This is a genomic window from Burkholderia metallica (assembly GCF_001718555.1).
Classification (GTDB): Bacteria; Pseudomonadota; Gammaproteobacteria; order Burkholderiales; family Burkholderiaceae; genus Burkholderia; species Burkholderia metallica.
This window is the reverse complement of record NZ_CP013403.1, coordinates 2,515,645-2,573,315: the sequence shown is the minus strand read 5'-3', so window position 1 is coordinate 2,573,315 and position 57,671 is coordinate 2,515,645. Positions and strand designations below refer to the sequence as shown.

The following is a 57,671-nucleotide window of genomic DNA, read 5'->3' as shown; positions in this document are numbered from 1 at the left end:
GCTGGGCCAGGAAGTATTACGTGGCGGGAAGCCCGGAAGAGAAGGCGCGGATCGCGCTGGCGTCGAGCGCGCCGACGGACTGACGCACGGGCGGGGACGGGCGCGGCAGACGCGCGCCCGGTGCGCGCTAGTGCGCGCTAGTGCGCGGCCGGCCGGTGCCGCTTACGCGGCGACGTAGCGCAGCACGGCGTCGGCGATCGTGTCGCGATGCCGTGCGCGCAGGCGCGGCGCCGACGGATCGCGGCCGAACGCGGCGCCGAACGTGTAGCGGTTCGACACGCGGTGGAAGCAGAAGGAGCTGATCAGCAGGTGCAGGTCGAATGCGTCGATGTCCTTGCGGAACGCGCCGCTCGCCGCGCCGCGCTCGACCAGTTCCTCGAGCGTCTTGATGATGCTGACGTTGCGGTTCTTGAACGACTTGAGCTGTTCGAGATACTTCGCGCCGTGGATGTTCTCGATCGACACGAGACGCACGAAGTCGCGATGCTTGTCGTGATAGTCGAACGTGAATTCGACGAGGCGGCGCATGCCTTCGCGCGGCTCCATGTCGCCGACGTGCAGTTCCTGCTCGAGCGCGCGGATGTCGCCGTACACCTTCTCGAGCACGGCCTCGTACAGCCCTTCCTTGCTTTCGAAGTAGTAGTAGAGCATCCGCTTCGTCGTGTTGGTGCGCTCGGCGATCGCGTCGACGCGCGCGCCGGCGAGCCCCATCGCGGAAAATTCCTGCGTGGCGACATCGAGGATGTTGCGCTTGGTTTGCTCGGGATCGTATTTGCGCCGCGCATCGGACGCAAGCGCGCGGATGTCGGACGTGGCGGCCTTGCTTCCTGCTTTCATGTGACTTTATTGTGGCTTCGGCGGCGTGGAAAAGGCATTCTAGCATGTGGGAAATCCCCGCCCGGCCGACCTCGCGCTCTAATCGTCGGGGCCGTTTCGGCCGCCGTGGCCGCCGCTCAGCGGCGGCAGGACGCGAGCGCGTCGCGGGCCTGGTATGCCGTGTACGTGAGCTGCGCGGCGGCGAGGCCCGCCAGCCCGAACGTGCGCGTGAGCCCGAACGCGTTGAAGCCTTCCGGCACCGGCCGGCCTTCGGCCAGCGCGGCCGCGAGCGCTTCGCCGGCCACCGTGGTCGGCGCCATGCCGTGGCCGCCGAACGCGATCGCGTGCCACACGCCGTCCGCGTCGCGGCCGATCTGCGGCATCTTGTGCCGCGCGTAGCTCATCAGCCCGCCCCACGCGTAGTCGACCTTTACGTCGTCGAGTTGCGGATACACGCGCAGCAGGTCGCGGCGCAGCAGCCGGGCGATCGCGTCGGGGCCGCGGTCGAGCACCGAGATCCGGCCGCCCCACAGGATCCGCGTGTCCTTCAGCGGGCGGTAATAGTCGAACGCGAAACGCGTGTCGTAGATCGCGTACGGCGCGTCGATCGCGTCGGGCAGGCGCGCGCCGAGCGGCTCGGTCGCGATCACGTAGGTCGCGATCGGCAGCACCGCGCGCTCGATGCGCGGCGACACGCCGCGTGCATAGCCGCCGCCGGCGAACACGACGTCCTTCGCGCGGACCGTGCCCTGCGCGGTGCGCACGACGTACCCGGTGCCTTCGCGCGCGATGCCGAGCGCGGCCGAGCGTTCGTACACGCGCGCACCGCCGCGCGACGCGGCCGCCGCGACGCCGAGCACGTACTTGAGCGGATGGAAGTGGAACGCGTTCGGCTCGAACAGGCCGCCGTAATAGCGCTGCGTCTTCAGCCGCTGGCGCAGCGCGTCCGTCGAAACGGGTTCCCAGTCGACGCCGAGTTCGTCCTTCATCAGCGTGCGCACGCCGTCGAGCCGGGAAGGATCGTCGAACCAGTTCGCGAGCATCACGCCCTGGTCGACGATGTCGCAGTCGATGCCGTAGCGCGCGATCCGCGTGCGGATCAGGTCGACCGCATCGACGGTGAGCCGGTACAGCCGGCGCCCTTCGTCGCGGCCGAGCGTGCGCAGCAGGTCGGCATTGTCGAGGCTGTAGCCGCCGAACACGAAGCCGCCGTTGCGGCCCGATGCGCCGAAGCCGACCCGTTCGCCGTCGAGCACGACGACGTCCTGCACGCCGCGCTCGACGAGGCCGAGCGCCGTGCACAGGCCGGCGAGGCCGCCGCCGACGATGCAGACCTGCGTGTCGATCGTGCCGGTCAGTTGCGGGTAGGGCTGGCGGGTAACGGTGGCTTCGTAGAAGTTCTGCATGCGATTTCGTTGACTCGTGACGGCGGAAAACAGGCGGCGCGCGTCGATCTTGCCTGAACGCGCGCGCCGCGTCGAATGGGTGGCTGGCGCAGGCCGCCGCGCCAGGGGCGGCGGCGGCGGGTGCGATGCGGACCGAGCCGGGCGGTCAGGCGCCCTGAGTCGGGTTGGCCGGGCGGGCGACGTAGCCCGCGTAGCCGGCATCGGTTTTCGGTGCGGTGTCGGGGGCGACGTTGCGTTCGATCCACGGCGCGATTTCCATGTCTTCGTAGCGCACCAGGCGGCATTTGCGCACGAGCGCGTAGCCGAGCCAGATCGCGACGAAGAACGGCAGGCCGATGTAGGTCGCGGCGACGGCGGCCCAGTCGACCTTGTCGGAGAGGAACGCCTGGTAATCCTGGCCGAGCGCGACGACCGCGCACAGCGCGAACGCGAACAGCGGGCCGAACGGGAACCACTTCGACCGGTACGGCAACTGGTCGAGCGAGTAGCCTTGCTTCAGGAACCCCTTGCGGAACCGGTAGTGGCTCACCGCGATGCCGAGCCAGGTGATGAAGCCGGCCATGCCCGACGTGTTCAGCAGCCACAGGTAAACCGTCTTGTCGCCGTACAGCGACGTGAGGAAGCACAACGCGCCGACGGCCGTCGTCGCATACAGCGCGTTGCGCGGCACGCCGCCGCGCGACAGCTTCGCGAAGATCCTCGGCGCGCGGCCTTCGACCGCGAGGTTGTAGAGCATCCGCGTGGACGCATACATGCCCGAGTTGCCGGCCGACAGCACGGCCGTCAGGATCACCGCGTTCATCACGCCGGCCGCGAATGCCAGACCCGCGTGGCGGAACACGAGCGTAAACGGACTCACGCCGATGTCGGTCACGTCGCTCTTCAGCAGGCTCGGGTCGGTATAGGGAATCAGCACGCCGATCACGAAGATCGCCAGCACGTAGAACAGCAGGATGCGCCAGAAGATCTGGCTCACCGCGCGCGGAATCGTCGTGCGCGGGTTTTCCGATTCGCCGGCCGCGACGCCGATCATTTCGGTGCCCTGGAACGAGAAGCCCGCGATCATCGCGACGCCGAGCATCGTTGCCCAGCCGCCCGCGAACGGCGCGTCGCCGATCGTGAAGTTGCTCCAGCCGGCGCTCGGGCCGCCCTGCATGATTCCGAAGATCATCAGCAGGCCCACGCCGACGAACGCGAGCACCGTCAGCACCTTGATCAGCGCGAACCAGTATTCGGCCTCGCCGAAGCCGCGCACCGACAGCGCGTTGAGCGCGAAGATCAACGTGAGGAACAGCGCGCTCCACCAGACCCCCGGCACGTGCGGGAACCAGTAGTGCATCACGAGCTGCGCGGCGACCAGTTCCACCGCGAGCGTGACGGCCCAGCTGTACCAGTAGTTCCAGCCGAGCGCGAAGCCGAAGCCTTCGTCGACGAACTTCGCGCCGTAGGTCGCGAACGAGCCCGACACCGGCATGAACGCGGCCATTTCGCCGAGGCTCGTCATCAGGAAATAGACCATCAGGCCGATCACCATGTACGCGAGCATCGCGCCGCCGGGGCCGGCCTGCGAGATCGACGCGCCGGACGCGACGAACAGGCCCGTGCCGATCGAGCCGCCGATCGCGATCATCCGCAGATGGCGCGCCTGCAGCGCGCGGTGAAGGGACGGCTTCGCGGGCGGCGAGCCGGACGGACGGGGTGAATCGGGGCGGGCATCTGAATGCATGGCGGGCGCTGGGCGCTGTCTCCGGGATTGTTTTTCGGTGACGACGCGCGACGCGTTGCCGGCCGCCGGCCGGGCAGCGGTGATGCGATGCCGGAACGGGCCGGATGAACCGGGCCGCGATGCGTGTCGCGTTCGTCTGTCGTCGGGCTGCCGTCATGGCGGCCGGCGGCGCGCCGGGTGCGCGGCACCTCGACGTCGCCCCGATTGTGGGTGCCGGATACACCGGCCAGCAAACGATATTTCCGCACAGGGTGATGCCACTTTGTCATCAACTTGCGTCGCGTCGCGACGCGTCCGATGGCCCGTCCGTGGGCTTGGGAGAGGTCCGATATCGACGCGGAACCCGGTCGGTCCGATCTGCGGAGTTGTTGCGTTTTCGGAATGAAGTGGTGAGTTAATATCAATAGCGGCCCGACTTGTGGCCACCGACAATGTGTTTCATGGATCGTGCCTTGCGAGGCGGGAGCGCGCCGTGCGGCCGGGCCTGCCGCGCGGTGCATCCGCTTGCACAGGGCGCGCGAACGCGCTCCAATCGAATCACGCGGGCGGCGTTGCCGCCGCACCGATCAATCTGTCCCTGAAGAGGAAGTGATGCAATTCAACGACATTCTTGCCGCGCTCGATATCGATCTCGCCCAGTGGAAAGGCAATGCGCTGACCGCGCGTTCGCCGCTCGACGGCGCGACGCTCGCGACGCTGGCCGTCGACACGCCCGCCGACGCCGAGCGCAAGATCGACGCCGCGCACGACGCATTCCTCAAGTGGCGCACGGTGCCGGCGCCGGTGCGCGGCGAGTTCGTGCGCGTGTTCGGTAACGTGCTGCGCGAGCACAAGGCCGAACTGGGCCGCCTCGTCACGCTCGAAGCCGGCAAGATCACGTCGGAAGGGCTCGGCGAAGTGCAGGAAATGATCGACATCTGCGATTTCGCGGTCGGTCTGTCGCGTCAGCTCTACGGCCTGACGATCGCGTCCGAGCGCCCGGGCCACCGGATGATGGAAACGTGGCACCCGATCGGCGTGTGCGGCGTGATTTCGGCGTTCAACTTCCCGGTCGCCGTGTGGGCGTGGAACGCGGCGCTCGCATTCGTGTGCGGCGATTCGGTCGTGTGGAAGCCGTCGGAGAAGACGCCGCTCACCGCGATCGCGTGCCACGTGCTGCTCGGGAAGGCGCTGCGCGAGTTCGAGAAGACGCATCCGGGCGTCGCGCCGGAAGGGCTGAGCCAGTTGGTGCTCGGCATGCGCGATGTCGGCGAGGTGCTGACCGCATCGAAGAAGGTGCCGGTCGTCAGCGCGACGGGCAGCGTGCGGATGGGCCAGGAAGTCGCGAAGGTGCTGAGCCAGCGTCTTGCGCGCGGCATCCTCGAACTCGGCGGCAACAACGGGATGATCGTCGCGCCGAGCGCGGATCTGGATCTCGTCGTGCGCGCGGTCACGTTCGCGGCGGTCGGCACGGCCGGCCAGCGCTGCACGACGCTGCGCCGCCTGATCGTGCATCGCAGCCTGGTCGAACAGCTGCTGCCGCGCATCGAGAAGGCCTATGCGTCGGTGAAGGTCGGTAATCCGCTGGAAGAAGGCACGCTGGTCGGCCCGCTGGTCGATCGCGCGTCGTTCGACGCGATGCAGAAGGCACTGGCCGATGCACGCGAGCAGGGCGGCGACGTGAAGGGCGGTGAGCGCGTCGACGTCGGTCATGCGGATGCGTACTACGTGCGTCCGGCGATCGTGCGGATGCCGAAGCAATCGGCGGTGGTCGAGCGCGAGACGTTCGCACCGATCCTGTACGTGATGGTCTACGACAACTTCGACGATGCGATCGAACTGCACAACGCGGTGCCGCAAGGGCTGTCGTCGGCGATCTTCACGAACGACATGCGCGAGGCCGAGCAGTTCATGTCGGCGGCCGGCAGCGATTGCGGGATCGTCAACGTGAACATCGGCACGAGCGGGGCGGAAATCGGCGGCGCGTTCGGCGGCGAGAAGGAAACGGGCGGCGGCCGCGAGTCGGGTTCGGATGCGTGGAAGGCGTATATGCGTCGCGCGACGAATACGATCAACTACAGCCGGCAACTGCCGCTGGCGCAGGGGGTGAAGTTCGATGTTTGATGCGGGGCGCCCGGACGGGCGCTGCGTATAGGCAGAAAGGGCCGGCTGCCGCGTTGCGGCGCCGGCCCTTCGTTCATCCGCGCGACGGCAAGCGCGCGAGCCGCGTCATGCGTCTCCCGCCGTCGGCATGTTCTGCACCACCAGCATCTGCGGGCTCGACAGCGTGATCTCCGCCGCGCGCAACTGCTTCAGGATCTCGAACAGCAGGTCGCTCTTCGTCGAACTCGCGATCCGCGGGCTCGATACGTAGCCCGTCACGCTGAGCGTGATGCCGTCCGGCGTGAGCTGGCTGAACGTCACCGACGGCGCCGGCTTCTCGAGAATCGCCGGGTGCTCGCGATACGCATCGAGCAGCAGGTCGCGCACCTGCTCGGGGTCGGTGTTCAGCGGAAACGTGAGCACCAGCGTCGCGACGCCTTGCGTGCTGTTGCCCATCGTCACGTTGCGCAGGTTCTGCGAGATCAGTTGCGAGTTCGGCACGATCACGGTCGAGCGGTCGCTGAGCTGGATTTCGGTCGCGCGCACGTTGATGCGGCGAATGTCGCCCTCGACGCCCGCGATGCTGATCATGTCGCCCACCTTCACCGGCCGCTCGGTCAGCAGGATCAGCCCCGACACGAAGTTCTTCACGATCTCCTGCAGGCCGAAGCCGATACCCACCGACAACGCACTGACGATCCACGCGAGGTTGTTCCACCGGACGCCGAGCAGCCCGAGCGTCATCAGCACGAGCAGCACGTAGCCGACGTTGGTGAACAGCGTGATCAGCGACACGCGCATGCCCGTATCCATGCCGAGCGCGGGCATGAACTCGCCGTCGAGCCAGCGGCGCAGCGAGCGCAGCAGGTAGAAGCCGATCGCGAACCCGATTCCCGCGTTCATGATCCGGTCGGGCATGATGTTCAGGCTCTGCAGTCGCTGGCTGCCGATCATCGCGATCGCGCTGTCGAGCAGGTCGCTCGGCGTCGTGCCGAAGCCGCCCGTCACCAGTGCGATGGCCGCGATCAGCATCAGCAGGCTCGTGCCGAAGCCGGACAGCACCGTGCGGGCCTGGTCGAGATGACGGTCTTCGAGCGCGAACAGGTGCTTGATCTGCTGGCCCGTCGACAGGCTCGGCGAGAACAGGCTTTCGCTCGCGTCGCGCGTCAACTGGATCAGGATGTAGGTGGCGCACAGCACGATCTCGAACCACACGAGCTCGTAGGTGATGAAGCGCGCGACCGTGATGTAGCCGATCACGAGTGCGATCAGCGACGCGACGATCGCCAGCGTGACGCCGGCATGGATCAGCCCGGCGAGCGTCGAACGCTGCTCGGGCGCCTCGCCGGCCGCCGCCAGCACGCTGCGCGCGCGGTTCGAGCGCAGCAGCGACGCGCCGACCGTCAGCGCGACGACGAGCGACACGATACCGCGGCCGAACAGCGTGACCGACAGGCTGGTGTCGACGATCCGGTTGATCGATTCGAGCGTGCCGGACATCATCAGCAGCGCGGCCAGGATGCTGGGGAACGGCTTCATCGCGCGCGCGACGGGATCGGCGATCGCGGGCAGGCGCCACGACGGATGCCGGGTGCAGAGCAGTGCGCGGCCGAGCCCGCCGATCAGTGCGCAGGTCGTCGCGAGCTTCGCGATCTGGTCCCACAGATCGCTCAGCGCCGGCGTGAGCTCGTAATGGCGCGCGACGGCGAGGTAAAAGATCTGGACGGCGAGGGCGGTTGCCAGCAATGTCGACAGCGCGGTCGACAGCGCCAGCGCGCTGCGGCGCAAGCGGGTGGCCGGCAGCCGGTTCATGCAGAACCACGCGAGCGCGTGCTCGATGGCCCGGCGGCCGCCGGTCCACGCCGCGAACGCGGCGATCAGCAGCAGCACGGTGATGGCTTTTTGTCCAGGCACCCACGACGAATGCAGCATGTCGAGCATTTCGTCGTCGAAGTCCCCGAGCCGCTGGGCGTCGTCTGGCGAAAGATGGAACAGCGGCAGCCAGAACTGTGCGCTGAAAATGCCGCCCGAACGGAACGCAAGCTGGTTCTTCAGCAGGCCGCGATGCAGCTTCGCGAACTGCTCGTTCAGATTCGTGAGGCTGGTCTTCTGGTCGGCGATCTGCTTCAGCGCCGCATCGATCTGTGTCTTGCGCGCGTTCAGCGTGGCCCGCTGCTTCGCGACGGCCGGCGCTTCCGGCGCGGCGCCATCGGCCGGGGCCGGGCCCAGCACGTCGAGTTGCCCCTGGATCTGCGCACGTTGCGGAACGAGTTCGCTCTGCAGCTTGTCGACGTCGGCGCTCAGCTCCTGCGTCGAGTCGCCGAGCGCGTCCAGCTCCTTGCTGTTGGACGCGGTCGAGGTCTGCTGCTTGATGCGGTCCAGTTCGGCCTGCATCTGCTTGAGCTGCGCGACGGCGTCGTTCAGCGAGATGGCCGGCACGGGCGCGCCGACACCGCTCGCGATCGGTGCCGAGGCGGCCGCCGGAAACGCCGACGCGGTCGCGATCGCCGCGAACTGCAGCAGCGCGACCAACGCGACCCGGCGGGCGTAAAAGGAGAGTCGTTGTATGGACATGGAATGCTTACGATTTGCCGACAGTCCCGGTCGCCGAAAGGCGCCCGGAAGCCGGTGGTTGGCCCGGTAGCATGTTACCGGGGCGCGGGGGACGTGGTTGTCCCGATTGCGTCCGCCGTTTGCGACGATTCCGGTGCGTTGCGGCCGCGCGAAATCGCGTGTCGCGCCCGGTCCGTCGGGGCGGCGGCACCGGCGCAACGGGGCGGACGGTGACGTATGGCCGTCATGATCCCCGTTCCCATGCCGACAGACGGTTACGCAAGTTACATATCGTCCGGTGCGAAAACGGGTGTTCGTCGTGTCGCGCGCCGGATATCGGGGTCGGCTCGCATCCGCGCAGGCCGGGCGGGCCGGTACAATGCAGCGATTCGCCCGACGGCGGCTCGACGGTCGCCGGACAACAACATACGACACGATCAGGAGACGCGCGCAAGATGGCCTCAACGGACAGCCTTCCACGGCAGGCACCTGCCTCATCCCCCTCCATCGACCCCGGCTCCATCTCGGCCCGCCTCGACCGCCTGCCGCCCACGCGCACCGTGTGGAAGCTCGTCGTCCTGCTGAGCCTCGGCTTCTTCTTCGAACTCTACGACCTGCTCTACAGCGGCTACGTCGCCCCCGGCCTCGTGAAAGGCGGGATCCTTTCCGCGACGACGCACGGCCTGTTCGGCACCACGGGCGTCGCGAGCTTCATCGCCGCGCTGTTCTCGGGGCTCTTCATCGGCACGATCGCATGCGGTTTCCTCGCCGACCGCTTCGGCCGCCGCGCGATCTTCACGTGGTCGCTGCTGTGGTACACGGCGGCCAACGTCGTGATGGCGTTCCAGGACACCGCCGCCGGTCTGAACTTCTGGCGCTTCGTCGTCGGTCTCGGCCTCGGCGTCGAGATGGTGACGATCGGCACGTACATCTCCGAACTCGTGCCGAAGCAGATTCGCGGCCGCGCATTCGCGTGCGAGCAGGCAGTCGGTTTCGTCGCGGTGCCGGTGGTCGCGTTCCTCGCGTACCTGCTGGTGCCGAACGCACCGTTCGGCCTCGACGGCTGGCGCTGGGTCGTGCTGATCGGTGCGCACGGCGCGCTGTTCGTGTGGTGGATTCGCCGCGAACTGCCGGAAAGCCCGCGCTGGCTCGCGCAGCAGGGGCGGGTGGACGAAGCCGACCGCATCATGCGCGCGCTCGAAGCGAAAGTCGAAGCCGAATACGGCCGGCCGCTGCCACCGCCCGCGCCCTCCGAGCCCGTGCCGCCGCGCGGCAGCTTCCGCGACATGTGGGTGCAGCCGTATCGCAACCGGACGATCATGATGACGATCTTCAACGTGTTCCAGACGGTCGGGTTCTACGGCTTCGCGAACTGGGTGCCGACGCTGCTGATCAAGCAGGGCATCACGATCACGTCGAGCCTGATGTATTCGAGCGTGATCGCGCTCGCCGCGCCGATCGGCCCGCTGATCGGCCTCGTGATCGCGGACCGCTTCGAGCGCAAGTCGGTGATCATCGCGATGGCGGCGGCGATCGTCGTCTGCGGCCTGCTGTTCAGCCAGACGACGGTCGGCGCATTCCTGATCGTGCTCGGCATCGGCCTCACGCTCGCGAGCAACATCATGTCGTACAGCTTCCACGCGTATCAGGCCGAGCTGTTCCCGACGTCGATCCGCGCACGGGCAGTCGGCTTCGTCTATTCGTGGAGCCGCTTCTCGGCGATCTTCTCGTCGTTCGTGATCGCGGCCGTGCTGAAGGGCTTCGGCACGCTGGGCGTGTTCGCGTTCATCGCGGGCGCGATGGTGATCGTGATGGCCGCGATTGGATTGATGGGGCCGCGCACGAAAGGCATCGCGCTCGAAACCATCTCGAAGTAAGCGGGGGTTGTGCACGCGTGGCGCACGGTTCGTGCGGCATGCGTGCGACGCGGTGGCGTTGTGAATCGCGGGCGTTGCGAGAGCGGTTTGCTTTAAATAATCCGGTATCCGAAGTTATTGGAAAAAGCCGTCTTTTGTCGGTCCGGAACGTCCAACGATCAAGCCTGCCACGTTCCGAAAACGCAGGAAGCAACGAGTTGAAACAAAGCGTGACGAAGCGCAATTCCGCCGCGAAACCGCGGTTTTGCCGCTGCGCAATCGTGCGACGGGGCGTAAAATGAAGGGCCTGACGACTCATTAGCCACCATCGGACCGTACGCGTTACAGCAGCGAACGGCTCCCCGCAAAGAGGCGTCGGCGCCGGGCGCACAGAGTGCGCCGGATGTGTCGATAGCTCGCGCGGAAGATGCGCCGCTCGCAACAGCAGCATGCGGCGGCCGGATCGGCCGATGGCTTCGAATTCATGATTCTTTTCAGCCTGACGCGGCCGTTTGCGAAGCCGCGCCGTCTTGCCCGCGCAGTTGCCGCGTCCGCGTGGCTCGCCGCCGCGCTGCCGATTTCCGTTCTTGCCGTGCAGCCGGCCTTTGCCGCGTCCGACGCTTCGCCGTCCATTGCTACGTCATCCTCATCAACTACGCCGCCCGCGTCGGCGGCTTCTCGTGCGCATTCGGCGTTGTCCGCACACGCATCGTCCGGTGCATCGGGTGCATCGGCCGCGCAGCCTGCACCTGCGTCGTCGCAAGCACATCGAGCCGAGCCTGCCAGCGCGGCATCGGGCGCATCGGCTGCATCCGGCACTTCCGGCGCATCCAGCGCATCCAGCGCATCAGGCGCATCAGGCGCATCAGGCGCATCAGGCGCATCAGGCGCATCAGGCGCATCCAGCGCCGCGCCCGCGTCGGCCGCATCCGCCACCGCCGCCAGCGAGGCCGAGCCTCCCGCACCCACCCCGCCGCGGCGCCATCCGCCGCTGTCGGCCGAAGAAGCGAAAAACGCGACCGCGCGCGCGATCGACATGCGCAAGCGTTTCTCGCAGGAAGTCACGCGGCGCCTGAACGTGCCGGTCGGCGACCAGCGCGCGTACGGCGAGCGGCTCCAGAAGGCGCTCGCCGCTGCGGATCTCGGCGACCTCGCCGGCGAATACGTCGCGATGGTCGACCGCGCGCCGAACGTGCAGGCGCTGTTCATCTACTTCCGCGCAACGCCGGCCAACGCGTGGATGATGATCGGCGCATCGCCGGTCGGCACCGGGCTGCCGGGACAGTACGACCATTTCCTGACGCCGCTCGGCGTGTTCCATCACTCGCCCGATAACATGGATTTCCGCGCGGAAGGCACGACGAACGAGAACGGCATCCGCGGCTACGGGCACCGCGACATGCGCATCTACGATTTCGGCTGGGTGGACGGCGAGCGCGGCTGGGGCAAGGGCGGCGTATCGCCAATGCGCTTCCAGATGCATGCGACCGACCCCGATCGACTCGAAGCGCTGCTCGGCATCCGGCACTCGAAAGGGTGCGTGCGGATTCCCGCATCGCTGAACATGTTCTTCGATCGGCACGGACTGCTCGACGACGACTATCAGGCGCGTGTCGAGGCCGGCAAGTCGCTGTGGGTGCTGCGCCGCGATCGCGACATCACGCCGATCGCGGGCCGCTACCTGGTCGTGGTCGACAGCGCGCGCAAGAGCCGCCCGGCGTGGTCGCCGTTGCCGGGGCGCAAGGCATGGTCGAAGCTGCCGAAGAGCGGCGACACGGCGGACTGACGGCCGGCCGGCGGCCGCGAGAGTGTGCGGAGTGCGCGGGTGAGGCGCGTGGGAGCGAGAGCGGGGGGAACGATACGGATGAGAATAAATCCGTTTTATTGAGACATAAGAAAAGCAAACTTTTATTTGCCGATCCGGGTTCGTATAGTCGAGGCCAGTTTCGCGGAACCCTGCCGCGCCTGGACCAACACCGCTCACACGACCCGAATGAAAACTCTCTACAAGCTCGCCCCGCTCGCGATGCTCGGCGCCTTCGCGACGCATGCCTGTGCGCAAAGCAGCATCACGCTGTACGGTCTCATCTCGGCCGGTGTCGGGTTCGCGACCAACCAGGGCGGCAAGAACGCCTGGCAGGCGCTGTCCGGCACGAACCAGAACCCGCGCTGGGGGCTGAAGGGCAAGGAGGATCTCGGGCAGGGGCTGTCCGCGGTCTTCCAGCTCGAGAACGGCTTCAACGTGATGACGGGCACGGCCGCGCAGAACGGCCGCGAATTCGGGCGGATGGCCTACGTGGGCCTGGCCGACCGCACCTACGGCTCGCTGACGTTCGGCCGCCAGTACGACGCGATCCACGACTACATCGGGCCCGTGATCATCGCGAGCAACGGCGTGAACATCGGCGACAACGACAACGGCTACAACGACATCCGCGTGCAGAACTCGGTGAAGTACGTGAGCCCCGTCTACCACGGCCTGAAGTTCACCGCGCTGTACGGCTTCAGCAACGCGACGGGCTTCGCGAACAACAGCGCCTACAGCTTCGGGCTCGGCTACGAACGAGGCCCGCTGCGCTGGAGCGCGGTCTACGCGCAATACAACCATCCGTACAGCGCGACGAACCAGGACGGCGCGATCGCGAACGACTATGCGTCGCCGCTGCTGATCTTCAGCAAGAGCGCGATGACGCCGGCGGCGTACGCGAGCCGGCAGCGGATCGCGGGCACGGGCGGCTTCTATACGATCGGCCGCGCGCAGTTCGCCGCGATGTTTACCGACGTGCGCTACGATTACCTCGACAATTCGCATCTGCACCTGCAGAACCTCGGTGTGAACGTGGTCTACACGATGACGCCGCAGCTCTTTCTCGGCGCCGCGTACGCGTTCACGAACGGCAAGTACGACGTGATCGACAATCGGCCGAAATGGCACCAGGTGAACCTGCAGGCCGATTACTTCCTGTCGAAACGCACCGACGTCGCGCTGACGGTGATCGCGCAGCAGGCGGCCGGCGACGCGGATCATGCGCAGATCTTCGCGTACGCACGCTCGACCGGCACGCGCCAGATGATGGCGACGCTCGGCGTCCGGCACGTTTTCTGAGCGACACGCCATGACCCATCCGATCGCATCCCGCCGCACGTTCCTGAAACTGTCCGCCGCGCTGGCCGGCACCGCGCTGCTGCCCGAAACGGGCGCGTTCGCGGCCGGCGGCGACGCCGCGCGCCGCACGGTGATCATCGACACCGACCCGGGGCAGGACGACGCCATCGCGATCCTGTTCGCGCTGGGCGCGCAGGACCGGCTCGACGTCCGCGCGCTGACGGCCGTTGCGGGCAACGTGCCGCTCGATCTCACCGAACGCAATGCGCGGATCATCCGCGACTGGGCCGGCCGCACGAAGTCGCTGCCGGTCTACGCGGGTTGCCCGCGGCCGCTCGTGCGCGACCTCGTGACAGCCGCGAACGTGCACGGCAAGACCGGGCTCGAAGGCGTCGAGCTGCATGCGCCGCTTGCCCCGCTCGCCGCCGGCCACGCGGTGTCGTATCTCGTCGATACGCTGAGCCGCGCGGCGCCGGGCAGCGTGACGCTGTGCGCGCTCGGCCCGCTGACGAACCTCGCGACCGCGCTGGTCGAAGCGCCGCAGATTCGCGCTGCGCTGCGCGACATCGTGCTGATGGGCGGCGCGTTCTTCGAGCGCGGCAACATCACGCCGGCCGCCGAGTTCAACATCTACGTCGATCCACAGGCGGCCGACGTCGTGTTCGGCAGCGGCGTGCCGATCGTCGTGCTGCCGCGCGACGTCGCGGTGAAGGCGCCGATCACGCCGGCGCGCGTCGCGCCGTTCCGCGCGCTCGGCAACCGTTGCGGCGCGATCGTCGCGGACATCATGGATGCCGAGCTGGCGTACAACAAGAAGCGGCGCGGTGTTGAAGACGCGCCGATGTACGACCCGACGGCGGTCGGCTATCTCGTCGATCCGACGTTGTTCGGCGGGCGCAAGGTCAACGTGATGGTCGAGACGACCGGGCAGTGGACGCTCGGCGAGACCGTCGTCGACTGGAACGGGCGCAGCGGCCGCGCGGCGAACGCGACGTGGATCAATGAGGTCGACGCGGACCGCTTCTATGCGACGCTCGCCGAACGCATCGCGAAGCTGCCCTGAGTGCGAGTCGTCAGCCTGCAGACGGCGAACGTCGTCAGATGTGCTTCGCAATCCACTCGCGGCACGCGCGCACGTGCGGGCCGCGATCGTCCGCGGCGAGCGAGATCAGCGAGATCGCGCGTGTGACGCGCGGTTTGTCGACGCGCAGCGCGACGAGTTCGGGATCGTGCAGATGCATCGTGTAGAGGCTCGGCAGCACGGCGGTCGCGAGGCCGTTGCGCGCGAGCGCGTAGAGCGGCTCCGTATATTCCATCCGGTACGTGACGTTCAGGCGCAGCTTCTCGGCGCCGCCGGTGCGATGCAGCGATTCGCTGACGCTGCCGCGCACGAACACCGCGAGTTCGCGATCGACGAGCTTCGACCACGTGACGCTCTTCGCGCGGGCGAGCGGATCGTCGCGCCGCACGACGATCACGATCTCGTCCTCGAACAGTTGCCGGTAGCGCAGCGTGCCGTCGTCGCTGTCGGGTTCGCGCACGCCGATGCCGAGATCCGCGACGCCGTCGCGCACGGCTTCGACGAGTGCGCTGTTCGGCAGGTCGGTGAGCGTGAAGCGCAGCGTCGGGTGCGCGTCGCGCAGTGCGTTGAGCGCGGGCAGCAGGCGGCCCGCAACCGACGGGATGAACGCGATGCGCACGGTCTGAATGCGTTCGCCGATGAGCCGCGTCATGTCGTCGAAGGTGCCGCGCGCGTGGTTGAGCAGGCGTTCGGCGAGCGGCAGGACGGCTTCGCCCGCGGTGGTGAGCGTGAGGCGATGGGCCGAGCGCGCGAACAGCCGGCCGCCGAGCAGGAATTCGATCTGGCGGATCGACGCGGTGAGCGCGGGCTGCGTGAGCGACAGCGCCTGCGCGGCCTGCGTGAAGCTGCGTGCGTGGGCGAGCACGACGAAGTGCTGGACCTGCCGCAGCGTGAGCGCGGGCAGCAGCGACGAACGGTCGGACGACATCGGGCAATAACGGTCGGGGATACGGTACGCGGCAGTATAAGACCGCGCTGCGTGAACCGGCACAGGACAATATTCGGAATCACAGGAGAACCACCATGTCAGCGACTGACACGATCCCGGCGCGCGCGCCGGCCAGCTGGCTCGAACGCCGCTTCGCGCTCGCCGCGCGCGGCACGACCGTGCGCACCGAGGCGATCGCGGGTGTCACGTCGTTCCTCGCGGCCGCGTACCTGCTCGTCGTGATTCCGTCGCTGCTCGCGACGGGCGGGATGGCGCGCGGCGCGGCGACGACCGCGACGATCATCGTGTTCGTGCTGTTCACGACGCTGATGGGGCTCTACGCGAACCTGCCGTTCCTCGTCGGCCCCGGTATCGGCGGCTCGGTGATCATCGGCGTGACGCTCGCGACGACGGAGCACGTCGGCTGGCAGACGGGGCTCGGCATCGCGTGCGTGTCGGGCGTGCTGTTCTTCCTGCTGACGATACTCGGCGCGCGCGGCGTCGTGGTGCGGCTGATTCCGGTGCAGATCAAGCTCGGGCTCGGCGCGTCGATCGGGCTGTTCGTCACGATGCTCGGGCTGCGCAACGCGGGGATGGTCGTCGCGAACGCGAAGACCAACGCGTTCGCGCTCGGCGATTTCTCGCGGCCGGGCGCACTCGTTGCGCTGATCGGCCTCGCGGTCGCGATCGTGCTGCAGGCGCGCAAGGTGCCCGGCGCGATCCTGATCGCGATCCTCGTCGCGGCCGCGGCCGGCGTGCCGCTCGGCGTCACGCACCTGCCCGAGTCGTTCGTGTCGGTGCCGCACAGCATCGCGCCGATCGCGTTCAAGCTCGACATCGGCAGCGCGTTGAGCGTCGCGGCCGCGCCGTACCTGTTCGCGTTCTTCGCGGCGGAATTCTTCTCGACGCTCGGCACCGCGCTCGCGGTCGGCGCGAAGGCGAACCTGCTCGACGAACAGGGCAACCTGCCGAACATCAACCGGCCGTTCCTCGTCGATTCGCTCGCCGCGACGCTCGGGCCCGTGTTCGGCATTCCGGCGCTCACCGCGCTGATCGAATCGGCGGCGGGCGTCGAGGCCGGCGGCCGCAGCGGGCTGTCGTCGCTGGCCGCGGCCGTGCTGTTCGCGGCGATGCTGCTGTTCGTGCCGGTCGCGCTCGCGATCCCGAAGGAGGCGACCGCGCCGGCGCTGATCCTGATCGGGCTGTCGATGTTCGCGACGATCCGCCATACGCATTTCGACGACTTCACCGATGCGCTGCCCGTGATGTCGATGGTGCTGCTCACGCTGATGTCGAACAGCTTCGGCACCGGCATCGCGGGCGGGCTGCTGTGCTACGTGCTCGTCAAGCTGCTGGCCGGCCGATGGCGCGACGTGTCGTGGGGGCTCGTCGTGCTCGCGCTGCCGCTCGGCTATTACTTCTGGACCGTCGTGAAGCCGCATTGAGAGACGGCTTTCGCGATGCATTGGCACTACCGAACAAAGAGACTGACATGAACGCAACACCAGGCAACGTCCCGGCCGCGCGCACGGGCATCGAGATCACGCCGGCCCATCGGGCCTTCTTCCACGCGCTGCCGAAGGTCGAGCTGCATTGCCACCTGCTGGGCGCGGTGCGGCACGACACGTTCGTCGCGCTCGCGGCGCGCAGCGGCGCGCCGATCGAGCGCGCGGAAATCGACGCGTTCTATGCGCGCGGCGAGAAGCCGGTCGGCGTGCTGCACGTGCTGCGCGCGCTCGACAAGTACCTGCTCACGCAGCCCGACGACCTGCGGCGGATCGCGTACGAGTATCTGGAGGATGCGGCTGCGCACAACGTCCGGCACGCGGAATTCTTCTGGAATCCGACGGGAACGGTACGCGTATCGGGCATCGCGTATGCGGATGCGCAGGCCGCGATCGTCACGGCGATCCGCGATGCGGCACGCGATTTCGGCATCGGCGCACGCCTGATTCCGAGCATCGACCGCGAGCAGGATCCGGACGAAGCGGTCGCGATCGTCGAATGGATGAAGGCGAACCGCGCGGACGAAGTGGCGGGGCTCGGTATCGACTATCGCGAGAACGACCGGCCGCCGGAGCTGTTCTGGAAGGCGTACCGCGATGCGCGCGCGGCGGGTTTTCGCACGACCGCGCATGCGGGCGAGTTCGGGATGCCGTGGCGCAACGTCGAGACGGCCGTCGATCTGCTGCAGGTCGATCGCGTCGATCACGGCTACACGATCGTCGACAACCCCGAGCTGTGCGCGCGCTATGCGGAGCGCGGGATCGTCTTCACCGTCGTGCCGACGAATTCGTACTACCTGCGCACGCTGCCGCCGGAGCAGTGGGCTGAACGGCATCCGATGCGCAAGATGCCGGGCCTCGGGCTGAAGATCCATCCGAACACCGACGATCCGACGCTGCACAAGGTCAATCCGAGCGAAGCGTGGGAGCTGATGTTCGGCCATTTCGGCTTCGCCGTGGCCGAGCTGAAGCAATTCATGCTGAACGGGATCGACGGCGCGTGGGTGGACGACACGACGAAGGCCGCGTGGCGGGCGGCGTGGGCATCGGAGTTTGATGCGCTGGCCGCGCCGCTCGCGGCGGGCTGAGCGCGACCGTATCTGCCGCCGGCCGGGGTATCGACCGGCCGGCGGCGGCGCGTTCAGGTTCGGGTGCCGGCGTGTGTCGCCCGCGAAACCGGCATCGCCGCCGGTGGATCAGCGGAAGAACCGCAGCCAGTCGAACAGACCCGAATGCTGCGTGCGCCGTCGCGGCGCGGGCGCGCTGCGCGGCCGGAAGTCGGGCGAGAACTGCGCGTGCGGATCGATCGCCCGCGCGCGCAGCGCCGCATCGTAGAACGTGCCGACGATCGGCAGCGCGCTGTGCGCGCCCGCGCCCCAGTAGTCGCTGCGCAGCGTCACGCTGCCGTCGTCGAAGCCGACCCACGCACCGGCCACGAGCTGCGGATGCATCAGGATGAACCAGCCGTCCGCGTTGTCCTGCGTCGTGCCCGTCTTGCCGGCCACGTCGACGCGAATGCCGTAGCGCGAACGGATGTCGGCGCCGGTGCCGCGATCGACGACGTCGCGCATCACGTCGACCAGCGTCTGCGCGGCGGGCGCCGGCAGCGCACGTTCGGGCGGTGCGCTGCCGAACGCGGCGAGCACCTTGCCGTCGCGATCCTCGATGCGCGTGATCATCTGCGGCGCGACGTACACGCCGCGGTTCGCGATCGTGCCGTACGCGGACACCATCTCCTTCAGCGTGACGGGGCTCGTGCCGAGCGCGAGCGACGGTACCGCGTCGAGCGGGCTGTCGCGCACGCCCATCGCACGGGCGAGTTGCGCGACCTTCGCCGCGCCTTCGTGCTGCATCACCTGCGCGGTGATGCGGTTGCGCGACAGCGCGAGCGCGTCGCGCAGCGTCATCGGCTCGTCGGTCGGCGGCTCGGCATCGGTCGGGCGCCACACCGCACGACCGTCGATCGGAATGGCGACGGGGCGGTCGACGAACGTATCGCCCGGGCGCATGCCGTCCGCGAACGCGGCGCCATAGACGAACGGCTTGAACGTCGAGCCGGGCTGACGCCGTGCCTGCGCGACGTGATCGAACGGCTCGCTGTCGAAATCGGGGCTGCCGACCCATGCGCGGATCGCGCCGTTGCGCGGATCGATCGCGACGAAGCCGGCCTGCACCTGCGTCTTGCGCGCGCACAGCGTGCGCATGAATTCCCGATTGGCGCCGAGCTGCTTCAGCGCCGCGACGTCGGCAAGGCCGGTGTCGCGGGCCTGCCGATAGTCGGGCGTCTGGCGGATGAAGCCGCGGAACAGGTCGTTGCGCAGCCCGCAGCCGGACGGGCCGCGCCACGCGCCGTCGGCGATCGCCTGCAGCCGTTCGGTCTGCCGCGTCAGCGCCTGCGTGGCCATGTCCTGCAGCCGCGCGTCGAGCGTCGTGCGCACGACGAGGCCGTCCGAGTACAGGTCGTAGTCGTTGCGATCGGCCCACGCGATCAGCCATTTGCGCAACTGCACCGCGAAGTGCGGCGCGAGGCCGGGCTGCCCCGTCTGCGGCTCGAAGTCGACGCGCAGCGGCTGGCGCCGCAGTTTCGCGAGCTGCGGCGGCGTCAGCATCTGCATCTGCGCCATCCGGTCGAGCACGATGTTGCGCCGCTGTACCGCGCGTTCCGGATTCAGCACCGGGTTGTAGTAGCTGTTGCCCTTCAGCATCCCGACGAGCGTCGCGCTTTCGACGATGTCGAGCCGGTCGGCCGATTTGCCGAAGTAGGTGCGCGCGGCCATTTCGACGCCGTACGCGTTGTACAGGAACGGCACCGTGTTCAGGTAGGTCTCGAGAATCTCGTCCTTGCTGTACACCGCCTCGATCTTGAACGCGGTGATCAGCTCCTTCACCTTGCGCGTGAGCGTCGGCGCGCGGCCGACTTCATCCGGATACAGGTTGCGTGCGAGCTGCTGCGTGATCGTCGAGCCGCCCTGGCGGTCGCCGGAGAACGTGTGCAGCCCGGCCGCGATCGTGCGGCGCCAGTCGATGCCGTGATGCGCGTAGAAGCGGTGGTCCTCGGTCGCGATCAGCGCGTCGACCATGTGCGGCGAGATCTGCTTGAGCGGCACCCATTCGCGGTTGACGGGCCGGAACTCGGCGATCAGCTGGCCGTCGGCCGACAGCACGCGCGCGGGGCGGTCGATGCGCGCCTTGCGGATGTCGCCGATGCTCGGCGTGAACGGGACGAACGCGAGCAGCACCAGCAGGCCCAGCACCGGTATCGCGGCGAGCGTCAGCGCGACGCCGCGGCGGGTCGGATGACGCAGGCGGTGCAGCAGGCCGGCGGCCAGCGCGCGCACGCGCACGCGGGCGCGGCAGGCGGCGGCGAGCGGTGCGACGCGGGCGCGGCAACGGAGCCACGCGTTTCGGAGAAACGGCACGAAGCGATTCAAGGCGGCAGGGGCGCGGAAGGAAGACGCGCGATCCTAGCAAACGGAACACGCGCGCCGGCGGCCGAAACGGCCGTTTGCTTGCAGGATTTACAGACGATTACGTTTGTTGCCCGCCGACAACCTTTTAGCGCCCGCGCGGGCGCGATTCCACCGACGAAACGACGTCCGCGAGCCGCTGCGCGGCCGCCTCCATCTGCGCGCGGCCGAATCCGCCGAAGCCCAGCACGAGCCCCGGGCGGGCCGTGCCGGGCGCGAACATCGGCGACACCGCGCGTACCGCGACGCCGGCTTGCGCGGCGCGCTCGACCACGTCGAGATCGTCGATTCCTTCCGCGAGCCACAGCACGACGTGCATCCCCTGATCGCCCGGCTGCACCCACGCGCGCTCGCGCGGCAGCCGCGCGCCGAGCGTGTCGATCAGCAGCGCGCGCTGCTCCGCATACACGCCGCGCACACGGCGGATGTGGCGATCGAGATGGCCTTCCGCGATGAACGCGGCCAGCACGTGCTGGTCGGCGGTCGGCGCATGGCGATCCATCAGCACGCGTGCGCCGCAGAACGCGGGCACGAGATCGTCGGGCGCGATCACGTAGCCGAGCCTCAGCGACGGAAACAGGATCTTGCTGAACGTGCCGAGATAGATCACGCGCTCGGGATCGAGCCCCTGCAGCGACGGGAACGGATGGCCTTCGTAGCGCAGCTCGCTGTCGTAGTCGTCCTCGACCACCCACGCGTGCCGTGTCCGCGCCCACGCGAGCAGCGCATTGCGCCGAGCCATGCTGAGCGGCATGCCGAGCGGGTACTGGTGCGACGGCGTGACGAACGCGGCGCGCGCATGCGGCGCGAGGCGGATGCCGGCGTCGACGTCGAGGCCGTCCGCGTCGACCGGCACCCGCACCATCGCGTCGTGCCGCCCGGTGCTGTCGAGCAGCGCGGTGATGCCGCGATACGCGGGATTCTCGACCCATGCCTGATCGTTCGGGCCGAGCAGCACCTGGCTCGCGAGATGCAGCCCCTGCTGCGTGCCGCTCGTGATCACGATCTGGTCGGCATGGCAGCGCACCGAGCGCGAGCGGCGCACGTAGTCGGCGATCGCCTCGCGCAGCGGCAGCGCGCCTCGCGGGTCGGCATAGCCGGACGGCGCGCCGGCGCCGCGTGCGCGCAGGCGGTTGCCGAGCCGGCGCCAGATGTCGTCGGGCGCGGTGAGGCCGACCGGCACCGAGATCGCGAACGGGGTGGCCGGCAGCGGACGGAATTCGCCGGCGACGCGGGCGAAGGCGGCGGCCGGTTCGGGCAGGCCGGCGCGCGCCGCAGGGCGGCGCCGGGCCGGCGGTTCGGGAGCAGGGACGGGCGCCGCCTCCGCGAGCGCGTTCGCGACCCGGGTGCCCGCGCCGCCGCGCGATTCGAGAAAGCCTTCGGCGACGAGTTGCGCGTACGCGTCGACGACGGTGCCGCGCGCCACCTGCAGCGACGTGGCGAGTAATCTGGTGGACGGCAGCATGTCGCCGGGCCGGACGTCGCCGCGCCGCACGGCCTCGCGCAGCGCCTGCGCGAGCTGGCGGCTCAGGTCGCCGGCCGCGCGATCGAGCGTGCCGAGCGACGGGATGTCGATGTTCCGGGCCGTTCTTGCCATGATTCTGGTCTGCTGAATTTGTGCCAAACCGGCTCTACAGCATAAACCAGTTAGGGTCCACAATCGTTGCATGACGGCCCAGCGCCTGATTCATCCTCACCCCGCACGACCCTGGAGCCGACATGTACGTCCCCGCCCATTTCGACGAATCCGACCCTGACACACTGCGCGAGCTGATCGTGCGGCATCCGTTCGGCAGCCTGATCACGCACGGCGCAAGCGGGCTCGACGCGAACCACCTGCCGTTCGAACTGCTGCCGAACGACGGCGGGCTCGGCGAGCTGCATGCGCACGTCGCGCGCGCGAATCCGGTCTGGCAGGACGTCGCGAACGGCGACGAGGTGCTCGTGATCTTCCGCGCGGGCGACGCGTACATCTCGCCGACGTGGTACCCGAGCAAGCACGTGACGCACCGGCAGGTGCCGACGTGGAACTACCTGGTCGCGCATGCGTACGGGCGCATCACGGTGCGCGACGACGAGAAGTTCGTGCGCGGCATGGTCGCGCGGCTGACGCGCACGCACGAGGCGTCGCAGCCGGTGCCGTGGAAGATGGGCGACGCGCCGAAGGATTATCTCGACGTGATGCTGCAGTCGATCGTCGGGCTGCAGATCGAGATCACGCGGCTCGTCGGCAAGCGCAAGCTGTCGCAGAACAAGGCGGCGGCCGATATCCGCGGCGCCGGCGAAGCGCTGGTCGCGAACGGCAACCTGGCGATCGGCGAAGCGATGATCGATGCGGCCGACGCAGCCGACGCGAAGCGCGGGTGAGCGCCCCCGCTGCGCGCGCCCGCGCAGCTTACTGCGTGCGCGTCGCTCCGTTCGCGCCTTCACCGGCCTGCGCGAGCGCACCGCGAATCGCCGCCTCGGTCTTGTCGTACCCGCCTTCGCCATAACGCGTATAGACGACCTTGCCGTTCGCATCGATCAGGTACAGCGCGGGCCAGTACTGGTTGCCGTACGCGCGCCACGTGTCGTAGCGGTTGTCCTGCGCGACCGGATACCGGATGCCGAAGCGCTTGATCGCGTCGGCGACGTTGCCCGCGTCGCGCTCGAACGGATATTCGGGCGTGTGCACGCCGACCACGACGAGCCCCTGGTCGCGATACTTCCGGTCCCATTCCTTCACGTACGGAATCGTATGAATGCAGTTGATGCACGAGTACGTCCAGAAATCGACGAGCACGACCTTGCCGCGCAACTGGCCGAGCGTGAGCGGCGCGCTGTTGTGCCAGCGGTCGATGCCGGTGAAATCGGGGGCGGCGGTACCGGCCTGCGAGGCCGGCATGGTGGCCGCGTCGTCGCGGGTGCCCGCGAAGGCGGCGAGCCCGGCCGTGGCGGCAAGGGCGATGATGACGGCGGCGGTCTTGAGGCGGGGCAGCATGGTGTTCTCCTGAGCGGGAGGCCGCCGCGCGAGGGCGGCGGCCGGACGGGTTTCGACAGGCCCCATTAGGCGGCGCCGACGTATCTGCGATGTGTCCGGCCGGCCGCGCGTGTGCAATGTTGTGTGTCGCCACGGCGGCGCGATACATTGAGATACAAACGCGTGGCCGCCGTGCGGTATAACAGCGGACATCGCGTGCCCGCCCACCTCGAACCCGACACCGACATGGACAAGATCGACCACGTGCTGATCGTCGACGACGATCGCGCGATCCGCGAACTGATCGCGGATTATCTGGAAAAGAACGGCATGCGCGTGTCGCTGGCCGCGAACGGCCGCGAGATGCGCAACGTGCTGGACGACGGCGCGCCCGACCTGATCGTGCTCGACCTGATGCTGCCCGGCGAGGACGGCCTCACGCTGTGCCGCGATCTGCGCGCGGGCAAGTTCCGGACGGTGCCCGTGCTGATGCTGACCGCGCGCGGCGAGGAGACCGACCGCATCATCGGCCTCGAGATGGGTGCCGACGATTACCTGGCCAAGCCGTTCGCGGTGCGCGAACTGCTCGCGCGGATCCGCTCGGTGCTGCGCCGCGCGCGCATGCTGCCGCCGGGAATGCAGGTGACGGAAACGGCGGAGATGCTCGCGTTCGGCGAATGGCGGCTCGACACGACCGGGCGCCACCTGCTCGACGCCGAAGGCACGCTGGTCGCGCTGAGCGGCGCCGAATACCGGCTGCTGCGCGTGTTCCTCGACCACCCGCAGCGCGTGCTGACGCGCGACCAGCTGCTCAATCTCACGCAGGGGCGGCAGTCCGATCCGTTCGACCGGTCGATCGACCTTCTCGTGAGCCGGCTGCGCCAGCGGCTGCGCGACGGCGCGCGCGAGCCGCGTTACATCAAGACGCTGCGCAACGAGGGCTACGTGTTCTCGTCGGCCGTGACCGCCGTCGACGGTACGCCATGAGCGCGCGCATGCCGTGGCACTGGCCGCGCTCGCTGTTCGCGCGGCTCGCGCTGATCCTGTGCGTGGGCCTCGCGCTCGCGCAGACGCTGTCGTTCTGGCTCACCGTCACCGAGCGCGACCAGGCGACCACCAACCTGATGATGGGCTACATCGAGCGCGAGGTCGCGAGCTCGGTCGCGCTGCTCGATCACCTGCCGCCGGCCGAGCGGGCCGCGTGGCTGCCGCGCCTCGCGCGGCGCAGCTATGCGTTCATCCTCGGGCCCGGCGAGACCGGCACGCCGCCGGAGGCGCGGCTGTCGGCGCGCGTCGAGCGGTCGATTTCCGACGGCATCGGCGGCGACTACCCGCTGACCGCGAACGCGATCCCCGGCGACGGCGAACATCTGCAGGTGCATCTGCGCCTGACCGACGGCTCGCCGCTGACGATCGACATCCATCCGATGTCGACGGTGCCGCTGTCGGGCTGGCTGCCGGTCGTGCTCGTGCTGCAGCTCGCGGTGCTGGCCGCGTGCTGCTGGCTCGCGGTGCGGCTCGCGACGCGGCCGCTCAAGCAGCTCGCGCAGGCCGCCGATGCGCTCGGCCCGGACCTGAAGGGCGAACGGCTGAACGAAACCGGGCCGTCGGAAGTCGCGCGCGCCGCCCGCGCGTTCAACGCGATGCAGGACCGCATCGCGCAGTACATGGCCGAGCGCATGCAGATTCTCGCGTCGATCTCGCACGACCTGCAGACGCCGATCACGCGGATGCGGTTGCGCGTCGACGTGATGGACGACGACGTGCAGGGCGCGAAGCTGCGCCAGGACCTGCTCGAGATGGAGCACCTGGTGAAGGAGGGCGTGGCGTACGCACGGACGCTGCACGGCACCGAGGAAGCCGCGCGCCGCATCGATGTCGACGCGCTGCTCGACAGCATCGTGTGCGACTACACGGATGCGGGGCAGGACGTCGCGCTCCATAGCCGCGCGCCGCTCGCGCTCGTCACGCGGCCGAAGGCGCTGCGCCGCATCGTCGGCAACCTCGTCGACAACGCGCTGAAGTTCGCCGGCGCGGCCGAGATCGACGTGCGCGCCGCGCCGGACGGCGGCGCGGTGATCGCGGTGCTCGACCGCGGGCCCGGCATTCCGGACGATCAGCTCGACGCGGTGTTCGAGCCGTTCCGGCGCGTGGAGACGTCGCGCAACCGCGAGACGGGCGGCACGGGGCTCGGTCTCGCGATCGCGAAGCAGCTCGCGCTCGCGATGGGCGGCACGCTCACGCTGAACAACCGGCCCGACGGCGGCGGGCTCGAGGCGCGGCTCACGCTGCGCAATGCGGGGTAACCGGGGGCGTGAGCGGCGCGGTTCGAGGTTCGTGCCGAAGCGGATGCCGACGTCGAAACCGGGGCGCGCGACGTCACACGCGCTGCAGATGCGCGTCGACGAGTGGTGCGAGCGTCGCTGCATGCACGGCCGCGAGATCGTGCCGGCCGCCCGGCACGACGTGCAACCGCGCATCGGGCAGCCGTTCGAGCAGGCGCCGGCCGGCCGCGACCGGGCTGATCGGATCGTCGTCGCCCCACAGCAGCAGTGTCGGCTGCGCGATGCGGCCGATCTCCCGTGAGTAGTCGGCACGCAACGTCATGAACCAGTCGGGAAGTTGCGGGTTGGCTTGCGCGAAACCGGCGCGCCAGTCCTGCGCGCCGAGCGCTGCCATGTCGAGACCGCCGGACGTGACCGTCAGCACGAGGTGCGTGATCCATTCGGGCTTGTCGAGCGCCGCGCGCATCGCGATCACGCCGCCCATCGATTGCGCGATCACGGCGGTGGGCCGGTCAATCGTGTCGAGCACACGACGCACGAGGCCGTCGAAATCGTCGACGGCCGGATCGCGCGGCGTATCGCCGAAGCCCGGATAGCCGACGATCCGGCGCTCGGCCGGATGCGCCAGCAGGCCGGCGAGCGGTTGCCAGAAGGCGGTGCTGCCCGATGCACCGGGCAGGAAGAGCAGTTGCGACGGAACGGGCATGGCGGCGCGGTTTTCTGGTGAATGAAGGGTAGCGGACAAGGCGGGTGCGTCAGCACCGGCCGGTGCGCAGCGCGACGGTCCAGTCGTCGCGCCCGCGCGCTGCCGCGGTGGCGGCGGCCGTGTGCCAGTCGTACTCGACCGCGTGAAATTCGACGTTCCAGCCGGCCGCGGTGCGCGCCACCATCGCGTAGCGCGCATGCGGCGAGCCCGTTTCGATGCGGTGCGGATGCGGCAGGTCGTCGGTGTACGCCTGCAGCCCGACGCTGCCCGGGTTGACGATCAGCCGGCCGTCGTCGAGCCTGGCCGTGCGCGGGAGATGCGTGTGGCCGCACAGGATCAGCGATGCCCGCTCGTCGCCCGCGCGCTGCGCGATTTCATCGGGCGTGGCCGCGCGGCAGCCGTCGGGCGTGACCGTTTCGAGGAAATAGACGAGGTCGCTGTTCGGCGTGCCGTGCACCATCAGCACGTCGCCGTCGAGCGTCATGCGGGCGGGCAGCGCGGCGATCCAGTCGAAATGATCGGCGCGCAGCGTGTCGTGCGCCCAGCGATCCGACAGCCGCATCGATTCGCGATCGCCGGCGAGCAGTTGCCGTTCGTGATTGCCCTTGATCGTCGGCAGGTCGAGCGCGATCAGGCGGTCGGCCGTTTCGGGCGGATGGAGCGCGCCCGACAGGATGTCGCCGAGATTGACGATCACGTCGGCGCCGCGACGGCGGATGTCGTCGAGCACCGCGTCGAGCGCGGCGAGGTTGCCGTGGATGTCGGACAGCGCGGCGATTTTCATGACGGATCGGCGGGGAACGGAACGGCGATTGTCGCCAATTCGGCGCGGGCCGTCCAATCGCGCGCATGCGAAGCCGCGAGCGGTCCGGCGCGCAGCCGTGGGCGGCGCGTCAGTCGGTCGCGAGGCGCGCGTACATCGCGAAATCGCCCGGCGTGCCGCGCACCATCCTGTATGCGCGCAACAGCCCTTCGTAGCGATAGCCGCACTTCTGCAGTACGCGCGCGGAGCCTGCGTTGCTGGTCAGCACGACACCCTGCACGCGGATGAAGCCGCCGTCGGCGAACGCCCACGCGGTGACGGCCGCGCACAGCGCGCTCGCGACGCCCCGCCCCCAGTGCGACGGCGCGAGATCGTATGCGATCTCCGCCGAGCGGTTCACGGTCGACACGGTATGCAGGCCGATCGTCCCGGCGAGCTCGCCCGATGCGTCGTCGATCACGGCGAGACGGCGCACCGAATCCGGGTCGGCCGATTCGATGGTGTCGAACAGCGGCAGCAGATCGTCGGGCGAGCGCAGGTTCCAGCTCGTGTGGCGGAAGACATCGGGGTTCGTCAGGTACGCGTACCACGCGTCGAGGTCGGCGCGTTCGAGCTGGCGAAGCGACAGGCCGGGAAAGCCTGAGCGGGGCGGGTTGGCGATTCGCATCGGCATCCGCGCCTATGCGGGATGACGCCGGTACAGCGCCAGCGACCCGGCGAGCGCGACCAGCATCGCGCCGCACGTGCGTTCGAGCCACAGCGCACCCGCGCGCTCGAGCAGCCGCACCGCGCGTGCGCCGAGCAGCGCGTAGCCGAACATCACCGCGCCGTCGAGCAGCGCGAACGTGATCGCGAGCGCGACGTATTGCGGCGCAAGCGGCGCGGACGGATCGAGGAACTGCGGCAGGAACGCGGAGAAGAACAGATAGCCCTTCGGGTTCGTCACCGCCGTGACGAAGCTCTTCGCGAAGATCGACGCATTGCGCCCGGTTGCCGTGCCATCGTGCGCGGCGGCGACGTCGAGCGAACCCTTCGACATCAGCAGCCGGATGCCGACGTAGGCGAGGTACGCGGCGCCGACCCACTTCACCACCGAGAACCAGAACGCCGACGCCATCAGCAGCGCGCCGAGGCCGAGGGCGACCGCGACGATCAGCACGACATCGGACAGCATCGCGCCCGCGAAGCCGTAGGCCGCGCGGCGCACGCCGTAGCGCGAGCCGTTGGTCAGCGCGAGCAGCACGGTCGGGCCGGGTGTCGCGATGCCGACGAACGCGACGGCGGCGAAGATCAGCAGGGTGGCTGGATGCATGAAGGCGCTCCCGACGGGACGGTACGCGGTCGATTATCGGCTGCGCCCGCCCGGCGTGTACAGGCGCGCCGCACCGTGCACGCGGCCGCCCGTCGACTATCTCGATTTTGGCAAGAAACTGTTTTCATTATTCCGCTTTCGACCGAAACCGGTTCCATCTACCATGGCGGCCGCAGCGGGCATGCCCGCCGCGCCGTCGCGCGCGGACGCCGCCGGCCTCGCACCGCCGACGGACCTCGCCGCCCGCGCGCTACTCGCAACCGACAGCCAGAACAACGGGTTCACCGCCCGGAGACATACAACCATGAACAAGCAACTGATCGCAGCGCCGCTGCTGCTCTCGTTCGCGGGCATCGCCGCCGCGCAAAGCTCCGTGACGCTGTACGGCATCGTCGATGCGGGCGTCACCTATCGCAGCAACGAGCGGGTGGGCGCCGCGGGCGCGTACACCGGCCATTCGAGTGTCGGGCTGACGACCGGCAACCTGTCCGGCAGCCGCTGGGGCATCAAGGGTTCCGAGGATCTCGGCGGCGGGATGCGCGCGCTGTTCGTTCTCGAGAACGGTTTCGACATCACGAACGGCACGTCCGGCCAGGGCGGCCGTCAGTTCGGCCGCCAGGCGTTCGTCGGCCTCGGCAGCGACCGCTACGGCACGATCACGCTCGGCCGCCAGTACACGTCGCTCGACGACTTCGTGAGCCCGGTCGGCCCGTCGTCGTTCATCGGCGGCTTCGGCGCGCACCCGGGCGACATCGACGACCTCGACCAGACCGCCCGCGTCGACAGCTCGATCAAGTACACGAGCGCCAGCTATTCGGGCTTCACGTTCGGCGCGCTGTACGGCTTCGGCGGCCAGCCGGGCAGCATGAAGCAGCGCAATACGTGGAGCGTCGGCGCGGCGTACGCGGCGGGCCCGCTGCGCGTCGGCGTCGGCTACGAGCGGTCGGACAACAGCAAGACGGGCGCGACCGACCCGACCACCGGCAAATGGCAGAGCACCGACGACGGGCTGTTCAACTCGTCGATCAACGAAGGCTATGCGAGCGCGCAATCGCAGCGGGTGATCGCGACCGGTGCGACCTACGACTTCGGGCCGGCCGTCGTCGGCGTGAACTACAGCAACGTGCAGTACCGCAGCGGCGGCCAGTCGCTGTTTACCGGCCACGCGACGTTCAACGTCGCGGGCGTGTTCACGCGCTGGAACGTGCGCCCGCAGACGCAGTTGTTCGCGGGCTACAGCTACACGCGCGGCAGCGATGTCGACGGCGTGGACGACCGCGCGCAGTATCACAACGTCACGCTCGGCGCCGTGTACGACCTGTCGAAGCGCACCAGCGTGTATCTGCTCGGCGCGTACCAGCACGCATCGGGCATGACGCTCGACGCGCTCGGCCGTCCGGTGGCCGCGACCGCGTCGGTGTCCGACAAGGCGAACGGCCATTCGTCCGACTCGCGCTCGCAGGCCATCGTCAGCCTCGGCCTGCGCCAGAAGTTCTGACGCGCAGCGATCGTTGCGGACGCAACGTTGCCGGCAGCCGATGCCGGCGACGTTGCATGCCTGTACCTATGCTGTCGCCTCCATTCTTCGCGGAGACGACATGACCCGATCGCACCCGCGCGCCGGCACGACCTGTGCGCGGCTTTCCCCGCCGTTTCCCGCTTTCTCTCCCTTTCTCCCGCCGCATGCCGCTGCGCCGAATCGCGACAACGCGATTGCGCCGGACAATATTTTTTCTCTTTCATTTCAATTTCGATTTGTAATCATTTTGCCTGTTTTCCGGGAATGAAAAAGGAGTGCGGATGTTTCAGAAAAAATGACGCATTCGTATTTAACAATCCGGAAGAAAATGCCGGGGAAAAGGCGCCGGAATCATGCGGCCGGCACGTCGCTGCGGCGCAGTGAACGGGTTGGGGCATCATTGACGGGAAAGCGCCGGACGGCAAAAAGAGCGCGGTGAATAATGGGCGGTGACGGCGAATGCGTTTTATTCGGAATCACCAATTATTCATACGCGGCGATTTACAGTGTCGACCATTGAACGTTCGGGAGCATTATTCATGTCAATGAAACAAATTCGGGCGGTGTTGCTGGGAATGTGCATCGCGGTACTGGCGCAGGCGAGTTACGCACAGGCGCAATATTCGACCGACTGGCTCGCGAACACGTACGGCACGCTGGCCCAGCACGTGGGCAATGCCGCGCGCTCGATGTGGGTCGCGCCCGAGGGTGTGATCTACACGGCGTCGCGCTGGGACGAGAACGCGGGCGGCGTCGCGCTCTACCAGAACGGCCAGACGATGGGCACGATCGGCATCCACGACGAATTCCAGGGCGGCGCGATCACCGGCAACGCGACGTCGATCTTCGTCGCGCTCGGCTACAACCGCAACTTCGGCAGCGGCTCGGTGGGCCGCTACAACCGCGGCACGAACCAGCGCGACCTGCGCATCCCGGTCAGCACGTGGACGGGCCTCCCGAACCCGGACGTGATCACCGGCCTCGCAACGGCCGGCAACCTGCTGTACGCGAGCGACTTCTACGGCAACCGCGTGCGCGTCTATACGACCGACGGCGTCTGGCAGCGCGACATCGGCGTGACCGGGCCGGGCGCACTGGCGCTCGATGCGGCGGGCAACCTGTGGGTCGCACGCATGAGCGCGGGCGTGGTCGTGCAGTACAGCGCGACCGGCACGCTGATGAACACGATCCAGATGGCGGCCGGCGCGCGGCCGTCGGCGGTCTATTTCGACGCGTCGACGGGGCAGTTGCTGGTGGGCGACCAGGGCCCGGACATGAACATCAAGATCTACAGCCTCGCCGGCTCGCCGCAGCAGATCGGCACGTTCGGCGTGCAGGGCGGCTATCTCGACACGACGTCGGGCATCAAGGGGCAGGTGGGCGACAAGCGCTTCACACGCGTGGTCGGCATCGGCAAGGATTCGGGCGGCAACCTGTACGTGCTCAACAACGCGTGGGGCGGCGGCTGGGATCTCGGGCGCAACGGCAGCACCGACCTGCACGCGTACAGCCCGACGGGCGTGCTGCAATGGAAGCTGCAGGCGCTGAACTTCGAGTCGATCGCCGCACCCGACCCGGCGACGGACGGCGCCTTCTTCTACAGCGGCAACAACGTGTACACGGGCACGGCGGGCGGCACGTTCGTCGCGAACACGGTCGATCCGTTCGCCTATCCGAAAGACCCGCGCCTCGACATGAACGACTACCAGCGCGGCCAGCACTTCGGCCAGCTGGTGACGGTCGGCGGCAACCGGATTCTCGTCGCGTCGGGCCAGAACCCCGGCAACTTCAATTTCTACTACTTCACGCCGGCGACCGGCTATATCGCGAATCCGGCCGGCTCGCTGCCGGGCAAGCCGTTCAACACGACGCTGCAGGTCACGGCCGGTTTCGACATCGACGGCAACGGCGACGTGTGGGCCGGGCTGAACGGTTCGAACGTGATCGCGCGTTACCCGATGACGGGCTTCGACGCGACCGGCAAGCCGTCGTGGGGCCGCGCGACCACGACGCCCGTGCCGAGCACCGTCGCGCCGACTGCGCGCATCGTCTACCAGTCGGACAGCGACACGATGATTCTCGCGCAGGGCCTCGCGGGCAACTGGGACTGGACCGCGATGAACGGGCACATCGAGGTCTATCACGGCTGGAAGAGCGGCAACACGAACGCGCCGAACCCGGTGATCAACCTGACCAGCGCGAACCCGAAATCGATCGCGGCGGCCGGCCACTATCTGTTCGTCGGCTACGTGCACACCGTGCCGAACGTCGATGTGTTCGATCTCAACACGGGCGCGCTCGTCGCCACGCTGACCAACTCGAACACGTCGGCGATGGACGTCGGCAACGACGTCGACTCGATGTACGGGATCCGCGCGTACCTGCGCTCGACCGGCGAATACGTGATCACGAAGGACAACTACAACGGCACCAGCATGATCGTGTATCGCTGGCGTCCGTGATGCGTGCCGCAAATGTTCGCGACGCGGGCGCCGCTGCGCCTGATGCGCGGCGGCCCACGCGGAAGGTGCGCGTGAGCCGCCGCTTACCGGCCGGCCCACGCACGCATCAGGCCATCAGAACGACACCGTCGTCGTGAGCGTGACGAGCCGCGGTTCGCCGACCGCGATGATCAGGTTGTTGTTGCTCGACGGGTAGTAGGTCTTGTCGAGCAGGTTCTTCACGTTGAGTTGAAAGCGTGTCGGGAACTTGCCGATCGTCGTTTCGTAGGCCGCGAACGCGTCGACGGTCACGTAGCCGGGCAGCGTGAAGCTGTTCGCGGTGTCGCCGGAGCGTGTGCCGACGAGCCGTGCGCCGCCGCCGAAGCGCCAGCGGCCGGGCAGGTTCGCGATCGCGGTGTCGTATACCGCGAACAGGCTGCCCGTGTGACGCGCGACGTTGACGAGCGGCGTGTTGCTGTCGCGATCGGTCGCGTTCGTATACGCATAGCTGCCGATCACGCTCAGGTGGCGTGTGATCTGCCCCGCGACGTCGAGCTCGATCCCGCGCGAGCGCGCGGTGCCGATCGTCGACGTGAGGTCGCCCACCGTGACCGCGACGTTGCGCTTGTCGATCTGGTAGACCGCGAGCGTGCCGGTGATCGCCGGCTTCAGGCTGAACTTCAGCCCGGCTTCGAGCACGCGCCCGTATTCCGGCGCGAGCGGCGTGGCGACGTTCGTGGCGACGTTCGGCTTGAACGAGCGGCTCACGTTCGCGTAGGCGGTCAACGCCGGCGTGAGCGCATACGCGAGCCCGAACTGCGGCAGCCACACGCTGCCGTGCGAGCGGTCGGCGAACACGAACGGCCGCCCCATCCCCGATTCCTGCTGCCAGTTTTCCCAGCGCAGCCCGCCCACCGCGGTGAGGCGGTCGGTGAGCTTCACCGAATCCTGCACGATCGTCGAATACGCATGCACGACCGAGCGCGAATCGCTTTGCTTCGGGTTGGGCGTGCCGCCCGGCGCGAGCAGGCCGTACACGGGATCGTAGAGATTGAACCCGGTCGTCGCCTTGCCGCGGATCGTGTCGCCGCGGAAGCTGCGCTGCCGCTCGTATTCGCCGCCGACGTAGATCGCGTGGTTCATTCCGGCGAGCGTCACGTTGCCGAGCAGGCCGAGCGTCGCGATCTGGTCGGAATCGTTGCGCCCGAGGTTCGCATCGGACGAGCGCGTCAGTGCGCCGGTCGCGCTGTTGAACGCGGCGGCGCGGGTGATGTACTGGTCGTAGCGATCGCGGCCCCAGCCGTAGGTCGCACGCACGCGCCACGCGTCGGAGAAGCGGTGCTCGATGCGCGCGCGCAGCGTTTCCTGGATGCCGCTGCTCTGCGACCACGCTTGCTCGTAGCGGCGATAGCGCAGCGCATCGTCGAGCTGGCCATTCACGAGCACGGTGCCGCGATCGAACGGCGTCGTGTAGTCGACGTACTGGTAGCTGACGTCGATCGACGTGTTCGCGTCGTGCCACGACAGCGCGGGCGCGATCAGCGCGTCGCGCTGGCGGCCGAAGCTGCGCCAGTAGCGGCTCGTGTCGTATTCGCCGGTCAGCCTGAACGCGAGCGTGCCGCCCGCGACCTGGCCCGGCTTGCCGAGCGGGCCGGTGAGATCGAACGTCGCGCTGCTGCCGCCGTGACTCGTGCGCGACGCGGAAATCGAGCCGCCGAACGTGTCTTCCGGCTTGCGCGTGACGAGGTTGATCACGCCGCCCGGGTCCTGCATCCCGTAGAGCAGCGACGCGGGGCCCTTCAGCACTTCGACGCGGTCGATCGTCGCGAGATAGCTGTGCAGTACCGGCGTGCGCACGCCGTCGACGAGCACGGAGCCGTCGTTGTTCGACCCGAAGCCGCGCTTGATGAACGCGTCGCGCGTACCGCCGAGCGTGTTCGTCTGCGTGACGCCGCTGACGTTGCCGAGCACGTCGTCGAGCGAGCGTGCCTGCTGGTCCTGCATCACGCTGCTGCTGACCACCGCGACCGATTGCGGAATCTCCTTGATCGACCGGTTGTCGCCGCCCGCGATGCGCGTGGTGCGCGGCTGATAGCCGACCGTCGGCTCGACGGTGGCCGATGCGCTGACGCTGATGGCGGGGAGTTCGCGCGCGGCCGACGGCGCGGACGCGGCGGCGGACGCCGGGGCGGTGGGTTCTGCCGCCTCGGGTTCGGCGGCGAACGCATGCGTGCCGTTCGCGACGCACAGGGTGACGAGGGCAGGCAGGCTCGTGCGCCACGGACGCAAGGTCCGGGCGCGGCGGGGCGTTCGACGGGAGGGCATGAATCGATGCGAAAAGGAATGCTAAGGATCGTGTCGCGTGCCGCGGCGTTTCGCGGCGACCAAGAGGCGAATCATACAGTTAATGAGAATCATTTGCAATTATGATGAGACGCTCGCCGGCAGGCGGGCGTTGGTTGCCGGGCCGTCGGCCGTCTGCTACCGTAGCGGCCAAAATCAGACGCAGTGAAATTCAATGAGAGAGCCCGGGGGCCGCACCATGTCATCTTCCTGTCACATCGCGTTTCGCGCGACGCTGCGCACCGCGCACGACAATGCGGGTGGTGAAGGCATCACAGCCGTGTTCCGCCATTCGAACGACTAAAACCACGAAAGCGCATTCATCGGGCGTCGTGCCGGGCAGCCGGCGCCGCGCCGCCTTCCATGACTTCAACCACCACGCTTGACGGGAGACCATCCATGAAAAAGATTTCCGCACCGTTCGCGGCGGCCGCGCTTGCCGCCTGCGCGATGTTGGCGGGCGTTCACCAGACCGCCCGCGCCGCGTCGGACGCCGAACCCGCGATCGACGCGCACTACGGCGCCGTGATCGAGGCGTATACACAGGACATGGCCGCCGCGAAGACGAAATACGACGGCAAGCGCCTCGCGTTCGTCGGCGCCGTGATCCGGATGGGCAGCGACCCGGGCGGCACGTACTTCGGCGCGCTGACCGCCGACGGCGAGCAGTTCGACACGCATTTCGACGTAGCCGACCAGGCTGCGCTGAAGCCGAAATTCCCCGGCGGCGAGATCAAGCCGTTCGTCACGTCGGCGGGGTTCCGCTTCAGCTGCGTGAACGAGGGCTATGTCGATGCGCCAGTGCTGCCGGGGTTGAAGCTATCGCATTGCCGGCTCGCGAACTGAGCAGGCGCGGGCGCCGCCCCGCGTTCAGAATTTCTGCTGGATGCCGGCCATCACGCCGAGCTGATTCATCCCGGTGCCGACCGTCCCGCCGGCGGCGACCGCGTTCGCGGCCAGCGTGCTGTTGAACATGTAGCCCACCGACGTATAAACGGTCGTCCGCTTCGACAGGAAATAGTTCGCGCGGCCGACGAGCAGCGTGGCGTTCGTGCCGCCTTCGCTGTTTTCGCGGCGTTGCAGGTAGCGTACGCCCTGCAGGTCGAGCGCGAGGTAGGGCGTCGCGTAGTACGTGCCGCCGGCAAATACGATGTCGGCCTGCAGGTGTTCGGCCGCCGCGAGGTTGCGGCGGATCCACCCGGCGCCCAGTTTCGCGGGGCCGATCTTCACGTAACCGGCGACGATGTCGCGCGTGTCGGTGTACGCCGGATTGTTCAGCGGCGCGAGCGCGCCGCCGCCGCCGCGCATCACGTCGTGCGACGCGGCGAGCCCGAAATTGCTCGCGTCGTATGCGAGCATCGCCGTGTACTGGCGGCAGGCGACGATGTCGCCGGGCACCTGTCCGGCGCAGCCGGTCGCCGACGGCCCCGCCGGCCCGGCCGCATCGCGGCCGAAGCTGTAGGTGGCGCCGAGCGTCACGCCGTGGAACGTGCCCTTGTAGCCGATCGCATTGTCGCTGCGCGCGTTCGGCAGATACGAATCGAAATCCGCCATCGAATGAATCGACGGGCCGATCACGTCGGCATTGGTCAGCACGATCATCGACATGTTCATCTGGCGGCCGAGGGTCAGTGCGCCGAACGGACCGTTCAGCCCGACGTTCGCCTGCCGCCCGAACAGTCGCCCGCCGTAGTTCAGCGCGCCGGTGCCGGGCTGGAAGCCGTTTTCGAGCACGAAGAACGCCTGGTAGCCGCCGCCGAGATCCTCCATGCCTCTCAGCCCCCACCGTGACGGCACTTCGCCGGTCAGCGTCGGCATGCCCGTGAACGATCCGCCGTGCGCGGCGTTGTTGTAGTAGGACACGCCGGTATCGATGATCCCGTATAGCGTGACGCTGCTTTGCGCGCAGGCCGGTCCGGCCAGCGCGATCGCCGTCGCGAGTGCGACGCCCAGTTTCGTTTTCATGACTGTCTCCAAACAGTATGTAGATGTACTGATATTTTTTTAGTGCCCGGCTATTCCGGGCGGCCGACGGGTGTCGGCGAGACTGCGGGCGTCGCGTGTTACGGCATCGCCGGGTCGCGTTGCCGGTGCGGCGCCGCGGTGCGCGTACCCACCAGGGTGACGGCGACTGCCGCGCCGGCCATCGGCAGGAGGAACGCGAGATAGAGATGGGACACCGACCAGCCGTCGTCCAGCAGCGCACCGACGGTCATCGGCGACAGGATCGCGCCGAGGCGGCCGATGCCGACCGCGAGGCCGATGCCGGTCGTGCGGATTTCGGCGGGGTACGGCGTCGGCGACAGCGCATACATGCCGGCCACGCACGCATTGATCACGGCGCCGAGGAATACCGCGACGGTCATCCCGATGCCGAGCGAGCCCGTGTTCGCGCCGAACACGACCATCAGCACACCGCCGAGCAGCAGTGTCGCGCCCAGCAAGTTGCGCAGGCCGAAGCGCGTCGACAGCAGGCTGAAGAGCGATGCGCCCGCAATGCCGCCGAGGTTGAGCAGTACGCCGCCGGTGACGCCCTGCGATGCCGACAGGCCGGCCTGGACCAGCAGCTTCGGCGTCCAGCTCACGACGAAGTAGAAGCTGCCCATCACGAGGAAGAACGCGACCCACAACGCGATCGTGCGGCGCGTGAGCGGCGCGCGCAGCACGGCGGTCCAGCCCGACGCGGGGCCTGCCGTGTCGATGGACAGGGCGGCGGCCGGCAGCGCGTCGATCGGGGCGCGCTTCATTCTCGCGAGGATGCGGTTGATTTTCTGCAGCGCGTCGTCCGGGCGCCTCGCCAGCAGGAAGTCGAGCGATTCCGGCAGCAGCGCGAGCACCATCGGGATCGACAGCAAGGTCAGGATGCCGCCGAACGCGAACACGCTGCGCCATCCCCACGTCGACAGCAGATAGCCGGCGACGACGCCGCCGGCGGTGGCGCCGATCGCGTAGCCGGTCGACTGCATGCCGATCGCGGCGCTGCGCCACTTGTTCGATGCGTACTCGCCGCTGATGACGGTCAGGCTCGCCAGCATGCCGCCGATACCGAGCCCCGTATACGCGCGTGCGATCGCGAGTTGCAGCGTGCTGTGCGTGGCCGCGCACGCGAGCATCCCGGACGAGATCACCGCGAGGCAGAGCAGGATGATGCGCCGGCGGCCGACGCGGTCGGCCAGCGGCGCGATCAGCACGGAGCCCACGCCCATGCCGGCCAGCCCGGCACTCAGCAGCAGGCCGATTTCCTTGCCGCTCAGTTTCCATTCGGCCGCGAGGTGCGGCGCGGCGAACGCGACGGCCAGCACGTCGAAGCCGTCGAGCATGTTCAGCACGATGCAGGCCGTGACCGCCATCGTCTGGAACGCGCTCATCGGGGATTCGTCGATCGTATTGCGGATAGGTGCGCTCACGTCAAAGATCCTTCATAAAATAGTAGGACTAATCAAAAGGGATGGACCAGAAGCCTGCGGCAGCGGACGGGATAAAGGTGAATGCGCGCGCTGGCGGGCATCTCCGGGAATACCCGCGTTGGCCGGCACGCGTCGCTGGCGGGCAGGCGCGATGCTTACGCGGGTTCGGGTTGCCGCAGCAGCCGCTCGATCACGCGCCGCGCGCGATTGGGGCCCGCGTCGACGTGAATGTCGATCTGGCGACCGTCCGGAAACCGCAACTGATTCCGGTATTGCGCTTCGATCACGGTCTTGTCCTCGTCGAACGTCGCCGCGGATTGCTCGATGACCGTTTGCGCGACGCGCTCGACGTCGTGTTGCGGATTGGTCGCGACGGTCCAGAAGTAGTGCGTGGTCGTTTCGGTCTCTGGCGTGATGCCGTGGAAGCCGCGCATGTGAAAGCCGCCGCGGGCCGGATCGTGCAGGTCGCCGGTGCCGGCGTCCATCGCGCCGGTCCAGATCCGGATGTGCGACACGTGGAACTCGATTTCCTGCCAGCGATCGACGCGCGCCGCGAACGGCCATGCGGCCGTGTAGGTCGGCGGCGGCTCGGAATCCGGCATCCGGCGCACCAGCGTCACCGTGTCGCCGTCGCTGCTGACGCGGGTTTCCGCGCCCATGTGCAGCGGCGCGTTGCCGCCGATCGTTTTCAGATGGACGTAACCGAGGTGGCTCAGGTCCATCAGGTTGTCGTGTATCAGTTGATACGGCGCGTCGTAATGGTAGCGGCCGCCGCCGAACCGGTAGTGCGGATCGCCGTGGAACGCGTAGCGCGGCGGCGCGCAGGTCGGTCGAGCCTGCGCGTCGGCGCCGATCCAGATCCATACGATCGCGTCCTGCTCCTGCACCGGATACGACGACACGCACGCCTTGGCCGGAATCCGGTCTTGCCCGGGAATCTCCACGCATGCACCGCTGTGGTCGAACAGCAGCCCGTGATAGCCGCAGCGCAGGCCGCGCGCTTCGAGCGAGCCGCACGACAGCGGCAGCGACTTGTGGCAGCAGCGATCCTCCAGCGCGCCGACTTCCCCGGACGGCAGCCGGAACAGGACGACCGGATGGCCGAGCAGCGTGCGGGCGACGGGTTGGTCCGTCAGCTCGGACGACAGCGCGGCGACCCACCAGCGGTCGACGGGAAATTTCGCACTATTAAACGGTGGTCCGGCGTGTCGTTCCATGGTTCGTCTCCAGTATTGTGTTTGGCCGCCGCGTATCGGGCGGTCCGTCTACAGATCGAGTACCAGCAGGTCGCTTCGCGCTCGCGAGCAGCAGGGCATGAACTGGTCGCCGGCGGCTTTTTCGTCGTCGGTCAGGTACGCATCGCGATGATCGGGCTCGCCTTGCAGCACGCGCGTCACGCACGTGCCGCAGACGCCTTGCTCGCACGACGTCAGCACGTCGACGCCGTTCGCGGCCAGCGCCGCGATGACCGTGCATTCGGCCGGCACGTCGATCACCTGGCCGCTGCTCGCGATCCGCACCTGGAACGCGCGGTCCGAGCCCGACGACGCCACCGCGCCGCCGAAGAACTCATAGTGCAGCCGGTCGTCGGCCCAGCCGCGCTCGCGCGCGGCGTTCAGCACCGCATCCATGAAGCCGCGCGGGCCGCACACGTACAGGTGCGTGCCTTCGGGCGCGGCGGCGAGCACGGCGGCGACGTCGAAGCGTTGCTCGGGCGCGCCGTCGTCGACGTGGAGGCGGGTGCGATCGCGGAACCCGGCCGCGTCGATGCGTTCGACGAAGGCCATGCGGTCGGTCGAGCGCGCGCAGTAGTGCATGTCGAACGCGGCGCCCGACGAGAACAACCGTTCCGCCATGCAGAGAATCGGCGTGACGCCGATCCCGCCCGCGAGCAACAGGTGATGCGGCGCGTCGGGGGCGAGTGCGAACTGATTGCGCGGCACGCCGATCTGCACGGTATCGCCTTGCCGGATCTCGTCGTGAATGGCGCGCGACCCGCCGCGACCGTCGGGATCGCGCAGCACCGCGATCTGATAGCGATCGCCGTGTTCCGGGTGATTGCACAGCGAGTATTGGCGCACGAGGCCGCCCGGCAAATGCACGTCGATATGCGCGCCGGCGTCGAAGCGCGGCAGCGGCGAACCGTCGTCGCTGACGAATTCGAAGCCGCAGATGTCGCGCGCTTCCTGCCACTTGCGGGCCACGCGGACCGTCAGCGTCGCGGCGCTCATGATGCCTCCGAGATCGGCGTGACCGGGATCACGGGCCGCTGCGGGCTCGACGCATTTTCGTCGGCGAGCAGCCGCTCGATCACCTTGCGCGACAGCACGCCGCCGGCGTCGATGTTGAGCTTGAGCAGCTTGCGGTCCGGCCATTTGTCGAGGTTCAGCTGCTGGCGCTCGAGCATCTCGAGATCCTCGGCGAAGATCTTGCCCTGGCCTTCGCGGATCTCGGCGGTCAGTGCGTGATCGTCGGGCCGGAAGTTGCGCGCCATCCCCCAGAAGTACCAGATCGACGTGTCCGTCTCGGGCGTGATGAAATCGACGACGATCGACGACGCCTTCAGGTCGGCCGGTGCGTCGTAGCCGCCGTGGCCCGCATGCGCGACACCGACCTCGATCATCACGTGGCTCGGCGGCGAGAAGCGACAGATCTGCCAGCGGTCGACCGGCACGTCGTCGGCCAGTCCGTTGCCGCGCAGCGCCATCCGCCAGAACGGCGGCGGCATCACGTTTTCCATGAAGCGGCTCGTGACGACTTCGTCGCCGTGGCTGGTGGTCTTCGGCGCCGCTTCGTCGATTTCCTTCTGGCCGATGCTCGATGCGTGCACGTAGGTCTCGTGCGTGAGATCCATCAGGTTGTCGATCATCAGCCGGTAGTCGCACCGGATGTGATACAGGCCGCCGCCATGGGCCCACGCCGGATCCTCGGCCCACGCCAGCGCGGGCAGCTTGGCGGGATCAGCAGCCGACGCGTCGCCCGGCCAGACCCAGATGAATCCGTACCGCTCGACCGCCGGGAAGCTGCGGATCGGCGGAAACCCGCCGACACGCTGGCCCGGCATGCCGGCCGTCTTGCCGTTGCAGCCCATTTCCAGCCCGTGATAGCCGCACACGAGCACGCCGTCGCGCACGAATCCCAGCGACAGCGGTGCGCCGCGGTGCGGGCAGAAATCCTCGAGCGCGGCGACCTGGCCGTCCGCCGCGCGGTAAAACACCATCGATTCGTTGCAGATCTTGCGGCCGAGCGGCTTGCCGTCGATTTCATCGGGCGTGCATGCCACGTACCAAGCATTCTTGAGAAACACGTTCGTCGTCTCCATCAGGTCGATGCCGCCGGTACGCGGCATCTCTTCATTCCGTGTACTGAATGAGATTCAGTGTACTCATTGAGATTGGCTGGGGCAAGGCGGGCGGTATACTGGTTTTCCCGGGAAATGGCGCGAGGCAGCGCCATGCCGTCGGCGCGTGCAACCGGCACGCGCCGCTTATGTCATCGACTCATTCATGGAAAAAACCAATCCCGCCGACCTGCCGGTTTTCCCGCTCGATCTGTACGACGAACCCGGGCATCTGATCCGGCGCGCGCACCAGATCGCGGTTGCGATGTTCTACGAGAAGCTGGGCCGGGACGTGACGCCGGTGCAGTACGCGGTGCTGCGGATGCTCTACGAGTGCCCGGGGCTCGATCAGGTGACGCTCGCGCAGCGGGTCGCGCTCGACACGTCGACGACCGCGGATCTCGCGGTCCGGCTCGAGGCGAAAGGATTGATCGTGCGCGAAGTGCTGCCGCGGCGTCAGCGCCGCCTGCTGCTGACGCCGGCGGGCGTCGAACTGCTCACTCACCTGATTCCGTCGGTGAAGGAGCTGCGTGCCGGCCTGTTCGACGGCATGGGAGAGGACGATTCGCAGGAACTGATGCGCCTGTTGCGCAAGTTCGTCCATTTGAACAACGAGCAGAGCCGCGCGCCGCTGCGCGTCGGCGACGAGTCATAGCCGCTTCGAATCCTGCGCCGGCGGCAAAGCGGCGCCGAGGGCGGGCGTGCTGCCCGCCGCCGCGCGTCACCGGCGCGTGCTTTCGCCTTCCAGCCGCCGCACGGCTTCGGCTACGTCGTTCCTGAAGCGCACGAGCGCCGCCTGTTCCGGCGCCGGCGGCTGCACGGCGGCCCACAGCATGTCGACGAGCTGCGTGGCCGTCGTTTCCGTATCGAGCTTGCGGTGCCCGAGGATCGCGTCCCACAGCACGTGCTCGATCGGCCCGAACACCATCGAGCGCAGCAGGCTCAGCGGCAGGTCGGTGCGCACCTGGCCGGCCGCCTGCCCGCGCGCGAGCACGTCCATCAGCGGCGCCGTGTAGCGGCGCTGCAGCGCGGTGAGCTCGTCGCTCAGCGCATGCTGCTTCGCGCGACCTTCCGACAGCACCAGCGCGCACAGGCCCGTGCCGTTCACCAGCATCAGCCGCAGGTGGGTGCGCACGATGAACGCGAACTGCTGCTGCACCGACGCGTCCTGCGGCATCCCTTCCTCGAACGCCGCGATGTTTTCGTCGTACCAATCCGCGATCACGCGCGCGCACAGCTCGCGCTTGCCGCGGAAGTAGCTGAACACCGTCGCCTCCGATACCCCCACGCGCTGCGCGATCTCGGCGGCCGTCGCATGCTCGTAACCTTTTTCGGCGAACACTTCCCGGCCGGCGCGCAGAATGTCCTGCACGCGTTGCTGGGATTTGCGCCCGGCGGGCGCGCGCGACGTGTCGGCGCGGTCGGCTTTGACGGTGGCGGTCATGGTGTCGGCGGGTTCGGCTGTCATTCCCGCATGATATCTGAGTGCCACTCAAAAAACTATTGACGCCGAACCGGGCGACGCGCGAAACTGTGCGAAATTTACGCCGTATTGGTCAATGAATCGATGCATTCATTCGATTTGAGCGAAACTCAGAAATCGGTGAGTGCCACCCACTTTCTGGAGACGGAGGAGACATGATCAACCTGCCCGGTGTGCAATTCATGCTCGGTGAAGACATCGAGATGCTGCGCGACGCCGTCGCGACGTTCGCGGCGAAGGAAATCACGCCGCGCGCGGCGGAGGTCGACCGCACCGACCAGTTTCCGATGGATCTGTGGAAGAAGTTCGGCGATCTCGGCGTACTCGGCATGACGGTGGCCGAGGAGTACGGCGGCGCGAACATGGGCTACACCGCGCACATGGTCGCGATGGAGGAGATCTCGCGCGCGTCGGCGTCGATCGGCCTGTCGTACGGCGCGCACTCGAACCTGTGCGTGAACCAGATCCACCGCAACGGCACCGACGCGCAGAAGCGCAAATACCTGCCGAAGCTCGTATCGGGCGAACACATCGGCGCGCTCGCGATGAGCGAGCCGAACGCCGGCTCCGACGTCGTCAGCATGAAGCTGCGCGCCGACAAGCGCGGCGACCGCTACGTGCTGAACGGCACGAAGATGTGGATCACCAACGGCCCCGATTGCGACACGCTGGTGGTCTACGCGAAGACCGACGTCGAAGCGAATGCGCGCGGCATCACCGCGTTCATCGTCGAGAAGGGCATGAAGGGCTTCTCGGTCGCGCAGAAGCTCGACAAGCTCGGCATGCGCGGTTCGCACACGGGCGAGCTGGTGTTCCAGGACGTCGAGGTGCCGGAGGAGAACATCCTCGGCCAGCTCAACGGCGGCGTGAAGGTGCTGATGAGCGGGCTCGACTACGAGCGCGCGGTGCTGTCGGGGGGCCCGACGGGCATCATGGCCGCGTGCCTCGACGCGGTGGTGCCGTATATCCACGACCGCAAGCAGTTCGGCCAGGCGATCGGCGAATTCCAGCTGATCCAGGGCAAGGTCGCCGACATGTACACCACGTTCCAGGCATGCCGGGCGTACCTGTACGCGGTCGGCCGCCATCTCGATTCGGCGGGCAGCGACCACCTCCGCCAGGTGCGCAAGGATTGCGCGGGCGTGATCCTCTACACGGCCGAGAAGGCGACGTGGATGGCCGGCGAGGCGATCCAGATCCTCGGCGGCAACGGCTACATCAACGAATACCCGGTCGGGCGCCTGTGGCGCGATGCGAAGCTGTACGAGATCGGCGCCGGCACGAGCGAGATCCGCCGGATGCTGATCGGCCGCGAGCTGTTCGCGGAAACGATGTAACGCCCCACGTCACGCGAACGGAGCCTCGTCGATGCCGATCATCGAATCGAAACTGAACCCGCGCTCGGAAGACTTCCGCGCGAATGCCGCCGCGCTCGAGGCGGTCGTCGCCGACCTGCGCGCGAAGATCGAACAGCTCGCGCAGGGCGGCGGCCAGGCCGCGCGCGACAAGCACCTGGCGCGCGGCAAGCTGCTGCCGCGCGAGCGCATCGCGCAACTGCTCGATCCGGGCGCGCCGTTCCTCGAGTTCTCGCAGCTCGCCGCGAACGGCATGTACAACGACGACGCGCCGGGCGCGGGCATCATCACCGGGATCGGCCGCATTGCCGGCCGCGAATGCGTGATCGTGTGCAACGACGCGACGGTCAAGGGCGGCACCTACTACCCGGTCACCGTGAAGAAGCACGTGCGCGCGCAGGAAATCGCCGCGGAAAACCGGCTGCCGTGCGTGTACCTCGTCGATTCGGGCGGCGCGAACCTGCCGAACCAGGACGACGTGTTTCCCGATCGCGACCACTTCGGCCGCATCTTCTTCAACCAGGCGACGATGTCGGCGGCGGGAATCGCGCAGATCGCCGTCGTGATGGGTTCGTGCACGGCGGGCGGCGCATACGTGCCGGCGATGAGCGACGAGTCGATCATCGTGAAGGAGCAGGGCACGATTTTCCTCGGCGGGCCGCCGCTCGTGAAGGCCGCGACCGGCGAGGAAGTGAGCGCCGAGGATCTCGGCGGCGGCGACGTCCACACACGCCTGTCGGGCGTGGCCGACCATCTCGCGCAGAACGACGCGCATGCGCTGTCGATCGCGCGCAGCATCGTCGGGCATCTCGCGCCGAAGATCGCGTCGCCGGTGGCGCTGCGCGAGCCGAAACCGCCGCGCTACGACGCGAAGAGCGTGTACGGCGTGATTCCGGTCGATACGCGCAAGCCGTTCGACGTGCGCGAGGTGATCGCGCGCATCGTCGACGATTCCGAGTTCGACGAATTCAAGGCGCGCTTCGGCACGACGCTCGTCACGGGCTTCGCGCACATCTGGGGCCACCCGGTCGGGATCGTCGCGAACAACGGCATCCTGTTCTCGGAATCGGCGGTGAAGGGCGCGCATTTCATCGAGCTGTGCTGCCAGCGCAAGATTCCGCTCGTGTTCCTGCAGAACATCACGGGCTTCATGGTCGGGCGCAAGTACGAGAACGAAGGCATCGCGCGGCACGGCGCGAAGATGGTGACGGCCGTGTCGAACGCGAAGGTGCCGAAGTTCACGGTGATCATCGGCGGCTCGTTCGGCGCCGGCAACTACGGGATGTGCGGCCGCGCATTCGGCCCGCGCTTCCTGTGGATGTGGCCGAACGCGCGCATTTCGGTGATGGGCGGCGAGCAGGCCGCGTCGGTGCTGGCCACCGTGCGCCGCGACGGCATCGAGGCGAAGGGCGGCTCGTGGTCGGCGGAGGAAGAGGACGCGTTCAAGCAGCCGATCCGCGACCAGTACGAGCGCCAGGGCCATCCGTACTACGCGAGCGCGCGGCTGTGGGACGACGGCGTGATCGACCCGGCGCAGACGCGCGACGTGCTCGGGCTCGGCCTCGCCGCGTCGATGAACGCGCCGATCGACGAGACGCGCTTCGGCGTGTTCCGCATGTAACGGCCGGGAGGGCTGAACGATGCGATACGAAACGATCAAGGTAAGCGAAGCCGGCCGCGTGGCGACCGTCACGCTCGCGCGTCCCGACGTGCGCAACGCGTTCAACGAGACGACGATCGCCGAGCTGACCACCGCGTTCGAGTGGCTCGACGCGCACGAAGGGGTGCGCGCGATCGTGCTCGCCGCGGAAGGCGCGGCGTTTTGCGCGGGCGCGGACCTGAACTGGATGAAGAAGATGGCCGGTTACTCGGACGACGAGAACCGTGCCGATGCGCGCAAGCTCGCGCGGATGCTCGAGGCGATCCATCGCTGCGGCAAGCCGGTGATCGCACGCGTACATGGCGACGCATATGCGGGCGGCGTCGGTCTCGTCGCGGCGGCCGACATCGCGATCGCCGCCGACGGCGTGAAATTCTGCCTGTCGGAAGCGCGGCTCGGGTTGATCCCCGCCACGATCGCGCCGTACGTGGTGCGCGCGATGGGCGAGCGCGCGGCGCGCCGCTACTTCACGACGGCCGAGGTGTTCGACAGCGCGCGTGCGGCGTCGCTCGGCTTCATTCACGACGCGGTGCCGGCCGACGCGCTCGACGACGCGGTCGCGAAGCTGGCCGCGACGCTCGTCGCGAACGGCCCCGATGCTGTGAAGGCGTGCAAGCGGCTCGTCGCCGACGTGGCCGGCCGCCCGCTCGACGCCGCGCTGATCGAGCAGACCGCCGACTGGATCGCGCGCACCCGCGCCGGCGCGGAAGCGCGCGAAGGGATTGCCTCCTTCCTCGAAAAGCGCACGCCGTCGTGGCGTGAATGATCGCGCCGCGCGCGTGATTCCCTCTTTCCGGACGACATCGAAGCCATGTTCGACAAGATTCTGATCGCCAACCGCGGCGAAATCGCATGCCGCGTCGCCGCGACGTGCAAACGTCTCGGGATCGCGAGCGTCGCCGTCTATTCCGACGCGGACGCGAACGCGAAACACGTGGCCGCGTGCGACGAAGCCGTGCACATCGGCGGTTCGGCCGCGGCAGACAGCTATCTGCGCATCGAGCGCATCATCGAAGCCGCGCGCGCGACCGGCGCACAGGCGATCCACCCCGGCTACGGCTTTCTGTCGGAGAACGAAGATTTCGCGCAAGCGTGCGACGCGGCCGGCATCGTGTTCATCGGGCCGCCGGTCGACGCGATCGCGGCGATGGGCTCGAAGGCCGCCGCGAAGGCGCTGATGCACGCGGCGGCGGTGCCGCTCGTGCCCGGCTATCACGGCGACGATCAGGATGCGGCCCGCCTGCATCGCGAAGCCGACGAGATCGGCTACCCGGTGCTGCTGAAGGCGAGCGCGGGCGGCGGCGGCAAGGGGATGCGCGTGGTCGAGCGCTCGGAGGACTTCCCGGCGGCGCTCGCGTCGTGCCAGCGCGAAGCGGCGAGCAGCTTCGGCAACGATCGCGTGCTGATCGAGAAATACCTGACGCGCCCGCGCCACGTCGAGGTGCAGGTGTTCGGCGACACGCACGGCAATACCGTGTACCTGTTCGATCGCGATTGCTCGGTGCAGCGACGCCACCAGAAGGTGCTCGAGGAAGCGCCGGCGCCGGGCCTGCATGAAGACGTGCGCGAGGCGATGGGCCAGGCGGCCGTCGCGGCCGCGCGTGCGGTCGGCTATGTCGGCGCGGGTACCGTCGAATTCATCATGACGGGCGAAGCGTTCTACTTCATGGAAATGAACACGCGCCTGCAGGTCGAGCATCCGGTCACCGAAATGGTCACGGGGCTCGACCTCGTCGAATGGCAACTGCGCGTCGCGTCGGGCGAGCCGCTGCCGCTGAAACAGGAAGAACTGCGCGTGCAGGGCCATGCGCTCGAGGCGCGCCTCTATGCGGAGAACCCGGCGCGCGGCTTCCTGCCGTCGACGGGCACGCTGAAGCACCTGCGGTTGCCGGCCGGTGTCGAGTTCGACATCGGCGCGCCGGTGCGCGTCGACAGCGGCGTGCGCGAAGGCGACGCGATCACGCCGTTCTACGACCCGATGATCGCGAAGCTGATCGTCCACGGCGCGGATCGTGCGGAAGCGCTGGGCTTGATGCTGCGCGCACTGCGCGCGTGCGAGGTGGTCGGCCTGCATACGAACGCCGCGTTCCTGCAGCGGATCGTCGCGTGCGAACCGTTTGCGACGGCCGATCTCGATACGGGCCTGATCGAGCGCAACCACGACGCGCTGTTCGCGCCGCAACAGCCGCCGCGTGCCGCGCTGGCGCTGGCGTGCGCCGCGTTGCTCGCGCGCGAACGCGGTGTGGATACGGAGCGGGCGTCACCGTGGCGCGCATTGCCGGACTGGCGGCTGAACGGCGGCTATCGCCGTACGCTCGAATGGCATGCGGTCGAGCGCGAAGCGGACGTGACGGTCACGTACGAGGACGACGGCGCCGGTGCGCGCATTGCGATCCAGGGTGACGCCGCGCAACCGTTCGCATGGACGCGCGGCGCCACGCCGCTCGATTTCGACGTGACGCTCGGCGGCCTGCGCAGCAGCGGCCGCGTGTATGCGGACGGCGACAACTTCCACGTGTTCACGCAGGGCGCGGCCGACACGTTCGAATGGCGCAATCTGATCGCGCATGCGGGCGACGCGGAGCAGGGCGGCGGGCGTCTGACCGCACCGATGCCCGGCAAGGTGATCGCGGTGCTGGTCGAACCCGGCCAGAAAGTCGAAGCCGGCACGCCGCTGATCGTGATGGAAGCGATGAAGATGGAGCACACGATCGGCGCGCCGAGCGCGGGCGTCGTCGTGGAAGTGCTGTACGGCGTCGGCGACCAGGTCGCGGAGGGTGCGCAGTTGCTGATGATGGAGCAAGGCTGAGCGTCGCCTGCTTCGCTGCATGCGGGCTGGCTGCTGCGGCCGCCGGCCCGTAAAATGACGCTTCGCGGTTCGTTGCATGGCCTGTATTGCGACGGACCGGCTTCGGTCGCTTCGAAAAAAACGAAGCAATGCGAATCTTTCGATTGCATTACGCGCCTTGCGCTTTCTCTTTCTTCCGCCACTGCGCGAGCCGCGTCTGCGTGCACGCGGCTCGCGTCGTGGCGCGACACCATCGTGTAATACGTCGTTATTAGCATCTCGCCGTCGACATGACCGGCGCGCACCCGCGCCCGTGTCATGTCGTCACATCCACGGAGAGACGTTATGCGAAAGTCGGCCCTACGGCCTTTCGCGGTCGTCGGTCTGATCGCGCTGACCGCCGTCCTCGGCGCGTGCAACGACGACCTGACCGCACCCGCCGCGCCCGTCGCGCAGCAGAAGGCCGCGTGCGGTGGCGGTGTCGTCGCCACCGCGCAGATGCGCTGCCCGCCCGGTTTCACCGCGCCTGCGTCGTCGCCCGCTTCCTGATCCCGGTCGTTTCCACCAGAAATCCAATCAAGAGCTACCCGCATGGCCACCCATTCGCGACGCGATTTTCTGAAGTTCTCCGCCGGCCTCGCCGGCGCGACCGCCGCCACCGCGCTGCTGCCCGAATCGATCCGCAAGGCGCTGGCGATCGAGCCGAACACCGTGACGGGCACGATCCAGGATGTCCAGCACATCGTCGTGTTCATGCAGGAAAACCGCTCGTTCGACCACTATCTCGGTCACCTGAGCGGCGTGCGCGGCTACAACGACCGCTTCCCGGTCACGCTGCCGAACGGCAAGCCGGTGTGGTTCCAGCCGCGGCAGGAAGACAAGACGAGCGTGATCGCGCCGTTCCGCTACGACACGACCAACCCGGGTGTCAACGCGCAATGTATCGGCGGTCTGCCGCATACGTGGGCGACGACGCACGGCGCGATCGACAACGGCCGCGCGGACCAGTGGGCGGTGCAGAAGTCGAACATGACGATGGGCTACCACGTCCGCGACGACATCCCGTTCCACTACGCGCTCGCGGATGCGTTCACGGTGTGCGACCACTACTTCTGCTCGATTCCGGGCAACACGCACCCGAACCGCATGTACCTGATGACGGGCATGGTCGACCCGCTGGGCACGGGCGGCGGCCCGCTGCTCGACAACACCGACTACATCGACAATCAGTTCGACAAGATCCAGTTGCCGCCCTTCAGCTGGACGACGTATCCGGAGCGTCTCGAGAAAGCGGGCATCTCGTGGCAGATCTACCAGCAGGGCACCGGATTCGACAACTTCACCGGCAACTACGGCACGAACATGCTCGCGTGCTTCGAGAACTTCGTGAATGCGCCGGCCGGCTCGTCGCTGCAGACGCGCGGGATGAGCACGCGCCCGATCACGCAGCTGAAGGCCGACGTGCAGGCGAACGCGCTGCCGCAGGTGTCGTGGCTGCTGCCGCCCGCCGCGTATTCGGAGCACCCGAAGTTCACGCCGCTGTACGGCGCGTACTACCTGTCGACGATTCTCGATGCGCTGACGTCGAATCCGGACGTCTGGAGCAAGACCGTCCTGCTCGTCATGTACGACGAGAACGACGGCTTCTTCGATCACGTCGTGCCGCCGTCGGCGCCGACGCTGCCGGGCTCCGGCATGAGCACCGTGGACGTGTCGCTCGAACGGCACAACGTCGTGACTTCGACGCAGACGGGCACGTACACGGCCGACAACCTGCCGTACGGCCTCGGCCCGCGCGTGCCGATGTTCGTGGTGTCGCCGTGGTCGAAGGGCGGTTTCGTCTGCTCGCAGGTCTTCGATCACACGTCGGTGCTGCAATTCATCGAGAAGCGCTTCGGCGTGATGGAAACGAACATCTCGCCGTGGCGCCGTGCGATCTGCGGCGACCTGACGTCGGCGCTCGACTTCTCGAAATCGGATACGACGCTGCCGACCCTGCCGAACACGCAGGCGTATGTCGCGCAGGCGGACCTGCAATGCTCGCGCGCGTCGTCGCAGACGGCGCCGGCCAGCACCGCGCAGCAGGTCGTGACGGCGCAGGAGCCCGGCACGCGGCCGGCGCGCGCGCTGCCGTACGAACTGCACGTCACCGGCCAGTTGCAGGCGCAGGGTTATGCGCTGACGTTCGCAAACACCGGTGCGCAGGGCGCGCATTTCTGGGTCTATACCGGCGACGCGACCGCGATGCCGCGCCGCTATACGGTCGAAGCGGGCAAGCAGTTGACCGATACGTGGGCGCTCGACGCGAACGGCAACTACCTCGTGAGCGTGTGGGGGCCGAACGGCTATTTCCGGCGTTTCGCGGGGTCGGCCGTCGCGGATGCCGGCGCGAAGCCTGAAATCACGCCGTGCTACGACACCGCCAACGGCGACGTGTACGTGACGATCGCCAACGCGGGTACCGGCACGCTCACGGTCACGGCGACCGATGTCGCGTACGGCGGGGCCCCGCGCACGCTGACGGTGCCGGCGGGACAGCGCATCGAAGCGCACTGGGATCTGTCGTGCAGCAGCCACTGGTACGACCTGCAGTTCGCGGTGGCGGGGAACGCAGGCTGGACACGCCGCATCGCGGGGCACGTGGAAACCGGCAAGCCCAGCGTCACCGACCCGGCGGCCGTCGCGCCGACGATTGCGGCGATCTGACGGTCGTTTGTGTGCGGGGCGCCGGCGGGTTCGCCGGCAAACGATCGGGCCCGCGCGTGGTGCTTCGATCGTGACGAAGGCGCGTCATGGCGCCTTTGTCGTTCATCGTGAATCACCTCCGCGAAATCACATCGGGCGAAATACCGCGTACTGGTCGCCATCGACGTGTTCCATGTACCGCGAGTCATGGAGCGTGAGGTTGACCGGCTGGCGGTGTTTTTCGTCCGTGGCGTCCTGTCCGTCGTTGGTGCGCGTGTTGAACAGGTTCGACGCGTTCGCGGAATTCACGAGGGAATCAAGCCGCGGCGCGTGCCAGTCGAGGTGCCCTCTGAGCAGGTAGAAGTGCATGATGCCGCATTGCTGGTGCGCCCAGTAGTCATGCCACGTGAACGAATCGGGCCGCCATACGGAGTTGTGGCTCTCGAAGAACGACGCGCCGTTCATCGGCATGCACTCGGGGGTCGAGATGATGATGTATCGCGATCGATAGTTGAGAAATTCCAGCAGATCGCGACCGTGCGAGTGACGCATGTGTTCGATGACGTCGCCCAGAATGACCGTGTCGTACGTGTCGCCGGCTCGTTCGTAAAGCGTGTCGCTGACGGCGGACACGATGTCGTCGTAGCCGTTCTCGCGCAGGAGCGGATGTGTGTTCTCGTCGCATTCCAGCGCCGTGAAACGGCAATCCGGCACGACCTGCTTGAGCAGGCGCCCGTATTTGCCGCCTCCGGCCCCGATATCCAGAATATTCGTCGGGGCGATCGACTTGACGAGATGCTGAGTGAGCCGATCGAAGGTCGGCCACGAATACCCGATCTGTTCCAAGCTGATCTCCGATGACGGCGGGTTCGAGGAATCGATTGTAGTCGCCCGGCGGCGTTTACCGCCGGAAATCGCGGCGTCGGCGCAGCAGCCCGCCCTGGATGCCGCTGCCGCCCGGCACCCGGCGGCAGCCCGACGGCGCGACCGAGCCATCTTGCTCGGATTCACCTGCGCCGGCCCCGTGCTGACCATCCCTGACAGTATGCGGCCGGAGCTCCGCTAAAATGCCGGGTTGCCGCGCGCCGCTTGACGCGGGCCGCGCATCGCGCGCTACACTGCGTTCATTCCAGCCCCATTCAATCTTCCATCCCGCCGACGATGACGTCCCCTGTCCTGAACGGCCTGCGCATCGGTATCACGATCGGGCTGCGTGCCCCCGACGAAAGCCTGTGGATCAACGGCATCAAGCAGAACGCGCTGTTTCTCGCGAAGCTGCTGATGGCGTCGCCGCACGGCTACCGCGTGACGCTGGTCAACACAACCGACGTGCCGCTCACCGATGCACTGCCGTGGGATCGCAGCGTATTCGACACGCGCACGTTCGACGACATGAAGGACGCGCTCGACGTGGTGATCGAACTCGGCGGCCAGATCAACGCGGAGCAGACGGCCTACGTGAAGGCGCGCGGCGCGAAGCTCGTCAGCTACTGCTGCGGCGTCGAGTACATCAACGTGATGGAATCGATGCTGTTCGGCCGCCGGCTGTGGGATTCGCTGTTCATCAACCGCGGCTACGACGAGGTGTGGGCGATTCCGCAGATCGCGCCGTCGTCGCTGCCGTTCCTGCAGTCGATGCGCCGCTGCCCGGGGCGCGTCGTGCCGTTCGTGTGGGATCCGATGTTCCTGAGCGCGCGCGCCGCGTCGCTGCCCGAGCGCGGCGAGTACCGGCCGCGCAGCGAGCCCGGCAAGCGGCTGACCGTGATGGAGCCGAACCACGACGTGGTGAAGTTCTGCGTGTATCCGATGCTGATCATCGACGAAGTGTATCGGCGCGAGCCCGACGCGATCTGCTTCACGCACGTGACGAACGCCGATCGCCTCGCGCACGGCAGCCCCGAGTTCGTGATGCTGATGAACTACCTGGACATCGTGCGTGCGGGCAAGGCGAGCTTCGTCGGGCGCTTCGAGACGCCGCTGTTCCTGGCCGACCTGACCGATATCGTCGTGTCGCACCAATGGTCGAATCCGCTCAACTATTTCTATTTCGACGTGTGCTGGCAGGGCTATCCGCTCGTGCACAACGCGAGCCTCGCTCCCGATCTCGGCTACTACTATCCGGACAACGACGTGGAGCAGGGCGCCGCGGCGCTGCTGCGCGCGCTGCATACGCACGATGACGACTGGGAAGCGTACACGCGGCGCCAGCGCGAGATCCTCGGCCGCTATACGTCGGCGAATCCGGCGCTCGTCGCCGAATACGACGCGCTGCTCGCGAGCCTGATCGGCGTGTCGGCCGCATAAGTCCTCCCGATTTGCTCGCGGCGCATGTCGTTGCACCGCAGCCTGCCATCGGGATTGGTCCGCCTTTATGTCTGACGAAATGGTGCCGTTAAAAAAGAAACCGCCGAACCCGATTGGTTCGACGGTTTTGAAGGCACGAAATTGACGGCTCCGAGGGAAGTCCGTCAGAAATCATTTTAGAGGTTAACAAGTCTTAAAGATTGTTAAACATGTTTCAATCGATAATCATCATATGATTAAAGTCGATTTTATCGATTGGAAACGTCTGGATTCGGTTTCCATTTTTAATAATGGGTTTGCAGCATGGAGATTGAGTGCTGCGATGATCGAATGACGGGCGGCGGACGATCTTTGGCGCCGGATGAGCCGGCTGGCGGGCTTCGCGGCGGGCCTGGCCGCGAGTGAAGGCGATACGTCCCGAACGGCTATTTATCCGATCAATTGGATATTTCCTGATTTGCGCGATGCGTGAATGGCGGGATAATTGATTCAGGTCAAGATGTTTAGGTAAAAAGAATAAACGGCATCTCGATCTGGATTCCGCAATTTGCGTTAGTGTGACCTGTCGCACAATCGATATCGCGCGCGTATGGTTTATTTCCACTAATTGAATATCGTTGAAAAATATCGAATTTGACGGCGCGCCGAAGCGAAAAGTACGCTCCCGGAAAAGATCGACATGACAGGATGGGCCGGGTAGGCGGCGGAGCGCGTGAAGGTCGACTTGCTCCGCAATGTTTGTTGAGGTCGAGCCGCGATTGGCGGCTCGCCATTTGCCGGAGCGCCGGATGAATGCGGTCGAAGCTCGCCTGGAGGCGAATCGGGAAGCGCAGCGTGACGAAATCGATGTCGTGTTCGGTGCACCCGACGATCATCCCGACCTCGCGTCGGTACGCAGTTTCGTGGAAAGCCGGCTCGGGTTCGCGCAAGAGCCGGTATGCCGCGCCGACCTGTCGGGTGGTGTGCTGTACCGGGAATGCCTGGCGAGACTGCGCTGGGGCGAGCGTGACGCGCTGCCGCCGGTCGCGTTCCTGCCGCGCCTCGAGGCGCTCGGTTTGATGCGGTGGTTCGACCGGCTCGTGGTCGGTCGAACGATCGACGCGCTGCGTGCCGATCCGGCGGCCGTGTTCGGCTGCAACGTGACGGCGGCGAGCGCGGTCGTCGACGACGGGTGGCTGGCGATCTTCAGGCGGCTCGAGCGCGAGCCGTCGGTCGCGGCGCGGCTGGTGGTCGAAATCACGGAGACGGGGCCGCTAAATCCCGTCGCCGGGCGCTCGTTCGTGAACCGCTTCCAGCGGGCCGGATGCCGGATCGCGATCGACGATTTCGGGGTCGGCTTCAGCGCGTTGAACAACCTGGTGGTCGGCAATCCCGACATCGTGAAGCTCGACCGGTCGATCCTGTCGATGATCAAGCGCAACGCGATCGGGCGCTACCAGTTCCGCAGGCTGATCGCGTTCGCGCATGAAGGGGCGCGGCACGTCGTCGTCGAAGGCGTGGAGAGCGAGAGCGACCGGCAGATCCTCGTGGACGCCGGCGTCGCGTGGGCGCAGGGCATCCGTTTTTCATGGCGGTCGCCGGCCGCCGCTTGACGGCGGGGAACCGGCGAAGTGGCGTGCATGACGCACGCCGGTATCGGGCGTGGCCGGCGCGTGGCCGGGACGAATCGCAAAGGGGCGTGGGCATGGCGGGGACGAAGGCCGGAGGCGGAACAGGCACGCAGGCGGGCGGTGCGCGCGATCTCGTCGCGATCGCCGAGCTGGCCGACATGCTGCGGCAACTGGGCACCGAATCGCCCGAGGTGCCGATCGACGTCGCGCCGTATCTCGACGGCCTGGCAGCCGTTGCGCGTCGCATTCGGCGGATGAAGCCGCTCGACGCCGGCGCCCGCGAACTGGCGGCGCGGCACTATTACGCGGGCGTCATCGCCGGCGCATGCGGCGACGATTCGGCGATCGCGCGCGGCGTCACCGACAGCCTCGCCAGTCAATCCGGCGGCGCGAGCCCGACGGCGGCGCGCTGTTTCGCGGCACTCGCGCGCACGGGGCGGCGGCACGGTCGTGCGTTCGCCGCGCAGAGCGGCAATCGGGTGCCGGTCTAGCGGCCGGTCACACCGGTCACGGGCCGAGGCACGGCGCGAGGCGCGCGGCCTGCGTCGACCTCATCGGCACGCAGCAGCGCCCGGCCCGCGGCGAATCGATCAATCCTTCCCGAATCCCCCGAGCACGAACGCCATCGCGCGGTCGACCGCGTCGTCCCATTTGCCGACGTGCGCGGCGCGCACGATCCGGATGCCCGGATAGAGCGCGGTGCGCGAGCCGGTTTCCCAGCGTGCGTCGGCTTTCGGGCTGAGCAGCAGGACGGCCGGCACGCCGAGCGCGCCGGCTAAGTGGATGTGCGCGGTGCAAGTGGTCACCACGGCGTCCAGTGCGAGCATCAGCGCCGCCAGGTCGCTGAAATCGCCGATCGCGTGATGCGGGAACGTCACCGGCAGCTCCGACTGTTCGGACTGCGCGGACAGGTCGCGATTGATGCAGTACGCGGCGTGGCCGTGCAGCCGCGTCAGCGGAGCGAGGTCGCGCAGGCTGGCCGCGCGATGGAAGCGCGCATCGCTTTCGTCGCGGCCGCGCCAGTTGAGCCCGATGCGGCGCGTGCCGGCGGCATGGCCGTCGCGCGACACGCGTTCGCGCCACGCCGCCACGTGCTCGGGCGGGCAAGACAGGTAGGGCGCCGACGATCCCGTCGGCGCCGGTGCGTAGCCGAACTCCGCGGCGAGCACCAGGAACGAGCACCAGTAGTCGTGCGCGATCTGCGACGTGTCGACCCACGCGCCGTGTGCGCCGATGAATTCGATGTGCGGGAACGTGTGGCGCAGCAGGCCCGTCAGCGCGTCCGGCACGACGACCGTCACGTCCGTGCAGCCGAGCGTATCGAGCGCGTGCAGGTAGCGCGCGTACTGGAGCTGGTCGCCGACCCCGCCGTAGCTGAGCACCAGCAGCCGCTTGCCCCGCAGCGGCTGGCCGCGGTAGAGCCGCTCCGTCGGCAGTCCGAACTGTGCGGCCGTCAGGACGTTTTCGCTTGCAATGGTGGCGCGGGCCGCTTCGGCACGCCGACCAGCGCGCAGCAGCAGCGCCGAGCGCGCCAGCTCGATGCGGCCGCGCGTTGCATCGGGCAGCGCGTCCGTATCGCCGAAGTGTTCGAGCGCCGCGAGCCCGGCGTCGGGCGCACCGGCGAAGCCGTAGCACGACGCGAGCTGCAGCGCGATTGCATCGTCGTCGAGCCCGCGGCCGCGCGCGCGTTGCCAGCGGGCGATCGCATGTCCCCACTCGCAGCGCGATTCGTGGTCGAGCGCGCGGTTCCAGTTCGTTTCGGGCGCGTCGGCATCGACGTTGGCGGCAGGCGCTGCCGGGGGCTGTATGTCGGCTTCGGCCGTCGTATCGATCGCGACCGGTTCGAGCGAGATGGTCAGCCGCTGCCGGTCCCAGCGTGCGTTCGGCACGCACAGCAGGTTCAGCGTGTCGGCCCGGTAGAACGTATAGTCGAGGCCGGCAAAGGTCGCGAGGATCGGCGCCTCGCCGACTTTCCAGTATTCGATCCAGCACCACGGCAGATGCGTCTCGATCAGCCGGCGCGCGCCGCGCAGCGCATCGATCTCCATCCCCTCGACATCGAGCTTCAGGAAATCCAGCCGCGGCAGGCCGAGCGAATCGAGCGTGACGACCGGCGTCGGCGTGCCGCCTTCCGCATGCGCGTCGACGAGCGAGACCACGCCGAAGTCGGCGTCGCGCCCGTAAT

The 57,671-nt window shown here is 67.9% G+C and carries 46 protein-coding genes (2 of these 46 only partly in view); 25 read left to right on the top strand and 21 right to left on the bottom strand.

Annotation, left to right across the window (positions count from 1 at the left end; translation table 11 throughout):
- A protein-coding gene (locus WJ16_RS30895; protein WP_069260754.1) for a phospholipase D-like domain-containing protein crosses the window boundary here: on the top strand, positions 1-83 show its 3' portion. Its footprint begins 1,711 nt before the window's first position; 83 of the gene's 1,794 nt are visible here — the last part of the coding sequence; its start codon lies beyond the left edge, outside the window; its stop codon occupies positions 81-83.
- A 79-nt stretch (positions 84-162) separates the two neighbouring features.
- Here the strand turns inward: WJ16_RS30895 and WJ16_RS30890 are convergent, their stop codons facing one another.
- The 3 genes from WJ16_RS30890 to WJ16_RS30880 all read right to left on the bottom strand — a co-directional run bounded on the left by WJ16_RS30890 (position 163) and on the right by WJ16_RS30880 (position 3,948).
- A complete protein-coding gene (locus WJ16_RS30890) occupies positions 163-837 on the bottom strand; it encodes a TetR/AcrR family transcriptional regulator (RefSeq protein ID WP_069260753.1) in 675 nt (224 codons plus the stop codon).
- A 116-nt stretch (positions 838-953) separates the two neighbouring features.
- The gene (locus WJ16_RS30885; protein ID WP_069260752.1) at positions 954-2,222 is read right to left on the bottom strand and encodes an NAD(P)/FAD-dependent oxidoreductase; all 1,269 of its coding nucleotides are present in this window, start codon (positions 2,220-2,222) and stop codon (positions 954-956) included.
- A 145-nt stretch (positions 2,223-2,367) separates the two neighbouring features.
- Positions 2,368-3,948: an amino acid permease gene (locus tag WJ16_RS30880; protein ID WP_069260751.1), complete on the bottom strand. Its 1,581-nt coding sequence runs from the start codon at positions 3,946-3,948 to the stop codon at positions 2,368-2,370.
- A gap of 591 nt (positions 3,949-4,539) precedes the next feature.
- On the opposite strand from WJ16_RS30880, the gene amaB reads away from it, so the two are divergent.
- Positions 4,540-6,051, top strand: coding sequence for an L-piperidine-6-carboxylate dehydrogenase (gene amaB / locus WJ16_RS30875; RefSeq protein ID WP_069260750.1), 1,512 nt, complete (start codon positions 4,540-4,542; stop codon positions 6,049-6,051).
- A 105-nt stretch (positions 6,052-6,156) separates the two neighbouring features.
- On the opposite strand, the gene WJ16_RS30870 is transcribed toward amaB, so the two are convergent.
- Positions 6,157-8,604, bottom strand: a complete 2,448-nt coding sequence (locus WJ16_RS30870; protein ID WP_069260749.1) for a DUF3772 domain-containing protein — start codon at positions 8,602-8,604, stop codon at positions 6,157-6,159.
- A 434-nt stretch (positions 8,605-9,038) separates the two neighbouring features.
- On the opposite strand from WJ16_RS30870, the gene WJ16_RS30865 reads away from it, so the two are divergent.
- From WJ16_RS30865 to WJ16_RS30850, 4 genes are all read left to right on the top strand, one after another.
- Positions 9,039-10,460, top strand: a complete 1,422-nt coding sequence (locus WJ16_RS30865) for an MFS transporter (protein WP_069260748.1) — start codon at positions 9,039-9,041, stop codon at positions 10,458-10,460.
- 406 nt (positions 10,461-10,866) lie between these two features.
- Positions 10,867-12,225, top strand: coding sequence for a hypothetical protein (locus tag WJ16_RS30860; protein WP_069260747.1), 1,359 nt, complete (start codon positions 10,867-10,869; stop codon positions 12,223-12,225).
- A gap of 207 nt (positions 12,226-12,432) precedes the next feature.
- Positions 12,433-13,545: a porin gene (locus tag WJ16_RS30855; RefSeq protein ID WP_069260746.1), complete on the top strand. Its 1,113-nt coding sequence runs from the start codon at positions 12,433-12,435 to the stop codon at positions 13,543-13,545.
- 10 nt (positions 13,546-13,555) lie between these two features.
- Positions 13,556-14,608 carry a nucleoside hydrolase gene (locus WJ16_RS30850; protein ID WP_069260745.1) on the top strand — a complete coding sequence of 351 codons (1,053 nt, stop codon included), beginning with the start codon at positions 13,556-13,558 and terminating at the stop codon, positions 14,606-14,608.
- Between the two features lie 34 nt (positions 14,609-14,642).
- Here WJ16_RS30850 and WJ16_RS30845 read toward each other — a convergent pair whose 3' ends face one another.
- Positions 14,643-15,554 (bottom strand): LysR family transcriptional regulator, encoded by a 912-nt coding sequence (locus tag WJ16_RS30845; RefSeq protein ID WP_069260744.1) that lies wholly within the window; start codon positions 15,552-15,554, stop codon positions 14,643-14,645.
- Positions 15,555-15,649: 95 nt separating this feature from the next.
- On the opposite strand from WJ16_RS30845, the gene WJ16_RS30840 reads away from it, so the two are divergent.
- Entirely contained in the window at positions 15,650-16,999 is a 1,350-nt protein-coding gene (locus WJ16_RS30840; protein ID WP_069260743.1) for an NCS2 family permease, read from the top strand.
- A gap of 47 nt (positions 17,000-17,046) precedes the next feature.
- Positions 17,047-18,147 carry an adenosine deaminase gene (add, locus tag WJ16_RS30835; protein WP_069260742.1) on the top strand — a complete coding sequence of 367 codons (1,101 nt, stop codon included), beginning with the start codon at positions 17,047-17,049 and terminating at the stop codon, positions 18,145-18,147.
- Positions 18,148-18,255: 108 nt separating this feature from the next.
- Here the strand turns inward: add and WJ16_RS30830 are convergent, their stop codons facing one another.
- Positions 18,256-20,490 carry a penicillin-binding protein 1A gene (locus WJ16_RS30830; RefSeq protein WP_069260741.1) on the bottom strand — a complete coding sequence of 745 codons (2,235 nt, stop codon included), beginning with the start codon at positions 20,488-20,490 and terminating at the stop codon, positions 18,256-18,258.
- A 124-nt stretch (positions 20,491-20,614) separates the two neighbouring features.
- Positions 20,615-22,123, bottom strand: a complete 1,509-nt coding sequence (pdxR, locus tag WJ16_RS30825; protein ID WP_069260740.1) for a MocR-like pyridoxine biosynthesis transcription factor PdxR — start codon at positions 22,121-22,123, stop codon at positions 20,615-20,617.
- A 122-nt stretch (positions 22,124-22,245) separates the two neighbouring features.
- Between pdxR and WJ16_RS30820 the strand changes: the two genes are divergently transcribed.
- Positions 22,246-22,893: an FMN-binding negative transcriptional regulator gene (locus WJ16_RS30820; protein ID WP_069260739.1), complete on the top strand. Its 648-nt coding sequence runs from the start codon at positions 22,246-22,248 to the stop codon at positions 22,891-22,893.
- Positions 22,894-22,921: 28 nt separating this feature from the next.
- On the opposite strand, the gene WJ16_RS30815 is transcribed toward WJ16_RS30820, so the two are convergent.
- Entirely contained in the window at positions 22,922-23,506 is a 585-nt protein-coding gene (locus tag WJ16_RS30815) for a thioredoxin family protein (RefSeq protein ID WP_069260738.1), read from the bottom strand.
- A 225-nt stretch (positions 23,507-23,731) separates the two neighbouring features.
- On the opposite strand from WJ16_RS30815, the gene WJ16_RS30810 reads away from it, so the two are divergent.
- Together WJ16_RS30810 and WJ16_RS30805 are read left to right on the top strand one after the other, a co-directional pair.
- A complete protein-coding gene (locus WJ16_RS30810) occupies positions 23,732-24,472 on the top strand; it encodes a response regulator (RefSeq protein ID WP_069260737.1) in 741 nt (246 codons plus the stop codon).
- On the top strand, positions 24,469-25,791 hold the full coding sequence (locus WJ16_RS30805) for an ATP-binding protein (RefSeq protein WP_069260736.1): 1,323 nt from the start codon (positions 24,469-24,471) through the stop codon (positions 25,789-25,791). Before WJ16_RS30810 ends, WJ16_RS30805 begins: the two co-directional genes overlap by 4 nt.
- A gap of 73 nt (positions 25,792-25,864) precedes the next feature.
- On the opposite strand, the gene WJ16_RS30800 is transcribed toward WJ16_RS30805, so the two are convergent.
- The 4 genes from WJ16_RS30800 to WJ16_RS30785 form a co-directional block, all read right to left on the bottom strand.
- On the bottom strand, positions 25,865-26,476 hold the full coding sequence (locus WJ16_RS30800) for an alpha/beta fold hydrolase (RefSeq protein WP_069260735.1): 612 nt from the start codon (positions 26,474-26,476) through the stop codon (positions 25,865-25,867).
- A gap of 49 nt (positions 26,477-26,525) precedes the next feature.
- On the bottom strand, positions 26,526-27,260 hold the full coding sequence (locus WJ16_RS30795) for a metallophosphoesterase family protein (RefSeq protein ID WP_069260734.1): 735 nt from the start codon (positions 27,258-27,260) through the stop codon (positions 26,526-26,528).
- A 109-nt stretch (positions 27,261-27,369) separates the two neighbouring features.
- Positions 27,370-27,906, bottom strand: coding sequence for a GNAT family N-acetyltransferase (locus tag WJ16_RS30790; RefSeq protein ID WP_069261240.1), 537 nt, complete (start codon positions 27,904-27,906; stop codon positions 27,370-27,372).
- A 12-nt stretch (positions 27,907-27,918) separates the two neighbouring features.
- The gene (locus WJ16_RS30785; RefSeq protein WP_069260733.1) at positions 27,919-28,551 is read right to left on the bottom strand and encodes a LysE family translocator; all 633 of its coding nucleotides are present in this window, start codon (positions 28,549-28,551) and stop codon (positions 27,919-27,921) included.
- Between the two features lie 304 nt (positions 28,552-28,855).
- Here WJ16_RS30785 and WJ16_RS30780 point away from each other — a divergent pair, with 304 nt between their 5' ends.
- The 3 genes from WJ16_RS30780 to WJ16_RS30775 all read left to right on the top strand — a co-directional run bounded on the left by WJ16_RS30780 (position 28,856) and on the right by WJ16_RS30775 (position 32,532).
- On the top strand, positions 28,856-30,049 hold the full coding sequence (locus WJ16_RS30780; protein ID WP_069261239.1) for a porin: 1,194 nt from the start codon (positions 28,856-28,858) through the stop codon (positions 30,047-30,049).
- 100 nt (positions 30,050-30,149) lie between these two features.
- Positions 30,150-30,338: a hypothetical protein gene (locus WJ16_RS35160; protein ID WP_157126884.1), complete on the top strand. Its 189-nt coding sequence runs from the start codon at positions 30,150-30,152 to the stop codon at positions 30,336-30,338.
- Positions 30,339-30,609: 271 nt separating this feature from the next.
- Positions 30,610-32,532, top strand: coding sequence for an SMP-30/gluconolactonase/LRE family protein (locus WJ16_RS30775; protein WP_069260732.1), 1,923 nt, complete (start codon positions 30,610-30,612; stop codon positions 32,530-32,532).
- 114 nt (positions 32,533-32,646) lie between these two features.
- Here WJ16_RS30775 and WJ16_RS30770 read toward each other — a convergent pair whose 3' ends face one another.
- Entirely contained in the window at positions 32,647-34,836 is a 2,190-nt protein-coding gene (locus tag WJ16_RS30770) for a TonB-dependent siderophore receptor (RefSeq protein ID WP_069260731.1), read from the bottom strand.
- A gap of 417 nt (positions 34,837-35,253) precedes the next feature.
- On the opposite strand from WJ16_RS30770, the gene WJ16_RS30765 reads away from it, so the two are divergent.
- Positions 35,254-35,700 carry a hypothetical protein gene (locus WJ16_RS30765; RefSeq protein ID WP_069260730.1) on the top strand — a complete coding sequence of 149 codons (447 nt, stop codon included), beginning with the start codon at positions 35,254-35,256 and terminating at the stop codon, positions 35,698-35,700.
- Between the two features lie 24 nt (positions 35,701-35,724).
- Here the strand turns inward: WJ16_RS30765 and WJ16_RS30760 are convergent, their stop codons facing one another.
- The 5 genes from WJ16_RS30760 to WJ16_RS30740 form a co-directional block, all read right to left on the bottom strand.
- Entirely contained in the window at positions 35,725-36,819 is a 1,095-nt protein-coding gene (locus tag WJ16_RS30760) for a porin (protein ID WP_069260729.1), read from the bottom strand.
- Between the two features lie 98 nt (positions 36,820-36,917).
- Positions 36,918-38,261, bottom strand: coding sequence for an MFS transporter (locus WJ16_RS30755; protein WP_069260728.1), 1,344 nt, complete (start codon positions 38,259-38,261; stop codon positions 36,918-36,920).
- A 155-nt stretch (positions 38,262-38,416) separates the two neighbouring features.
- Entirely contained in the window at positions 38,417-39,478 is a 1,062-nt protein-coding gene (locus WJ16_RS30750) for an aromatic ring-hydroxylating dioxygenase subunit alpha (RefSeq protein ID WP_069260727.1), read from the bottom strand.
- 48 nt (positions 39,479-39,526) lie between these two features.
- The gene (locus WJ16_RS30745; protein ID WP_069260726.1) at positions 39,527-40,492 is read right to left on the bottom strand and encodes a PDR/VanB family oxidoreductase; all 966 of its coding nucleotides are present in this window, start codon (positions 40,490-40,492) and stop codon (positions 39,527-39,529) included.
- Positions 40,489-41,568 (bottom strand): aromatic ring-hydroxylating dioxygenase subunit alpha, encoded by a 1,080-nt coding sequence (locus tag WJ16_RS30740; RefSeq protein ID WP_069261238.1) that lies wholly within the window; start codon positions 41,566-41,568, stop codon positions 40,489-40,491. The genes WJ16_RS30745 and WJ16_RS30740 overlap by 4 nt, the downstream gene beginning before the upstream one ends.
- 199 nt (positions 41,569-41,767) lie before the next feature.
- Here WJ16_RS30740 and WJ16_RS30735 point away from each other — a divergent pair, with 199 nt between their 5' ends.
- Positions 41,768-42,256 (top strand): MarR family winged helix-turn-helix transcriptional regulator, encoded by a 489-nt coding sequence (locus tag WJ16_RS30735; RefSeq protein WP_039339640.1) that lies wholly within the window; start codon positions 41,768-41,770, stop codon positions 42,254-42,256.
- Positions 42,257-42,322: 66 nt separating this feature from the next.
- Here the strand turns inward: WJ16_RS30735 and WJ16_RS30730 are convergent, their stop codons facing one another.
- A complete protein-coding gene (locus WJ16_RS30730) occupies positions 42,323-43,069 on the bottom strand; it encodes a TetR/AcrR family transcriptional regulator (RefSeq protein ID WP_069260725.1) in 747 nt (248 codons plus the stop codon).
- Between the two features lie 170 nt (positions 43,070-43,239).
- Between WJ16_RS30730 and WJ16_RS30725 the strand changes: the two genes are divergently transcribed.
- The 6 genes from WJ16_RS30725 to WJ16_RS30700 all read left to right on the top strand — a co-directional run bounded on the left by WJ16_RS30725 (position 43,240) and on the right by WJ16_RS30700 (position 51,593).
- The gene (locus WJ16_RS30725) at positions 43,240-44,421 is read left to right on the top strand and encodes an isovaleryl-CoA dehydrogenase (protein WP_069260724.1); all 1,182 of its coding nucleotides are present in this window, start codon (positions 43,240-43,242) and stop codon (positions 44,419-44,421) included.
- Between the two features lie 31 nt (positions 44,422-44,452).
- Complete coding sequence (locus WJ16_RS30720) at positions 44,453-46,060, top strand: carboxyl transferase domain-containing protein (RefSeq protein ID WP_069260723.1); 1,608 nt, start codon at positions 44,453-44,455, stop codon at positions 46,058-46,060.
- Positions 46,061-46,079: 19 nt separating this feature from the next.
- Positions 46,080-46,865 carry an enoyl-CoA hydratase/isomerase family protein gene (locus WJ16_RS30715; protein WP_069260722.1) on the top strand — a complete coding sequence of 262 codons (786 nt, stop codon included), beginning with the start codon at positions 46,080-46,082 and terminating at the stop codon, positions 46,863-46,865.
- 45 nt (positions 46,866-46,910) lie between these two features.
- Entirely contained in the window at positions 46,911-48,908 is a 1,998-nt protein-coding gene (locus WJ16_RS30710; RefSeq protein WP_069260721.1) for an acetyl-CoA carboxylase biotin carboxylase subunit, read from the top strand.
- Between the two features lie 324 nt (positions 48,909-49,232).
- Entirely contained in the window at positions 49,233-49,436 is a 204-nt protein-coding gene (locus tag WJ16_RS30705; RefSeq protein WP_069260720.1) for a hypothetical protein, read from the top strand.
- 42 nt (positions 49,437-49,478) lie between these two features.
- The gene (locus WJ16_RS30700) at positions 49,479-51,593 is read left to right on the top strand and encodes a phosphocholine-specific phospholipase C (protein ID WP_069260719.1); all 2,115 of its coding nucleotides are present in this window, start codon (positions 49,479-49,481) and stop codon (positions 51,591-51,593) included.
- A 126-nt stretch (positions 51,594-51,719) separates the two neighbouring features.
- On the opposite strand, the gene WJ16_RS30695 is transcribed toward WJ16_RS30700, so the two are convergent.
- Entirely contained in the window at positions 51,720-52,418 is a 699-nt protein-coding gene (locus WJ16_RS30695; RefSeq protein WP_069260718.1) for a methyltransferase domain-containing protein, read from the bottom strand.
- A gap of 315 nt (positions 52,419-52,733) precedes the next feature.
- Here WJ16_RS30695 and WJ16_RS30690 point away from each other — a divergent pair, with 315 nt between their 5' ends.
- The 3 genes from WJ16_RS30690 to WJ16_RS30680 all read left to right on the top strand — a co-directional run bounded on the left by WJ16_RS30690 (position 52,734) and on the right by WJ16_RS30680 (position 55,977).
- Entirely contained in the window at positions 52,734-53,876 is a 1,143-nt protein-coding gene (locus tag WJ16_RS30690) for a DUF2827 domain-containing protein (RefSeq protein ID WP_069260717.1), read from the top strand.
- A gap of 788 nt (positions 53,877-54,664) precedes the next feature.
- The gene (locus WJ16_RS30685; RefSeq protein ID WP_069260716.1) at positions 54,665-55,468 is read left to right on the top strand and encodes an EAL domain-containing protein; all 804 of its coding nucleotides are present in this window, start codon (positions 54,665-54,667) and stop codon (positions 55,466-55,468) included.
- A 92-nt stretch (positions 55,469-55,560) separates the two neighbouring features.
- Positions 55,561-55,977 carry a hypothetical protein gene (locus tag WJ16_RS30680; protein ID WP_069260715.1) on the top strand — a complete coding sequence of 139 codons (417 nt, stop codon included), beginning with the start codon at positions 55,561-55,563 and terminating at the stop codon, positions 55,975-55,977.
- A 99-nt stretch (positions 55,978-56,076) separates the two neighbouring features.
- Here the strand turns inward: WJ16_RS30680 and WJ16_RS30675 are convergent, their stop codons facing one another.
- Positions 56,077-57,671, bottom strand: the 3' portion of a protein-coding gene (locus WJ16_RS30675; protein ID WP_069260714.1) for an FkbM family methyltransferase. 385 nt of this gene lie beyond the right edge of the window; only the last 1,595 of its 1,980 coding nucleotides appear in the window; the start codon falls outside the window, past its right edge; its stop codon occupies positions 56,077-56,079.

Bases quoted from the DNA above. Each gene is read 5' to 3' on its own strand.
- WJ16_RS30680 (WP_069260715.1), top strand. From the start codon at position 55,561: ATGGCGGGGACGAAGGCCGGAGGCGGAACAGGCACGCAGGCGGGCGGT.
- WJ16_RS30845 (WP_069260744.1), bottom strand. From the start codon at position 15,554: ATGTCGTCCGACCGTTCGTCGCTGCTGCCCGCGCTCACGCTGCGGCAG.
- WJ16_RS30705 (WP_069260720.1), top strand. From the start codon at position 49,233: ATGCGAAAGTCGGCCCTACGGCCTTTCGCGGTCGTCGGTCTGATCGCG.
- WJ16_RS30885 (WP_069260752.1), bottom strand. From the start codon at position 2,222: ATGCAGAACTTCTACGAAGCCACCGTTACCCGCCAGCCCTACCCGCAA.
- WJ16_RS30815 (WP_069260738.1), bottom strand. From the start codon at position 23,506: ATGCTGCCCCGCCTCAAGACCGCCGCCGTCATCATCGCCCTTGCCGCC.
- WJ16_RS30765 (WP_069260730.1), top strand. From the start codon at position 35,254: ATGAAAAAGATTTCCGCACCGTTCGCGGCGGCCGCGCTTGCCGCCTGC.
- add (WP_069260742.1), top strand. From the start codon at position 17,047: ATGAACGCAACACCAGGCAACGTCCCGGCCGCGCGCACGGGCATCGAG.
- WJ16_RS30770 (WP_069260731.1), bottom strand. From the start codon at position 34,836: ATGCCCTCCCGTCGAACGCCCCGCCGCGCCCGGACCTTGCGTCCGTGG.
- amaB (WP_069260750.1), top strand. From the start codon at position 4,540: ATGCAATTCAACGACATTCTTGCCGCGCTCGATATCGATCTCGCCCAG.
- WJ16_RS30865 (WP_069260748.1), top strand. From the start codon at position 9,039: ATGGCCTCAACGGACAGCCTTCCACGGCAGGCACCTGCCTCATCCCCC.
- WJ16_RS30780 (WP_069261239.1), top strand. From the start codon at position 28,856: ATGAACAAGCAACTGATCGCAGCGCCGCTGCTGCTCTCGTTCGCGGGC.
- WJ16_RS30750 (WP_069260727.1), bottom strand. From the start codon at position 39,478: ATGGAACGACACGCCGGACCACCGTTTAATAGTGCGAAATTTCCCGTC.
- WJ16_RS30855 (WP_069260746.1), top strand. From the start codon at position 12,433: ATGAAAACTCTCTACAAGCTCGCCCCGCTCGCGATGCTCGGCGCCTTC.
- WJ16_RS30800 (WP_069260735.1), bottom strand. From the start codon at position 26,476: ATGCCCGTTCCGTCGCAACTGCTCTTCCTGCCCGGTGCATCGGGCAGC.
- WJ16_RS30795 (WP_069260734.1), bottom strand. From the start codon at position 27,260: ATGAAAATCGCCGCGCTGTCCGACATCCACGGCAACCTCGCCGCGCTC.
- WJ16_RS30735 (WP_039339640.1), top strand. From the start codon at position 41,768: ATGGAAAAAACCAATCCCGCCGACCTGCCGGTTTTCCCGCTCGATCTG.
- pdxR (WP_069260740.1), bottom strand. From the start codon at position 22,123: ATGGCAAGAACGGCCCGGAACATCGACATCCCGTCGCTCGGCACGCTC.
- WJ16_RS30745 (WP_069260726.1), bottom strand. From the start codon at position 40,492: ATGAGCGCCGCGACGCTGACGGTCCGCGTGGCCCGCAAGTGGCAGGAA.
- WJ16_RS30870 (WP_069260749.1), bottom strand. From the start codon at position 8,604: ATGTCCATACAACGACTCTCCTTTTACGCCCGCCGGGTCGCGTTGGTC.
- WJ16_RS30775 (WP_069260732.1), top strand. From the start codon at position 30,610: ATGTCAATGAAACAAATTCGGGCGGTGTTGCTGGGAATGTGCATCGCG.
- WJ16_RS30860 (WP_069260747.1), top strand. From the start codon at position 10,867: ATGCGCCGCTCGCAACAGCAGCATGCGGCGGCCGGATCGGCCGATGGC.
- WJ16_RS30685 (WP_069260716.1), top strand. From the start codon at position 54,665: ATGAATGCGGTCGAAGCTCGCCTGGAGGCGAATCGGGAAGCGCAGCGT.
- WJ16_RS30890 (WP_069260753.1), bottom strand. From the start codon at position 837: ATGAAAGCAGGAAGCAAGGCCGCCACGTCCGACATCCGCGCGCTTGCG.
- WJ16_RS30710 (WP_069260721.1), top strand. From the start codon at position 46,911: ATGTTCGACAAGATTCTGATCGCCAACCGCGGCGAAATCGCATGCCGC.
- WJ16_RS30720 (WP_069260723.1), top strand. From the start codon at position 44,453: ATGCCGATCATCGAATCGAAACTGAACCCGCGCTCGGAAGACTTCCGC.
- WJ16_RS30880 (WP_069260751.1), bottom strand. From the start codon at position 3,948: ATGCATTCAGATGCCCGCCCCGATTCACCCCGTCCGTCCGGCTCGCCG.
- WJ16_RS30810 (WP_069260737.1), top strand. From the start codon at position 23,732: ATGGACAAGATCGACCACGTGCTGATCGTCGACGACGATCGCGCGATC.
- WJ16_RS30760 (WP_069260729.1), bottom strand. From the start codon at position 36,819: ATGAAAACGAAACTGGGCGTCGCACTCGCGACGGCGATCGCGCTGGCC.
- WJ16_RS35160 (WP_157126884.1), top strand. From the start codon at position 30,150: ATGACCCGATCGCACCCGCGCGCCGGCACGACCTGTGCGCGGCTTTCC.
- WJ16_RS30690 (WP_069260717.1), top strand. From the start codon at position 52,734: ATGACGTCCCCTGTCCTGAACGGCCTGCGCATCGGTATCACGATCGGG.
- WJ16_RS30820 (WP_069260739.1), top strand. From the start codon at position 22,246: ATGTACGTCCCCGCCCATTTCGACGAATCCGACCCTGACACACTGCGC.
- WJ16_RS30785 (WP_069260733.1), bottom strand. From the start codon at position 28,551: ATGCATCCAGCCACCCTGCTGATCTTCGCCGCCGTCGCGTTCGTCGGC.
- WJ16_RS30840 (WP_069260743.1), top strand. From the start codon at position 15,650: ATGTCAGCGACTGACACGATCCCGGCGCGCGCGCCGGCCAGCTGGCTC.
- WJ16_RS30715 (WP_069260722.1), top strand. From the start codon at position 46,080: ATGCGATACGAAACGATCAAGGTAAGCGAAGCCGGCCGCGTGGCGACC.
- WJ16_RS30725 (WP_069260724.1), top strand. From the start codon at position 43,240: ATGATCAACCTGCCCGGTGTGCAATTCATGCTCGGTGAAGACATCGAG.
- WJ16_RS30850 (WP_069260745.1), top strand. From the start codon at position 13,556: ATGACCCATCCGATCGCATCCCGCCGCACGTTCCTGAAACTGTCCGCC.
- WJ16_RS30730 (WP_069260725.1), bottom strand. From the start codon at position 43,069: ATGACAGCCGAACCCGCCGACACCATGACCGCCACCGTCAAAGCCGAC.
- WJ16_RS30805 (WP_069260736.1), top strand. From the start codon at position 24,469: ATGAGCGCGCGCATGCCGTGGCACTGGCCGCGCTCGCTGTTCGCGCGG.
- WJ16_RS30790 (WP_069261240.1), bottom strand. From the start codon at position 27,906: ATGCGAATCGCCAACCCGCCCCGCTCAGGCTTTCCCGGCCTGTCGCTT.
- WJ16_RS30700 (WP_069260719.1), top strand. From the start codon at position 49,479: ATGGCCACCCATTCGCGACGCGATTTTCTGAAGTTCTCCGCCGGCCTC.